General features: G+C 70.3%; 53 protein-coding genes (2 of these 53 running past the window's edge). 9 read left to right on the top strand and 44 right to left on the bottom strand.

The annotated features are described in order from the left end of the window. On the bottom strand, positions 1-80 hold the 5' end (the start) of the coding sequence (locus ACFYWY_RS20715) for a nitrate- and nitrite sensing domain-containing protein (protein ID WP_389188452.1). It extends 2,506 nt beyond the left edge of the window; 80 of the gene's 2,586 nt are visible here — the first part of the coding sequence; its start codon is at positions 78-80; its stop codon lies off the left edge, out of view. Between the two features lie 136 nt (positions 81-216). On the opposite strand from ACFYWY_RS20715, the gene ACFYWY_RS20710 reads away from it, so the two are divergent. Further along, positions 217-1,248, top strand: coding sequence for a GDSL-type esterase/lipase family protein (locus tag ACFYWY_RS20710; RefSeq protein WP_389188449.1), 1,032 nt, complete (start codon positions 217-219; stop codon positions 1,246-1,248). Positions 1,249-1,295: 47 nt separating this feature from the next. Next, complete coding sequence (locus ACFYWY_RS20705; RefSeq protein ID WP_389188446.1) at positions 1,296-1,694, top strand: ATP-binding protein; 399 nt, start codon at positions 1,296-1,298, stop codon at positions 1,692-1,694. Between the two features lie 168 nt (positions 1,695-1,862). Here ACFYWY_RS20705 and ACFYWY_RS20700 read toward each other — a convergent pair whose 3' ends face one another. Together ACFYWY_RS20700 and ACFYWY_RS20695 are read right to left on the bottom strand one after the other, a co-directional pair. Further along, on the bottom strand, positions 1,863-2,738 hold the full coding sequence (locus ACFYWY_RS20700; RefSeq protein WP_389188443.1) for an RNA polymerase sigma factor SigF: 876 nt from the start codon (positions 2,736-2,738) through the stop codon (positions 1,863-1,865). 138 nt (positions 2,739-2,876) lie between these two features. After that, positions 2,877-4,319, bottom strand: coding sequence for a GuaB1 family IMP dehydrogenase-related protein (locus ACFYWY_RS20695; RefSeq protein WP_389188440.1), 1,443 nt, complete (start codon positions 4,317-4,319; stop codon positions 2,877-2,879). A gap of 146 nt (positions 4,320-4,465) precedes the next feature. Here ACFYWY_RS20695 and ACFYWY_RS20690 point away from each other — a divergent pair, with 146 nt between their 5' ends. After that, the gene (locus ACFYWY_RS20690; protein WP_389188437.1) at positions 4,466-4,606 is read left to right on the top strand and encodes a hypothetical protein; all 141 of its coding nucleotides are present in this window, start codon (positions 4,466-4,468) and stop codon (positions 4,604-4,606) included. On the opposite strand, the gene ACFYWY_RS20685 is transcribed toward ACFYWY_RS20690, so the two are convergent. Together ACFYWY_RS20685 and rpe are read right to left on the bottom strand one after the other, a co-directional pair. Then, positions 4,603-5,637, bottom strand: coding sequence for a sugar-binding transcriptional regulator (locus tag ACFYWY_RS20685; protein WP_389188434.1), 1,035 nt, complete (start codon positions 5,635-5,637; stop codon positions 4,603-4,605). The two genes, ACFYWY_RS20690 and ACFYWY_RS20685, sit on opposite strands and share 4 nt — an antisense overlap. Positions 5,638-5,712: 75 nt before the next feature. Next, positions 5,713-6,399, bottom strand: coding sequence for a ribulose-phosphate 3-epimerase (gene rpe, locus ACFYWY_RS20680; RefSeq protein ID WP_389188430.1), 687 nt, complete (start codon positions 6,397-6,399; stop codon positions 5,713-5,715). 519 nt (positions 6,400-6,918) lie between these two features. On the opposite strand from rpe, the gene ACFYWY_RS20675 reads away from it, so the two are divergent. Continuing rightward, positions 6,919-8,145 carry a branched-chain amino acid ABC transporter substrate-binding protein gene (locus tag ACFYWY_RS20675; RefSeq protein ID WP_389188427.1) on the top strand — a complete coding sequence of 409 codons (1,227 nt, stop codon included), beginning with the start codon at positions 6,919-6,921 and terminating at the stop codon, positions 8,143-8,145. A gap of 242 nt (positions 8,146-8,387) precedes the next feature. On the opposite strand, the gene ACFYWY_RS20670 is transcribed toward ACFYWY_RS20675, so the two are convergent. Further along, positions 8,388-9,821, bottom strand: a complete 1,434-nt coding sequence (locus tag ACFYWY_RS20670) for an RsmB/NOP family class I SAM-dependent RNA methyltransferase (RefSeq protein ID WP_389188424.1) — start codon at positions 9,819-9,821, stop codon at positions 8,388-8,390. 124 nt (positions 9,822-9,945) lie between these two features. Next, a complete protein-coding gene (gene fmt / locus ACFYWY_RS20665) occupies positions 9,946-10,890 on the bottom strand; it encodes a methionyl-tRNA formyltransferase (protein ID WP_389188421.1) in 945 nt (314 codons plus the stop codon). A 228-nt stretch (positions 10,891-11,118) separates the two neighbouring features. Here fmt and ACFYWY_RS20660 point away from each other — a divergent pair, with 228 nt between their 5' ends. Further along, positions 11,119-11,655 (top strand): hypothetical protein, encoded by a 537-nt coding sequence (locus ACFYWY_RS20660; protein WP_389188418.1) that lies wholly within the window; start codon positions 11,119-11,121, stop codon positions 11,653-11,655. Positions 11,656-11,793: 138 nt separating this feature from the next. On the opposite strand, the gene ACFYWY_RS20655 is transcribed toward ACFYWY_RS20660, so the two are convergent. From ACFYWY_RS20655 to pyrR, 14 genes are all read right to left on the bottom strand, one after another. Then, positions 11,794-13,938 carry a primosomal protein N' gene (locus ACFYWY_RS20655; protein ID WP_389188415.1) on the bottom strand — a complete coding sequence of 715 codons (2,145 nt, stop codon included), beginning with the start codon at positions 13,936-13,938 and terminating at the stop codon, positions 11,794-11,796. A gap of 87 nt (positions 13,939-14,025) precedes the next feature. Continuing rightward, on the bottom strand, positions 14,026-15,234 hold the full coding sequence (gene metK, locus ACFYWY_RS20650) for a methionine adenosyltransferase (protein ID WP_389188412.1): 1,209 nt from the start codon (positions 15,232-15,234) through the stop codon (positions 14,026-14,028). 243 nt (positions 15,235-15,477) lie between these two features. Further along, entirely contained in the window at positions 15,478-16,680 is a 1,203-nt protein-coding gene (gene coaBC / locus ACFYWY_RS20645) for a bifunctional phosphopantothenoylcysteine decarboxylase/phosphopantothenate--cysteine ligase CoaBC (protein ID WP_389188409.1), read from the bottom strand. A 109-nt stretch (positions 16,681-16,789) separates the two neighbouring features. Further along, entirely contained in the window at positions 16,790-17,062 is a 273-nt protein-coding gene (gene rpoZ / locus ACFYWY_RS20640; protein ID WP_005319902.1) for a DNA-directed RNA polymerase subunit omega, read from the bottom strand. Positions 17,063-17,105: 43 nt separating this feature from the next. Further along, positions 17,106-17,669 carry a guanylate kinase gene (gmk, locus tag ACFYWY_RS20635; protein ID WP_389188405.1) on the bottom strand — a complete coding sequence of 188 codons (564 nt, stop codon included), beginning with the start codon at positions 17,667-17,669 and terminating at the stop codon, positions 17,106-17,108. Positions 17,670-17,707: 38 nt separating this feature from the next. Next, positions 17,708-18,031 carry an integration host factor gene (locus ACFYWY_RS20630; RefSeq protein WP_005319887.1) on the bottom strand — a complete coding sequence of 108 codons (324 nt, stop codon included), beginning with the start codon at positions 18,029-18,031 and terminating at the stop codon, positions 17,708-17,710. 266 nt (positions 18,032-18,297) lie between these two features. Next, positions 18,298-19,149, bottom strand: coding sequence for an orotidine-5'-phosphate decarboxylase (pyrF, locus tag ACFYWY_RS20625; protein WP_389188400.1), 852 nt, complete (start codon positions 19,147-19,149; stop codon positions 18,298-18,300). Then, the gene (locus tag ACFYWY_RS20620) at positions 19,146-20,255 is read right to left on the bottom strand and encodes a quinone-dependent dihydroorotate dehydrogenase (protein WP_389188397.1); all 1,110 of its coding nucleotides are present in this window, start codon (positions 20,253-20,255) and stop codon (positions 19,146-19,148) included. Before ACFYWY_RS20620 ends, pyrF begins: the two co-directional genes overlap by 4 nt. Before the next feature lie 55 nt (positions 20,256-20,310). After that, the gene (carB, locus tag ACFYWY_RS20615; protein ID WP_389188393.1) at positions 20,311-23,619 is read right to left on the bottom strand and encodes a carbamoyl-phosphate synthase large subunit; all 3,309 of its coding nucleotides are present in this window, start codon (positions 23,617-23,619) and stop codon (positions 20,311-20,313) included. Beyond that, positions 23,612-24,763, bottom strand: coding sequence for a glutamine-hydrolyzing carbamoyl-phosphate synthase small subunit (carA, locus tag ACFYWY_RS20610; RefSeq protein ID WP_389188390.1), 1,152 nt, complete (start codon positions 24,761-24,763; stop codon positions 23,612-23,614). The genes carB and carA overlap by 8 nt, the downstream gene beginning before the upstream one ends. Next, positions 24,760-25,332 (bottom strand): hypothetical protein, encoded by a 573-nt coding sequence (locus ACFYWY_RS20605; RefSeq protein WP_389188387.1) that lies wholly within the window; start codon positions 25,330-25,332, stop codon positions 24,760-24,762. The genes carA and ACFYWY_RS20605 overlap by 4 nt, the downstream gene beginning before the upstream one ends. Continuing rightward, complete coding sequence (locus ACFYWY_RS20600) at positions 25,329-26,615, bottom strand: dihydroorotase (protein WP_389188385.1); 1,287 nt, start codon at positions 26,613-26,615, stop codon at positions 25,329-25,331. The genes ACFYWY_RS20605 and ACFYWY_RS20600 overlap by 4 nt, the downstream gene beginning before the upstream one ends. 2 nt (positions 26,616-26,617) lie before the next feature. Continuing rightward, positions 26,618-27,598: an aspartate carbamoyltransferase catalytic subunit gene (locus ACFYWY_RS20595; protein ID WP_389188382.1), complete on the bottom strand. Its 981-nt coding sequence runs from the start codon at positions 27,596-27,598 to the stop codon at positions 26,618-26,620. 116 nt (positions 27,599-27,714) lie between these two features. Next, complete coding sequence (pyrR, locus tag ACFYWY_RS20590; RefSeq protein ID WP_389188379.1) at positions 27,715-28,293, bottom strand: bifunctional pyr operon transcriptional regulator/uracil phosphoribosyltransferase PyrR; 579 nt, start codon at positions 28,291-28,293, stop codon at positions 27,715-27,717. Positions 28,294-28,527: 234 nt separating this feature from the next. Between pyrR and bldD the strand changes: the two genes are divergently transcribed. Beyond that, a complete protein-coding gene (gene bldD, locus ACFYWY_RS20585; RefSeq protein WP_326648581.1) occupies positions 28,528-29,028 on the top strand; it encodes a transcriptional regulator BldD in 501 nt (166 codons plus the stop codon). Between the two features lie 344 nt (positions 29,029-29,372). Here the strand turns inward: bldD and nusB are convergent, their stop codons facing one another. From nusB to rpsD, 15 genes are all read right to left on the bottom strand, one after another. After that, the gene (nusB, locus tag ACFYWY_RS20580) at positions 29,373-29,801 is read right to left on the bottom strand and encodes a transcription antitermination factor NusB (protein ID WP_389188376.1); all 429 of its coding nucleotides are present in this window, start codon (positions 29,799-29,801) and stop codon (positions 29,373-29,375) included. Between the two features lie 2 nt (positions 29,802-29,803). Next, positions 29,804-30,370: an elongation factor P gene (gene efp, locus ACFYWY_RS20575; RefSeq protein WP_215092623.1), complete on the bottom strand. Its 567-nt coding sequence runs from the start codon at positions 30,368-30,370 to the stop codon at positions 29,804-29,806. Positions 30,371-30,429: 59 nt separating this feature from the next. Beyond that, positions 30,430-31,536, bottom strand: coding sequence for an aminopeptidase P family protein (locus tag ACFYWY_RS20570; RefSeq protein ID WP_389188372.1), 1,107 nt, complete (start codon positions 31,534-31,536; stop codon positions 30,430-30,432). 110 nt (positions 31,537-31,646) lie between these two features. Next, positions 31,647-32,615: an AAA family ATPase gene (locus ACFYWY_RS20565; RefSeq protein ID WP_389188490.1), complete on the bottom strand. Its 969-nt coding sequence runs from the start codon at positions 32,613-32,615 to the stop codon at positions 31,647-31,649. 491 nt (positions 32,616-33,106) lie between these two features. Beyond that, entirely contained in the window at positions 33,107-33,547 is a 441-nt protein-coding gene (gene aroQ / locus ACFYWY_RS20560) for a type II 3-dehydroquinate dehydratase (RefSeq protein ID WP_389188369.1), read from the bottom strand. Beyond that, positions 33,544-34,635 (bottom strand): 3-dehydroquinate synthase, encoded by a 1,092-nt coding sequence (aroB, locus tag ACFYWY_RS20555; protein WP_389188366.1) that lies wholly within the window; start codon positions 34,633-34,635, stop codon positions 33,544-33,546. Before aroB ends, aroQ begins: the two co-directional genes overlap by 4 nt. Next, on the bottom strand, positions 34,632-35,117 hold the full coding sequence (locus ACFYWY_RS20550; protein WP_389188487.1) for a shikimate kinase: 486 nt from the start codon (positions 35,115-35,117) through the stop codon (positions 34,632-34,634). The genes aroB and ACFYWY_RS20550 overlap by 4 nt, the downstream gene beginning before the upstream one ends. Before the next feature lie 38 nt (positions 35,118-35,155). Beyond that, positions 35,156-36,340: a chorismate synthase gene (gene aroC, locus ACFYWY_RS20545; protein WP_389188363.1), complete on the bottom strand. Its 1,185-nt coding sequence runs from the start codon at positions 36,338-36,340 to the stop codon at positions 35,156-35,158. A 132-nt stretch (positions 36,341-36,472) separates the two neighbouring features. Continuing rightward, a complete protein-coding gene (locus ACFYWY_RS20540) occupies positions 36,473-37,315 on the bottom strand; it encodes a shikimate dehydrogenase (protein WP_389188360.1) in 843 nt (280 codons plus the stop codon). Further along, entirely contained in the window at positions 37,312-39,009 is a 1,698-nt protein-coding gene (mltG, locus tag ACFYWY_RS20535) for an endolytic transglycosylase MltG (RefSeq protein ID WP_389188357.1), read from the bottom strand. Before mltG ends, ACFYWY_RS20540 begins: the two co-directional genes overlap by 4 nt. A gap of 105 nt (positions 39,010-39,114) precedes the next feature. Continuing rightward, positions 39,115-39,579, bottom strand: a complete 465-nt coding sequence (gene ruvX / locus ACFYWY_RS20530) for a Holliday junction resolvase RuvX (RefSeq protein ID WP_389188355.1) — start codon at positions 39,577-39,579, stop codon at positions 39,115-39,117. 4 nt (positions 39,580-39,583) lie between these two features. Continuing rightward, positions 39,584-42,253, bottom strand: coding sequence for an alanine--tRNA ligase (gene alaS, locus ACFYWY_RS20525; protein ID WP_389188352.1), 2,670 nt, complete (start codon positions 42,251-42,253; stop codon positions 39,584-39,586). Further along, positions 42,253-42,618: a DUF6167 family protein gene (locus ACFYWY_RS20520; protein ID WP_389188349.1), complete on the bottom strand. Its 366-nt coding sequence runs from the start codon at positions 42,616-42,618 to the stop codon at positions 42,253-42,255. Before ACFYWY_RS20520 ends, alaS begins: the two co-directional genes overlap by 1 nt. 6 nt (positions 42,619-42,624) lie before the next feature. Beyond that, positions 42,625-43,053 (bottom strand): DUF948 domain-containing protein, encoded by a 429-nt coding sequence (locus ACFYWY_RS20515; protein WP_389188346.1) that lies wholly within the window; start codon positions 43,051-43,053, stop codon positions 42,625-42,627. A gap of 332 nt (positions 43,054-43,385) precedes the next feature. Further along, entirely contained in the window at positions 43,386-44,000 is a 615-nt protein-coding gene (rpsD, locus tag ACFYWY_RS20510; RefSeq protein WP_389188343.1) for a 30S ribosomal protein S4, read from the bottom strand. Between the two features lie 188 nt (positions 44,001-44,188). Between rpsD and ACFYWY_RS20505 the strand changes: the two genes are divergently transcribed. Further along, the gene (locus ACFYWY_RS20505; RefSeq protein ID WP_389188485.1) at positions 44,189-44,902 is read left to right on the top strand and encodes a DUF2470 domain-containing protein; all 714 of its coding nucleotides are present in this window, start codon (positions 44,189-44,191) and stop codon (positions 44,900-44,902) included. A gap of 85 nt (positions 44,903-44,987) precedes the next feature. Here ACFYWY_RS20505 and ACFYWY_RS20500 read toward each other — a convergent pair whose 3' ends face one another. The 4 genes from ACFYWY_RS20500 to ACFYWY_RS20485 all read right to left on the bottom strand — a co-directional run bounded on the left by ACFYWY_RS20500 (position 44,988) and on the right by ACFYWY_RS20485 (position 49,555). Then, entirely contained in the window at positions 44,988-46,337 is a 1,350-nt protein-coding gene (locus ACFYWY_RS20500) for a replication-associated recombination protein A (protein ID WP_389188340.1), read from the bottom strand. Positions 46,338-46,382: 45 nt separating this feature from the next. Further along, positions 46,383-47,015 (bottom strand): vitamin K epoxide reductase family protein, encoded by a 633-nt coding sequence (locus ACFYWY_RS20495; protein WP_389188337.1) that lies wholly within the window; start codon positions 47,013-47,015, stop codon positions 46,383-46,385. A gap of 527 nt (positions 47,016-47,542) precedes the next feature. Further along, positions 47,543-48,805, bottom strand: coding sequence for a histidine--tRNA ligase (hisS, locus tag ACFYWY_RS20490; protein ID WP_389188334.1), 1,263 nt, complete (start codon positions 48,803-48,805; stop codon positions 47,543-47,545). A 12-nt stretch (positions 48,806-48,817) separates the two neighbouring features. Next, on the bottom strand, positions 48,818-49,555 hold the full coding sequence (locus ACFYWY_RS20485; protein WP_389188330.1) for an MBL fold metallo-hydrolase: 738 nt from the start codon (positions 49,553-49,555) through the stop codon (positions 48,818-48,820). Positions 49,556-49,729: 174 nt separating this feature from the next. Here ACFYWY_RS20485 and ACFYWY_RS20480 point away from each other — a divergent pair, with 174 nt between their 5' ends. Together ACFYWY_RS20480 and ACFYWY_RS20475 are read left to right on the top strand one after the other, a co-directional pair. Beyond that, positions 49,730-50,524, top strand: a complete 795-nt coding sequence (locus ACFYWY_RS20480) for a peptidylprolyl isomerase (RefSeq protein WP_389188327.1) — start codon at positions 49,730-49,732, stop codon at positions 50,522-50,524. A 175-nt stretch (positions 50,525-50,699) separates the two neighbouring features. After that, positions 50,700-51,929 carry a DUF349 domain-containing protein gene (locus ACFYWY_RS20475; protein ID WP_389188324.1) on the top strand — a complete coding sequence of 410 codons (1,230 nt, stop codon included), beginning with the start codon at positions 50,700-50,702 and terminating at the stop codon, positions 51,927-51,929. A gap of 141 nt (positions 51,930-52,070) precedes the next feature. Here the strand turns inward: ACFYWY_RS20475 and ACFYWY_RS20470 are convergent, their stop codons facing one another. The 4 genes from ACFYWY_RS20470 to secD all read right to left on the bottom strand — a co-directional run. Continuing rightward, the gene (locus tag ACFYWY_RS20470) at positions 52,071-54,635 is read right to left on the bottom strand and encodes a RelA/SpoT family protein (RefSeq protein WP_389188321.1); all 2,565 of its coding nucleotides are present in this window, start codon (positions 54,633-54,635) and stop codon (positions 52,071-52,073) included. Between the two features lie 296 nt (positions 54,636-54,931). Beyond that, the gene (locus tag ACFYWY_RS20465; protein WP_389188319.1) at positions 54,932-55,474 is read right to left on the bottom strand and encodes an adenine phosphoribosyltransferase; all 543 of its coding nucleotides are present in this window, start codon (positions 55,472-55,474) and stop codon (positions 54,932-54,934) included. After that, positions 55,471-56,568: a protein translocase subunit SecF gene (secF, locus tag ACFYWY_RS20460; protein WP_389188316.1), complete on the bottom strand. Its 1,098-nt coding sequence runs from the start codon at positions 56,566-56,568 to the stop codon at positions 55,471-55,473. The genes ACFYWY_RS20465 and secF overlap by 4 nt, the downstream gene beginning before the upstream one ends. A 1-nt stretch (position 56,569) precedes the next feature. Then, a protein-coding gene (gene secD / locus ACFYWY_RS20455; protein WP_389188314.1) for a protein translocase subunit SecD crosses the window boundary here: on the bottom strand, positions 56,570-57,070 show its end. The gene runs 1,257 nt beyond the window's last position; 501 of the gene's 1,758 nt are visible here — the last part of the coding sequence; its start codon lies beyond the right edge, outside the window; the stop codon is at positions 56,570-56,572.

Raw genomic sequence — 57,070 nt, 5'->3', positions numbered from 1 at the left:
ACCATCAGAGCGATGACGGGTATGACCGTCAGAGTCACGATCCGGCCACGGATCGTGGGGCGGCGCAGTCGCCGTCGCATGGTCTCCCCAGAGCAATAGGACAACTGATCAGCGGTGGTTACCCTCCGGTAGGGGCAGTCAAGCTACGCGAAGTGGCATGGACAACGCAACGTTCCTGCAGGTAACCGAACAGCACCCCGACCCATGGAGGTTCGCGTGACCTGGCTCGATCCCAGCCCCTTTCTGCGCGGCGTTGCCTGGCTGGAAAACGGGCGGGCGGTGCGCGCCGACCCGTCGGATCTGGCCAGGCTGCCGTGGGACACCGGGGAGCGCGCGGCGCTGCCCATCGGCGTACGGCTGGAGTTCACGGCCGAGGGCGCGGAGGCGGTGGAGATCCGCTACCGAGCCTCCGTGCCCGGGCCGACCGACGCGCTGCGGGAGATCGCCCACTGCTTCGCCCTGTGGCAGGGCGGCAGCTGTGTCTCCGAGACGATCGCGGAACCCGCAGAGGAGGCCGTGGTCACCCTCCACCTCCCGGCCGGCGCCGAGGGGCCCTTCACCATCCATCCGCCCGAAGCCCGGTCTCCCGTGATCCTGGGGCTGCGACCTGTCGGCGGGTCCGTCGCGCCCGCCCCGCGGCAACCGCGCTGGCTCGTCCACGGCGACTCCATCACCGAGGGCTGGTGGTCCACCCGACCGGCCCACTCCTGGCCCGCCGTCGCCGGGCGAATCCTCGGCCTGGACACGGTCAACCTCGGCTACGCCGGAGCCGGCCGCGGCGAACTGGCCACCGCGGAACAGCTCGCGGCGCTCCCGGGCGACGCGATCACGCTCGCCTTCGGCACCAACTGCTGGACCGGGAATCCCTGTTCGGCGCCGCTGCTGTACGAGACGACGCGCGCGTTCATCGCGCTCGTACGCCAGGGGCACCCGCACACCCCCTTGCTGGTGGTCTCGCCCCTGCTGCGCCCCGGAGCCGAGCAGACCCCGAACCGCCTCGGCGCCACGCTCGCCGAGCTGCGTACGGCGATGGAGGAGGCCGTCGGAGACCTGATGCGCGGCCGCTCAGACCCCGGCTCCGGCTCCGGCGACAAGCGGCTCGCGCTTCTGCCGGGACGCGATCTGATCGGACCCGGTCACCTGGCCGACGGCGTGCACCCCAACGACGAGGGCCATGCCGCACTGGCGGCCGCCGTCGCCGAGGCGCTGCGTACGACACTCTCGTCATCCCGGTCCGGAGACACATAATGTGCGCGGGCTGATAGAAGAGCGACAAGCGGGGTAGGCGAGCCCTGATGAACGCACAGCCGCACGTGGTGATAGACCAGTCGCCGCACAGAGACAGCGCGGGGGCCCGCCGGGCCGCCGCAGAATTCCTGTTGCAGCACTGCCCGTGGGCCGACCTCGACGCGGTGCTGCTGGTCGTCTCCGAGCTGGTCTCCAACGCGGCCCGGCACACCGCGGGCTGGTGGCAGCTGCATCTGACGGCAGGGCAGGACACCCTGGTGGTGGAGATGGACGACTCCAGCCCGCTGCCTCCCGTGCCGCGCGAGCCCGACTTCACCGGCGGCGGCGGATTCGGCTGGCACATGGTGCTGAAGCTCGCGGGACGGGTGGAGGTCTGCCCACTGCCGTACGGCAAGCGGGTCCAGGCGACCTGGATGCGGCCCGCGGCAGCGCCGTCCCCCTGCTGACTCCGGACACACCCCCGACAAGCCCTGCCGGCCCCGGACATACGCCCGGAGACACACGCAGACATACGCCCGGTGACATACGCCCGACAGACCCACAAGCGGCGTCCCGGCAGCCGACCGGGACGCCGCTTCTCCCGTGGGGGGTTCGGAGGGTACTGCGGCGTCAGTTCACTCCACGGCGAGCAGTCCGGCACGCAGCCGCGAAGTGATGCGCGTCAGCAGCCGGGACACATGCATCTGTGAGACGCCCAGCTCCGCGCCGATCTCCGACTGGGTCATCTCCTCGCCGAAGCGCATCTGCAGGATCTGCTTGTCCCGCTCGTCGAGCTCCTCGATGAGCGGCTTGAGCGCCTGGACGTTCTCCGCGGTCTCCAGATCGGCGTCGGGCGCGCCCAGCCGGTCGGACAGCGGCACCGCAACGTGGTCGGACGAGTCGTCCATCGGCATGTCGATCGACCCTGCCGTATAGCCGTTGCTGGCGACCACGCCCTCGATGATCTCGTCTTCTTCGAGCCCGAGGTACTCGGCGAGTTCGGCCGTGGTCGGCGCGCGGTCCAGTCGCTGGGAGAGCTCGTCGGTCGCCTTCGCCAGATCGATCCGCAGTTCCTGCAGCCTGCGCGGCACATGCACGGCCCAGCTGGTGTCGCGGAAGAACCGCTTGATCTCACCGATGATGTACGGCACTGCGAACGTCGCGAACTCCACCTCGCGGCTCAGCTCGAACCGGTCGATCGCCTTGATCAGGCCGATAGTGCCGACCTGGACGATGTCCTCCATCTGCTCGGCCCGGTTGCGGAACCGGCCCGCCGCGTACCTGACCAGCGCCAGGTTCAGTTCAATCAGCGTGTTGCGTACGTACTGGTGCTGATGCGTTCCCTCTTCCAGCGCAGCCAGCCGCACGAAGAAGACCTTGGAGATCTCTCGTGCATCGCTGGGCGCCACCTCCCCAGGATTGGGCACGTCCGGAAGATCCAGATCCGCCATCTTCGGCCGCCGTGTTCCAGGCTGTGTGAGTTCGGTCGTAACCGTGCTCGCCGTGGACACTTCGTCCTCCCCTGCTCGTGGACAATGCAGGGCGCGTATACCCCGGCTGACGCCACACATGCCTGTCGTGTTGGGGAGTTGACGGAAACACCACGTCCGGCCGCCGCGGGAGTGCGGGGCCGGCCGTGGTGGCTCGTACTAGTTCCAGCTGGCGTGCAGCGGCTTGCCCTCGGCGTAACCGGCGGCGCTCTGGATGCCGACGATCGCCTTCTCGGCGAACTCCTCGAGGGACCCCGCGCCCGCGTAGGTGCAGGAGGAGCGGACGCCCGCGATGATCGAGTCGATGAGGTCCTCGACGCCCGGGCGGCCCGGGTCGAGGAACATGCGCGAGGTGGAGATGCCCTCCTCGAACAGCGCCTTGCGGGCGCGGTCGTACGCCGACTCCTCGCTCGTACGGTTACGAACGGCGCGTGCGGACGCCATGCCGAAGGACTCCTTGTACAGGCGTCCGTCGGCGGCCTGCTGCAGGTCGCCCGGGGACTCGTAGGTCCCGGCGAACCAGGAGCCGATCATGACGTTGGAGGCGCCGGCGGCGAGCGCCATGGCGACGTCGCGCGGGTGGCGGATACCGCCGTCGGCCCAGACGTGCTTGCCGTACTTCTTCGCCTCGGCGGCGCACTCCAGCACGGCGGAGAACTGCGGCCGGCCCACGCCGGTCATCATGCGGGTGGTGCACATGGCGCCGGGGCCCACACCGACCTTGATGATGTCCGCGCCGGCCTCGACGAGATCGCGCACGCCCTCGGCGGCCACGATGTTGCCCGCGACGATCGGCACGTGCGGGTCGAGTCCGCGGACCGCCTTGATCGCGCTGATCATCGACTCCTGGTGACCGTGCGCGGTGTCGACTACGAGGGTGTCGACGCCCGCGTCGAGGAGCTGCTTGGCCTTGCCCGCCACCTTGCCGTTGATGCCGACGGCGGCGGCGATGCGCAGCCTGCCTTCGGAGTCGACGGCGGGGCTGTAGAGGGTCGCGCGCAGGGCGCCCTTGCGGGTGAGGATGCCGGCGAGCCTGCCGTCCTTGTCCACGGCAGGGGCGTACCGGCGGTTCGCGTGGTCGAGCTTGTTGAATGCGTCGCGCGGGTCGATGTCCGCGTCGAGCAGCAGCAGGTCCCTGGACATGACCTCGGACAGCTGGGTGAAGCGGTCGACCCCGGACAGGTCGGCGTCGGTGACGACACCGACGGGCCGGTGGTCCGCGTCGACGACGACACCGGCGTCGTGCGCCCGCTTGGGCAGCAGGGACAGCGCGTCGGCGACGGTCTGACCGGGGGCGAGCACGATCGGGGTGTCCAGGACGAGGTGGCGCGTCTTGACCCAGGAGATGACGTCGGTGACGACGTCGATCGGGATGTCCTGGGGGATGACGACGAGGCCACCGCGGCGGGCGAGCGTCTCGGCCATCCGGCGCCCAGCGATGGCGGTCATGTTCGCGACGACCAGCGGGATGGTGGTGCCGGAGCCGTCGGGCGCGGAGAGGTCCACGCCCTGACGGGAGCCGACGGCCGAGCGGCTCGGCACCATGAATACGTCGTCATACGTGAGGTCGTACGGCGGCTTCAGGTCATTGAGGAAACGCACGTGCTGAACATCCCAGTCGATCGGAGTTGGCCCCCGGTCATTGCAGCCGGGGAAATCGCACGTACTTCATTGTCCCATGGCGACAAGAATGTGATGCCCGGGAGAAAGCTCCAGCTCACAGGAGTGCCGTCGAGCAGATCCTCCAAATGATCCGCCCCTGGGCCCTCACCTACGACGTCTGCGCACTGGCGGGCCCGAGCGTGCTCGGCGCCCGCGACCGGCTCGGTCGTCCGGGGCTGTCTGGCCGTCCGGGGCTGGTCGTCCGGGACTGTCCGGTCCGGGTCTAGTCGTCCGGGTCTGCCCGGTCCAGCGCCGGTCGTGGTCCCGGCTGGGCCATCAGCAGCTGGTCCGCCGCCGCCGTGTCCGTCACCAGGCTGGTCACAAGCCCGGAGCGCAGTACGGCCCCGATAGCCTCCGCCTTGCGCAGGCCGCCCGCGATCGCCACCACCTCAGGGATACGGCGCAGCCGGTCCGCCTCGACCGTGATGCACCGCTCGCCCAGGTCGCGGCCGACCCGCCGGCCCTCGGCGTCGAAGAGGTGCGCGGACATCTCGGCGGCGACGCCGAGCGAGGCGTAGTGCCCGCGCTCCTCGTCGGTGAGCATGTCGTGCACGGTCGAGATGCCCGGCTCCCAGGAGCCGATGGAGACGGCCGCGACGGTGACCTTGTCGAAGTACTCGAAGGCGCGGGCGATGCCGGTCTGGCTGCGCAGCGCCGCGGCGGTGGCCGGGTCGGGCAGCAGCATCGGAGCGTAGATGGGATGCGCCTCGCCGCCGGAGACCTGTGCGGCGCGCCGCACCGCCTCGACCGAGCCGCGCTCGGCGGTCCCCGCGTCGTACACGCCGGTGAGCTGCACGACCGTGCACGGGGGCAGCCGGTCGAGCGCGGCGGCCATGTGGATGGTGGACCGGCCCCAGGCCAGGCCCAGCACATCGCCCTCGTTCACAAGCTCGCCGAGCAGATCGGCGGCCACTTCGCCGAGGTTCTCCGGGTCGGGCGACTCCTCGGCGCCCTCCGCGGGGGATTCGACGACGACCGCGTGCCGCAGTCCGTAGCGTGCGCGGAGCGCGTCGGAGCGCTCGGCGTCCAGTTCCGCGGGCACGCGGATCTCGATCCGTACGAGATCGCGCTCGAGCGCCGTCTCCAGGACCCGCGCGACCTTGAAGCGGCTGACGCCGAACTCCTCCGCGATCTGGATCTTGGATTTGCCCTCGAGGTAGAAGCGGCGGGCCATGGCCGCCGCCTGCACCAGCTCCGCGGGTCCCATCCGCATGGCTGACCGGCCCGTCGACACCGCGATCTCCTCACTGCTGTACACACTCCGGATCCGTCATCCTGTCAGATCCGACGGTTGTTGATCAGCCCTGATGGGCTGAGTTCACTTGCTTGTGGCTCAGTGGTCGCACGCCCAGGCCGCCGAGGCCAGGGTCTGCTGGGCCTTCGTACGCAGCGCACGCACCGCCTGTGCCGGGTCCTGGGCGCCGTAGACCGCCGAACCGGCGACGAACACATCCGCGCCGGCCTCGGCGCACCGCTCGATCGTCGAGTCCGAAACGCCGCCGTCGACCTGCAGCCACAGCTCGAGGCCGTGCTTGGCGATGAGCTCCCGGGTACGGCGGATCTTCGGCAGCATGATGTCGAGGAAGGCCTGGCCGCCGAAGCCCGGCTCCACGGTCATGATCAGCAGCATGTCGAGCTCGGGGAGCAGGTCCTCGTACGGCTCGATCGGGGTGGCGGGCTTGAGCGCCATCGAGGCACGGGCGCCCTTGGACCGGATCTCGCGCGCCAGCCGTACGGGCGCGGCCGCGGCCTCGACATGGAAGGTGACGGATCCGGCCCCCGCTTCGACGTACTGCGGGGCCCAGCGATCGGGGTCGTTGATCATCAAATGGCAGTCCAGCGGGATGTCCGTCGCGCGGCTGAGGGATTCCACCACCGGCACGCCCAGGGTGAGGTTGGGCACGAAGTGGTTGTCCATCACGTCGACATGGAGCCAGTCGGCACCCTCGACCGCCCTGGCCTCCTCCCCCAGGCGGGAGAAGTCGGCGGAGAGGATGCTTGGATTGATCTGAACGGCCATGGGCCAAGCCTGCCACGTTCCGGGGCTCTTCCCCTCCCCGGTATGTCTCTCGGTACGGACCAAAGGCTCCCGGGATCTGTACAGTCCGCGCAATCCTGGCGATTCTCCCCGTGGCGAGGGGCTGTTGGGGGCGTCATCCCGACAGGCCTGCCCGCGAGGACGGTCCGCTGCTGCGGGGCGAGCGGACGGAGCGGGCGCCTGCGGCGGGCGGCACGGTGGGCGTCCCCCGGCCGACGGCTGAGCTGCCGCGCTTCTGCTGAAGCCCCGCCCCGGCAGCCCGCCGCTCTGCCCGGCGTCCACTGACACGTGACACGCTCCACCGCCGCACGGTGACCGCTGAACCGGCCTCACGAAAGGAAGTCCTCCGCCTGAGCAGCGGCATAACAAGAGAATCACATCGGTTCGTCCCCTCTGCTCGTTTCGGCAGACGCCATCTAGAGTCACGCCAGCCGCCGCGACAGAGACCGATCTTCGATCCTGACCACGCTGGTCGGCGCCTCGTAAGGGAAAGGACCGATCGTGCGCAATCGTTCTCTCATAGCTGTCACCGCCGCGCTCGCCGCCGGAGCGCTCTCGCTCACGGCGTGCGGCTCGCGTGACACAGGCAAGGCCAACGACGCCTCCGGCGACGGCTCCACCGTCGTCACCATCGGTTTCGACGCGCCGTTGACCGGGGAGCTCTCCGCACTCGGCCTCGGTATGAAGAACTCGGTCGACCTCGCCGTCAAGCAGGCCAACAAGAACAAGGAGGTGCCGGGCGTCACCTTCAAGATCGAGGCTCTCGACGACCAGGCACAGCCTTCCTCCGGCCAGCAGAACGCCACCAAGCTCGTCGCCGACAAGAGCGTCCTCGGAGTCGTCGGCCCGCTGAACTCCTCCGTGGCCCAGTCCATGCAGAAGGTCTTCGACGCCGCCCAGGTCGCCGAGGTCTCGGTCAACACCAACCCCGCCCTCACCCAAGGCGACAAGTGGGACACCGGCGAGAAGGCCCGGCCGTTCAAGACGTACTTCCGGACCGCGACCACGGACGCCATCCAGGGCCCGTTCGCCGCCGAGTACCTGTACAACACGGCCAAGAAGAAGAAGGTCTTCGTCGTCGACGACAAGAAGACCTACGGCGCAGGACTGGCCGCGACCTTCTCCGCCCACTTCAAGAAGCTCGGCGGCGCGGTCGTCGGCACCGATCACGTCAACCCGGAGGCCAAGGACTTCGGCTCCGTGGCCACCAAGATCAAGAGCTCGGGGGCGGACGTCGTCTACTACGGCGGTGAGTACCCGGTAGCCGGCCCGCTCAGCGCACAGGTCAAGAAGTCGGGCGCCGCGATCCCGCTCATCGGCGGCGACGCGATCTACAGCGACGAGTACCTCAAGCTCACCGGCGCCCGCGGCGACGGCGACATGGCCACGTCCGTCGGCGCGCCCGTCGAGGACCTGCCCTCCGCCAAGACGTTCATCGAGGACTACAAGGCGGCCGGGTACAAGGAGGCGTACGGAGCCTACGGCGGCTTCTCCTACGACTCTGCCTGGGCGATCATCCAGGCGGTGAAGGCCGTGGCCAAGGACGGCAAGCTGCCCTCCGACGCCCGCGCCAAGGTCACCGAAGCCCTGCAGACGGTCTCCTTCGACGGAGTCATGGGCAAGGTCTCCTTCGACGAATACGGCGATGCCACCAACAAGCAGCTCACCGTCTACAAGGTCACGGGCGGTGCCTGGAAGGCGGAGACCACCGGCACGTTCGGAGGCTGACCGAGCGCGCGGTCGCAATCATCCCGGCGCTGTCCGGCTGCGACGCGCCCGTTCCGGACTGCGCCGGCCATTGACCATCCACGGCAGCGGCGGTACGAGGCCGGGCTGCTCCCTTCTGTCTCTACGGAGGGAGCAGCCCGGCCTCACCGCTGCTCCGCCGTTCCCGGCGCCTCCCCACGCCCGAAACCGGTAGGTCGCCCGACGTACAGCGTCTTGTCGGTGCCGCCGCGGGGGCCGCCGCCTCAGGCCGTACGGCGCAGCAGCGCCAGATACATCGCGTCCGTGCCGTGCAGATGCGGCCACAGCTGCACATCGGGACCGTCGCCCAGCGCGGGCACGCCCGGCATCAGAGGCCTCGCGTCCACCCACTCGGCCTCGGCGGCCGGGCCGCCACGCCCCTTCAGCACGTCCTCGACGACCACCCGGGTCTCGGCGAGATGCGGCGAGCAGGTCGCGTAACCGACCACTCCCCCGATCCGGACGGCCGTCAACGCCTCGCGCAGCAAGCCGCGTTGGAGCGGCGCGAAGCCTTCCAGGTCCTCGGGACGCCGCCGCCAGCGGGCCTCCGGACGCCGCCGCAGCGCTCCGAGGCCCGAGCACGGGACATCGACGAGCACACGGTCGAAGGAACCGGGCCGCCACGGCGGACGCGTGCCGTCCGCGGCGATGACCTGATACGGACCGGGGTTGCCCGCAAGCGCCCGCTCGACCAGCCGGGCACGGTGCGGCTGCTTCTCGGAGGCCAGCAGCGACGCGCCCCGGCCCGCGGCCATCGCGGCCAGCAGCGCTGCCTTGCCGCCGGGGCCTGCGCAGCCGTCGAGCCACCGCTCGTCGGGGCCGTCCAGCGGCGCGCCCGCCAGCGCGATCGCGACGAGCTGGCTGCCCTCGTCCTGGACCCCGGCCCGCCCTTCCCGTACGGCTTCGATGGCGCCGGGCTCGCCGCCCTCGGCCAGCCGCACGGCATACGGCGACCAGCGCCCGGGCAGCCCGGAGTCCTCGCCCACCGCTTCGAGGAGTTCAGCGGCCGTGGAGCGGCCAGGCCGGGCGACGAGCGTCACCTCGGGCCGCTCGTTGTCGGCCTCCAGCAGGTCCTCGATCCCGGCGCGCCCGCCGCCCAGCGAGTCCCACAGCGCGGAGACGACCCACCGCGGGTGCGAGTGCACGACGGCCAGATGGTCCTCGGCGTCCTCGTCGTAGGGCGGAGCGACCCGCTCCAGCCAGGCGTCCAGGTCGTCCTGCGCGATCTTGCGCAGGACGGCGTTGACGAACTTCGCCCGCCCGTCGCCGAGCACCACCCGCGCCAGCTCCACGCTCGCCGACACGGCCGCGTGCGTCGGGATCCGCGTCCCGAGCAGCTGGTGCGCGCCGAGCGCCAGCACATCGAGCACCGGCGGGTCGACCTCGCGCAGCGGCCGGTCGATGCACGTCGCGATGATCGCGTCGTACGTGCCCTGGCGGCGCAGCGTCCCGTACACGAGCTCGGTGGCGAGCGCCGCGTCGCGGGCGTCGAAGTCGTCCTTCTCGCGGGCCTTCTTCAGCAGGGGCGGAAGTACGAGGTTGGCGTAGGCGTCCCTCTCGTCGACCGCCCGCAGCGCCTCGAAGGCCAGGATCCGCACGGGATCCTTCTTGGGGCGGCGGTACGGCTTGGGGGGACGGCGACGTGCCTGCTCGTTCAAAGGTGCTCCGCTGTTGCTGTGTCTAGCCGGGGGGACACCCCCGGCCCCCCGGCCGGAGGGCAGGCCCACTGGGCCGGCCGGCCCGGCATCGCGAGGTGAACCTCAGTGAAAGGGTCGAACCCTCTCAGCCTACGTCCGTGCCGCCCACCCTCTCGCCCGGGGCGATGCGCACCCCGCGCGCCCAGTCGGCGGCGCGCATCGGCTTCTTGCCCTGCGGCTGGACCCAGAGCAGCTCGACGGCGTGCGATCCGGTGCCGACGTGCACGTTGTTCTTGCCGGCGGAGAGTTCGCCGGGCGCGAGGTCCGTACGGTCGGGCAGCAGCGCCGCCTGGATCAGCTTGAGCCGTTCCCTGCGGAAGACCGTCCACGCGCCAGGCGCGGGGGTGCAGCCGCGGACCACGCGGTCGACACGGAGTGCCGGAGCGTTCCAGTCCACATGCGCGTCCTCGACGGTGATCTTCGGCGCGAGCGAGACGCCCTCGGCCGGCTGCGGCACGGCCTTCAGGGTGCCGTCCTCGATACCGTCCATGGTCGCGGCGAGCAGTCCGGAGCCGGCGAAGGCGAGCCGGGTGAGCAGGTCACCACTGGTGTCGGTGGGCCGTACATGCTCGGTGATCACGCCGTACACCGGACCCGTGTCGAGGCCTTCCTCGATCTGGAAGGTCGCGGCGCCCGTCATCTCGTCCCCGGCGAGGATGGCGTGCTGGACCGGTGCGGCGCCGCGCCAGGCGGGCAGCAGCGAGAAGTGCAGATTGACCCAGCCGTGGCGGGGCATGTCCAGGGCCACCTTGGGGAGCAGCGCGCCGTAGGCGACGACCGCGCAGCAGTCGGGCGCGATTTCGCGCAGCCGCGCCAGGAAGTCCTCGTCCCGCGGCTTGGCCGGCTTGAGCACCTCGATCCCGGCTTCCTCGGCGCGCTGGGCGACCGGGCTGGCCACCAGATGGCGGCCCCGTCCGGCGGGTGCGTCGGGCCGGGTGACGACGGCGGCGACTTCATGCCGGCCGGAGGCGATCAGGGCGTCCAGGGAGGGTACGGCGACCTCGGGGGTGCCTGCGAAGACGAGCTTCATCGGTGGCTGACTGCCTCTCAGGCTGCGTGCGGTGACGAGCAGCGCACCAGTCTATGGGCCGGGGAAACAGGGGGCGTACGGAGGACCGTGCGCCCCGCGCATATGTGCATACGCCCCCGAAGCGTGACCACATCGCCAGGTAGAGCGTTGGTCAAGAGAGATTGACCGAAACGGGCCGCCCCGGTTGCGGCCCGACCCTTTTTCAACGCCGGTTCGAGAGGCTTGTCAATGGCCGACCACGCAACCCACGACGCCCAAGCCCGAGCAAGCCTGCACCTGTTGGTGCGGGACATCGAGCGGGTCCGCCGGCAGGTGGACGCATTGCGCACGCTCACCGCCCAGCTGGGAAATGTCTACCGCCCGCGCCGATCCGGCCCGTCCACGGGCTTCGTCGTCTACGGCAGGGCCCCGGCCCCGACCGTCCGTCTTGCGCAGGAGCTGAGGGACAGCGTCGAGACGCTGGTGACCGCGGCGGTGGACTTCGACCGTTCGCTGGGCTTTTCGTGGGACGCGGTGGGCTCGGCGCTCGGGGTGACCAAGCAGGCGGTCCACCGCCGTTACGGCGCGCGACGGGCCGCGCAGCAGGCGGGCCCGTCGGACATGGACCATGGCGCGGACCCGGTGCCGACCCGCACGCTGCCGGTGGGCACGGGCCTGCCGGCCGTCCCCGCCGCCCGCGCGATGCCGCCGCAGCCGGTGGTCACCGGCCAATCCCTCCGCGAGGAGGCCCGCCCGAGCGCCTTCCCCGGCCCGCGCAACGGCTGACCTTCCCGCGGCTGCCCCTGCCCTTGACGGGTGGGGGCAGCCCTTTGCTGTGCGTGGGGGCGGCGACGACAGCGCAACGCGTGGCCCACGGCCCCCCATCCCCGCCCATCAGCATCCCGTCAGCGGACGTCCGGCGGGTCAGCCGATGTCCGGCGGGTCGATCCTGATCCGTACCGGCTCCGTGCCACCGCGGGCCAGCCGGGCCGCCTGTGCCGACTTCAGCGCGGCCGCCAGCGCCGCCCCGCTGCCCGGCGGCACCCTCAGCAGCGCCCGCTCCCACACCTCGCCCACCGGCGGGTCACCCGGCCGCCGTGGTCTGCCCGGATCGGTGACCGGCAGCGGCACCGGGCCCAACAGCTCCGCGTCGCCGGGCAGTTCGGCCGACGCCACAAACGCGGCTATCGCCTCCGCCCGGCCCGTCACCGACGCCATCCGGGAGACCGGCGGGAACCCCAGCTGCGCCCGCTCGCCCAGCTCACGCTGCGCGTGCCCGACCGGGTCCCAGCGCACCAGCGCCTGGACCGGTCGCAGTGTCGGCTCGGCGACGATCACCACCGTGCCGCCCTCGCTCTGCCCGCGCACCAGCGATGCCGCGTCCATCCAGCGCCGCAGCGCATCCTCGCCCGCCCGCAGGTCGGGCCGCCCCAGCATCGCCCAGCCGTCGAGCAGCAGCGCCGCCGCGTATCCACCTTCGGCGACGGGCTCCGCGCCCGGCGTGCTCACTACCAGCGCGGGCCGCCCGGGCACGGTGTCCAGCACATGGTCGCGGCCCGATGTGCGCACCTGGACCGCGGGGAAGGCCCGCCCGAGCTCCTCCGCCGTACGCCGCGCACCCACGATCTGGGCGCGCAGTCTCGTACTCCCGCACGCGGCGCAGTGCCAGTCCACCGCACCGCGCCCGCACCACCCACAGGTCAGATCCCGTTCGTCGGGCGCCTCCAGCGGCCCGGAACAGTGCCGGCACCGCGCGGGCGTGCGGCACCGCTCGCACGCGAGCCTGGGCACATAGCCCCGCCTGGGCACCTGGACCAGCACCGGCCCGCTCTTCAGCCCGTCGCGGACGGTCTGCCAGGCCAGACTCGGCAGCCGCGCCGCCCGAGCCGCCTCGTCCCGCGCCAGCTCCCCGTCCCCGACCGTACGCACCAGGGGCGCGGCGCTGCGTACCTGCTCACGGTCGGCGATCAGCGGCAGGGCCCAGCCGCTCTCCACCAGCTGGGCCGCCTCCACCGTGCAGCTCGTACTCCCCAGCAGGAAGCCGCACCTGTCGTGCGTGGCCCGCAGCTCGAGGACCTCGCGCACATGCGGGAATGGTGCGTTCTCATCGCTGTGGCTGGAGTCGCCGTCGTCCCAGACGGCGACTAGCCCGAGATCCTGTACGGGAGCGAACATAGCGGCCCTGGTCCCGACGACGGCCCGCACCGACCCGCGCCGCACGGCGAGCCACTGCCGGTACCGCTTCTCGGGCCCGGACTCGGCGGTCAGCACCGCGTGCCGGCCCTCCCCCAGCAGCGCGGTGAGTGCGGCATCGACCCGCGCCGCACGCCGCCCGTCGGGCACGACGACCAGCGCCCCACGCCCGGAGGCGAGCGTCGCCGCGACGGCCCGCGCCAGCTCGTCCGGCCACTGCGGTCCGGGCAGCGCGGTCCACACGGCCCGCGGCGCACCCCCGCCCGCGAGCGCCTCCACAAACGCCGCCCCGCGGCCGTACCGCTCCCAGCTTCCCGGGTCAGGCGCGTCGGGCGGCGGCAGCGGCTTCGGCGAAGGCTTCGACTCGGCCCGTCCGTTCCTGGGCGGGATGGCGAGCTGCAGCACGTCCGCCAGGCTGCCCGCGTACCGATCGGCGACCGCGCGCGCGAGGCCCAGCATCTCGGGGCTGAGCACCGGCTCGGGCGACACGACATAGGCGAGCGCGGCGAGCGCTCCCCCGTAGTCCGTCTCGGCACGCCGCTCGATGAGAAACCCGTCGATCAGCCCGCCCCCTTCCCGCCGCCCTTCCCGCACCCGGTGCCCCCCGGCCCCGAACCGCACGCGCACCCGCACTCCGGGCTGCGCGTCCGCGTCCAGCTCCTCGGGCACGGCGTAGTCGAAGTACTGGTCGAGATGGAGCACGCCCTTGTTGACCATCACCCGCGCGACGGGCAGCTCCTTGGCCAGCGCGGCCCCTCGCCAGGTCCGCGGCTTGGCTTTGGGGACCTTGGCCTTGCGCACGGTCTCGCGGATGAGAGCAAGCTGCTCCGGCCCACCGGCGGCGGGCTCCTCGGGCTGCTTGTCGTCGCTGCTCACAGCCAAATTCCTACCAGACGCCACTGACACCACGGCGGCCCCGGACCTTGTCGGTCCGGGGCCGCCGTGTTCGTGCGCGTGCTGTGCTTACAGACCCGCAGCCGAGCGCAGCGCGTCCACGCGGTCCGTGCGCTCCCATGTGAAGTCCGGCAGCTCGCGGCCGAAGTGGCCGTACGCCGCCGTCTGGGCATAGATCGGGCGCAGCAGGTCCAGGTCGCGGATGATCGCGGCCGGGCGCAGGTCGAAGACCTCTCCGATGGCCTGCTCGATCTTGTCCACGTCGATCGTGGCGGTGCCGAAGGTCTCCACGAAGAGGCCTACCGGCTCGGCCTTGCCGATCGCGTAGGCGACCTGGACCTCACAGCGCGCTGCGAGGCCGGCGGCCACGACGTTCTTCGCGACCCAGCGCATCGCGTACGCCGCGGAGCGGTCCACCTTGGACGGGTCCTTGCCGGAGAACGCTCCGCCGCCGTGGCGGGCCATGCCGCCGTACGTGTCGATGATGATCTTGCGGCCGGTGAGGCCGGCGTCGCCCATCGGGCCGCCGATCTCGAACCGCCCGGTCGGGTTGACCAGCAGTCGGTAGCCGTCGGTGTCCAGCTTGATGCCGTCGTCCACCAGCTGCTTCAGCACGTGCTCGACGACGAACTCGCGGATGTCGGGAGCGAGCAGCGAGTCCAGGTCGATGTCCGAGGCGTGCTGCGAGGAGACCACGACGGTGTCGAGGCGGACGGCCTTGTCGCCGTCGTACTCGATGGTGACCTGAGTCTTGCCGTCGGGGCGCAGGTACGGGATGGTCCCGTTCTTGCGGACCTCCGAGAGGCGGCGGGAGAGCCGGTGCGCCAGGTGGATCGGCAGCGGCATCAGCTCGGGCGTCTCGTCGGTGGCGTAGCCGAACATCAGGCCCTGGTCGCCGGCGCCCTGCTTGTCGAGCTCGTCCTCGTCGCCCTCGACACGCGTCTCGTACGCGGTGTCGACACCCTGCGCGATGTCCGGCGACTGCGCGCCGATGGAGACCGAGACGCCGCAGGAAGCGCCGTCGAAGCCCTTCTTCGAGGAGTCGTAGCCGATCTCGAGGACCTTGTTGCGCACGAGCGTGGGGATGTCCGCGTACGCCTTGGTGGTCACCTCGCCGGCGACGTGCACAAGACCGGTGGTGATCAAGGTCTCCACGGCGACCCGGGAGGTCGGGTCCTCCCGCAGAAGGGCGTCGAGGATCGTGTCGCTGATCTGGTCAGCGATCTTGTCGGGGTGACCCTCGGTCACAGACTCCGAGGTGAACAGACGACGGGACACAATGCTCCCTGGGGTTGCAGCGGCTGCTGGCTGATCATTGGCGGACCGGCCGGAGGGCTGCGCCTCGCGACGGTCCATGTGCAGTTTATCCGTCACCCTCCGCCGCCGGTCCACCCGTCTCGCTCCGTGGGAGCGAGACGAACAGGACTCCGGTCCGGTACGGCAGGGCGATAGACCCCGATCCTAGGGTGATACGTCGGATTTCACGTGATTTCGACCACTCGTCGCGGCGAAACCAAGAATTCACCCAAGCCGCGGGACGACCAGGTCCCACACAGTGTCGGCGAGGGACTCCTTGGGCCCGTACGGCACCGGCGTCTCGCCGCCGTCCGCGGCGAGCACCACCGCTTCGTTCGTCTCGGAGCCGAACGTCTTGCGCTCCCCCACCTCATTGACGACGAGAAGGTCACAGCCCTTGCGGCGCAGCTTCTCGCGGCCGTTGGCGAGTACGTCGTCCGTCTCTGCGGCGAAACCGACGATCACCTGGGCGGGGCGGGCCCGCTCGGTGGAGATCTCGTGGAGGATGTCGGGATTGCGGACCAGCGCGATGGGCGCGGGCTCCTGACCGTCCCTTTTCTTGATCTTTCCCGCGGCGTACGCGGCGGGGCGGAAGTCCGCGACGGCCGCGGCCATCACCACCGCGTCCGCGTCCGGCGCGGCCTTCAGCACGGCCTCGCGCAGCTGGACCGCCGTGCCGACGTGGACGACGTCGACCCCCGCCGGGTCCGGCAGCCCGGTGTTGGCCTCGATGAGCGTGACGCGGGCGCCGCGGGCCGCGGCGGTGCGGGCCAGGGCGTACCCCTGCTTGCCCGAGGAGCGGTTCCCCAGGTAGCGCACCGGGTCCAGCGGCTCGCGCGTGCCGCCCGCGCTGACGACCACATGACGGCCCGCGAGGTCCGGGGCGGCCACGCCGCGGGCGAGTACCCGGCGGCAGACCTCGAAGATCTCGTCCGGCTCGGGCAGCCGCCCCTTGCCGGTGTCGACGCCGGTGAGCCGGCCCACGGCGGGCTCGATGACGACGGCCCCGCGGCGGCGCAAGATCGCGACGTTCTCCTGGGTGGCGGGGTGCTCCCACATCTCGGTGTGCATCGCGGGCGCGAAGACCACCGGACAGCGGGCGGTGAGGAGTGTGTTGGTCAGCAGGTCGTCGGCGAGGCCGTGGGCCGCCTTGGCGAGCAGGTCGGCGGTGGCCGGCGCGACGACGACGAGATCGGCGCCCTGCCCGATCCGTACGTGCGGAACCTCATGGACGTCGGACCAGACCTCGGTCGAGACTTCATGTCCGGAGAGCGCCGACCAGGTCGCGGCGCCGACGAAGTGCAGCGCGGACTCGGTGGGGACGACACGTACGTCATGGCCCGATTCCGTCAGCCTCCGTAGCAGCTCGCACGCCTTGTACGCGGCGATGCCTCCGCTGACGCCCAGAACGACCTTCGGCTTGTCCACTACTGCGTCTCCCCGCACTCGGATGCGTACTCCCCCATGACACACCACAGGCCCGGCAGTCGCGCCGCCGGGCCTGTCGTGAAGAACGTAAGACGCTGAACGTAAATCGCTACTGAGCCGGGCCCTCAATGGCCTCCGAGGTCAGCAGACCCGCGTTGATCTCCCGCAGGGCGATCGAGAGCGGCTTCTCGTGGACGTGGGTGTCCACAAGCGGGCCGACGTACTCGAGCAGACCCTCACCGAGCTGCGAGTAGTACGCGTTGATCTGACGCGCGCGCTTGGCCGCGTAGATCACGAGGCTGTACTTCGAGTCAGTCGCCTCGAGCAGCTCGTCGATCGGCGGGTTGATGATGCCCTCGGGCGCAGTGATGGAAGAGGACACGCTCTAGCCTTCCGAAGAAACTTCAGGGAAAAACAGAAAAAGATCAAACAACTTGCATCAAGGCTAGCAGCTCACGTGCTACATCCTCGACGGAGGTGTTGACCAGGGTCGTATCGAACTCCGACTCGGCCGCCAGCTCCACCTTGGCAACCTCCAGCCGGCGCTCGATGACCTCGGGCGGCTCGGTGCCCCGTCCGGTGAGCCGGCGCACCAGCTCCTCCCAGCTCGGCGGGGCCAGGAAGACCAGCAGCGCCTGCTGCATGGACTCCTTGACCTGCCGGGCGCCCTGGAGGTCGATCTCCAGGAGTACGGGCTCGCCCGCCTCCAGGTGATCGAGGACCGCGCGGCGGGGCGTGCCGTAGCGGTGGCCCGCGAACTCGGCCCATTCCAGCAGCTCGCCGTTGGCGATCAGCTTGTCGAATTCCTCGTCGGTGACGAAGAAATACTGAACGCCGTGGCGCTCGCCGGGGCGCGGCTTCCTTGTTGTGGCCGACACCGAGAGCCATACCTCGGGGTGGACCTTGCGCATATGGGCGACGACCGTGCTCTTGCCGACCCCGGAGGGGCCGGAGAGCACGGTCAGCCGCGGACGTACCTCTGCTGCCATGCAGCGATTATCCAGGTTCTCGGGAGTGCCCGAGAACGTCAGGCGGCACCGCCGCCGAACTCGCGTTCAAGAGAGGCGATCTGGTTGGAGCCGAGACCGCGCACGCGACGGCTCTCGGAAATGCCGAGCCGCTCCATGATCTGCTTGGCGCGGACCTTGCCCACGCCCGGCAGGGACTCAAGGAGAGCGGAGACCTTCATCTTGCCGATGACGTCGTTCTCCTGGCCCTGCTTGATGACCTCGTGGAGCGAGGCGCCGGAGTGCTTGAGTCGATTTTTGACCTCGGCCCGCTCCCGGCGAGCCGCGGCGGCCTTTTCGAGCGCGGCTGCGCGCTGTTCAGGGGTAAGGGGCGGAAGAGCCACGCCTACGTCACCTCGGATGTCGAACTGTCGGATACGGACCGGTGAGGAACCTATCGCCCCACACCAGGCGAGCAACGAGCAACGCCGTGCACGTTCGCTCTTCGACGGAGACTAGCGGCCATGGCCGCTCCAGTCAGCGAGAACAGACGAAAAGTCCTGGTCAGCATCGACCGACCAGGACATTTCTGACATATAGACACGCTTTTTTGGCCAAGTTTCTGCCAATGCGGCCGACGCGGAGGTTTTCGAGGCCCGCGGCCGAGGCGCTAACCCCCCGAAACGGCCGAAGAAACGGCCGACCGCACCTCGTCCGCGAAACGCGCCGCCGACTCCCGCAGCGCCGCCACGTCCGGACCGTTCCGCAGCACCCCGCGGCTCACGCTCGGCACGACATTGCCGATCGCCGGGCCGAAGACTCCGGGAAGGTCCGCCGGGGTCGCGCCCTGCGCGCCGATGCCCGGGGCCAGCAGCGGCCCGTTGATGCCGAGGTTCACACCCGCGTCGCCCAGCGTCGCGCCGACCACCGCGCCGACCGAGCCCAGCGGCTGCGCACCGGCGTTCTCCGCGGTCATGTGGTCCAGCATCACCTGTGCCAGGGACCGGCCGTCCGCGGCCGTAGAGCGCTGTACCTCCGCGCCCTCCGGGTTCGAGGTGAGGGCGAGTACGAACACGCCCGCGCCGGAGAGCGCGGCCGCGTCCAGCGCCGGACGCAGCGAGCCGAAGCCCAGGTACGGCGAGAGGGTCACCGCGTCCGAGAAGAGCGGCGAGTCCTTGTCGAGGTAGGTCGCGGCGTACGCGGCCATCGTGGAGCCGATGTCGCCCCGCTTGGCGTCCATCAGCACCAGCGCGCCCGCCGCCCGCGCCTCGTCGACCGCCTTCTCCAGGACGGCGATGCCGCGCGAGCCGAAGCGCTCGAAGAACGCCGACTGGGGCTTCAGGACGGCGACCCGGTCGGCCAGCGCCTCCACGGTCGTACGCGTGAAGCGCTCCAGGCCGGCGATGTCGTCGTTCAGGCCCCAGGCGGTCAGCAGCGACGCGTGCGGGTCGATGCCGACGCAGAGCGGGCCGCGGGTGTCCATGGCGTGGCGCAGGCGTGCGCCGAACGGTTCGAGGGTCACTTGGCTGCCTTCCGGGTCTCGGCGCCGACGGCATCGGCGAGGGTGGCGTACGGGGATGCCTTGAGGCGGGCGGCCAGGCCCTTGTGGATGGCGCGGGCGTAGAGGGGGCCCTCGTAGATGAAGGCGCTGTAGCCCTGCACGAGCGTGGCGCCCGCGAGGATGCGCTGCCAGGCGTCCTCTGCGTTCTCGATGCCCCCGACGCCGATCAGCGTGATCCGGTCGCCCACGCGCGCGTACAGGCGGCTCAGCACCCCCAGGGAGCGGGCCTTGACCGGCGCTCCGGACAGTCCGCCGGTCTCCTTGATCAGCGCCGGGTCGGATTTCAGGCCCAGGCCTTCGCGCGCGATGGTCGTGTTCGTGGCGATGATGCCGTCCAGGCCGAGCTCGAGGGCCAGGTCCGCGACCGCGTCCACGTCTTCGTCCGCGAGGTCCGGCGCGATCTTGACCAGGAGGGGGACCCGGCGGTCCTCGACACTGCGGTCCGCCGCCTCGCGTACGGCCGCAAGCAGCGGGCGCAGCGATTCGGTCGCCTGGAGGTTGCGCAGGCCGGGCGTGTTCGGTGACGAGACGTTGACGACCAGGTAGTCGGCGTGGCGCGCCAGGCGCTCGGTCGACTTCACATAGTCGGCCACCGCCTCCGCCTCGGGCACGACCTTCGTCTTGCCGATGTTGACGCCCACGACGGTCCCGAAGACCGCCTTCCGGGCGGCCAGCCGCTCGGCGACGGCCGCCGAGCCCTCGTTGTTGAAGCCCATGCGGTTGATCAGCGCACGGTCCGGCACGAGCCGGAACAGCCGCTTCTTGGGGTTGCCCGGCTGCGGCTGCGCCGTGACCGTGCCGATTTCGATGTGGTCGAAGCCGAGCATCGACATGCCGTCGATGGCGACGGCGTTCTTGTCGAAGCCTGCGGCGAGGCCGAACGGGCCGTGCATGCGCAGACCGAACGCCTCTGTGCGCAGCGATTCGTACCTGGGCGCGAGAACCGCCGCGACGAACGTACGCAGGACGGGGATGCGGACCGCGAGCCGGATCCAGCGGAAGGCCAGGTAGTGGGCCTGCTCCGGGTCCATCCGCTTGAAGACGAGATTGAAGATGAACTTGTACATGGTGGTGTCCTCGCAAAGAGGGGGACACCGTTTCCGGTGTCCCCCTCCCCGATTGCTAGTCGCGGGCCGCGGTCAGGTGTTCCGCGTGTTCCTGAAGTGAACGCACACCCACATCCCCGCGGTTGAGCGCGTCGATGCCCTGGACAGCGGCGGCGAGCGCCTGGACCGTCGTCAGGCACGGCACGGAGCGCGCCACCGCCGCTGTACGGATGTCGTAGCCGTCGAGACGGCCGCCGGTGCCGTACGGCGTGTTGACGATGAGGTCGACATCGCCGTCGTGGATGAGCTGGACGATGGTCCGCTCGCCGTGCGGGCCCGGGCCCTCGCTGTGCTTGCGCACGATGGTGGCGTTGATGCCGTTGCGCTTGAGCACCTCGGCCGTGCCGGACGTGGCGAGCAGCTCGAAGCCGTGCGCGACCAGCTCTCGGGCCGGGAAGATCATCGAGCGCTTGTCGCGGTTGGCGACGGAGATGAACGCGCGGCCCTTGGTGGGCAGCGGACCGTACGCGCCCGCCTGGGACTTGGCGTACGCGGTGCCGAACACCGAGTCGATGCCCATGACTTCACCGGTGGAGCGCATCTCCGGGCCGAGTACGGTGTCGACGCCGCGGCCGTGGATGTCGCGGAAGCGCGACCACGGCATCACGGCCTCCTTGACGGAGATCGGAGCGTCCATCGGAAGCGTCCCGCCGTCACCCTTCTTCGGCAGCAGGCCTTCGGTGCGCAGCTCGACGATGGTCGCGCCGAGCGAGATGCGGGCGGCGGCCTTCGCCAGCGGCACGGCGGTCGCCTTCGAGGTGAAGGGGACGGTGCGCGAGGCACGCGGGTTGGCCTCGAGGACGTACAGGATGTCCCCGGCCAGCGCGAACTGGATGTTGATCAGTCCGCGCACTCCGACGCCCCGCGCGATGGCCTCGGTCGAAGCCCGCAGCCGCTTGATGTCGAAGCCGCCGAGCGTGATCGGGGGCAGCGCGCAGGCCGAGTCGCCGGAGTGGATGCCGGCCTCCTCGATGTGCTCCATCACGCCGCCGAGGTAGAGCTCGGTGCCGTCGTAGAGCGCGTCGACGTCGATCTCGATCGCGTCGTCGAGGAAGCGGTCGACCAGCACCGGGCGGGTGGGGCTGATCTCGGTGGACTCGGCGATGTACGACTCGAGGCGGGCCTCGTCGTACACGATCTCCATGCCGCGCCCGCCGAGCACGTACGACGGGCGTACGAGGACGGGGTAGCCGATCTCGTCGGCGATGGCCTTGGCCCCGGCGAAGGTGGTCGCGGTGCCGTGCTTGGGGGCGGGGAGCCCGGCCTCGGCGAGGACGCGGCCGAAGGCGCCGCGGTCCTCTGCGGAGTGGATGGCCTCGGGCGAGGTGCCGACGATCGGCACACCGTTGTCCTTGAGCGCCTGGGCCAGGCCCAGCGGAGTCTGGCCGCCCAGCTGGACGATCACACCTGCGATCGGGCCGGCCTGCGACTCGGCGTGGACGATCTCCAGGACGTCCTCCAGGGTGAGCGGCTCGAAGTAGAGCCGGTCGGAGGTGTCGTAGTCGGTGGAGACGGTCTCGGGGTTGCAGTTGACCATCACGGTCTCGTAGCCCGCGTCGCTGAGCGCGAAGGAGGCGTGGACGCAGGAGTAGTCGAACTCGATGCCCTGGCCGATGCGGTTGGGCCCCGAGCCGAGGATGATCACGGCGGGCTTGTCGCGCGGCGCGACTTCGTTCTCCTCGTCGTAGGAGGAGTAGAAGTACGGGGTCTTCGCGGCGAATTCGGCGGCGCAGGTGTCGACCGTCTTGTAGACCGGGCGAATGCCCAGCGCGTGCCGGACCTCGCGTACGACGTCCTCGCGCAGCCCGCGGATCTCGGCGATCTGGACGTCGGAGAAGCCGTGGCGCTTCGCGTCCGCGAGCAGCTCGGGGTCGAGCTTCTCGGCGGCGGCGAGCTCGTCGGCGTACTCCTTGATCAGAAAGAGCTGGTCGACGAACCAGGGGTCGATCTTCGTCGCTTCGAAGACCTCTTCGGGAGTGGCGCCCGCGCGGATGGCCTGCATGACGGTGTTGATCCGGCCGTCGGTGGGGACCTCGGCGGCGAGCAGCAGCCCGCCCTTGTCGCCGGGATCGCCGGTGAAGGAGAACTGCGAGCCCTTCTTCTCCAGCGAGCGCAGGGCCTTGTTCAGCGCTTCGGTGAAGTTCCGGCCGATCGCCATGGCCTCGCCCACCGACTTCATGGTGGTGGTGAGGGTGGCGTCGGCGGAGGGGAACTTCTCGAAGGCGAAGCGCGGCACCTTGACGACGACGTAGTCGAGCGTGGGCTCGAAGGACGCCGGGGTCTTCTCGGTGATGTCGTTGGGAATCTCGTCGAGGGTGTATCCGACGGCGAGACGGGCGGCGATCTTGGCGATCGGGAAGCCGGTGGCCTTCGACGCCAGCGCCGAGGAGCGCGACACCCGCGGGTTCATCTCGATGACGATGATCCGGCCGTCCTCGGGGTTGACGGCGAACTGGATGTTGCAGCCGCCGGTGTCCACGCCGACCTCGCGGATGATCGCGATACCGACGTCGCGCAGCCGCTGGTACTCACGGTCCGTCAGCGTCATCGCGGGCGCGACGGTGATCGAGTCGCCGGTGTGCACGCCCATGGGGTCGAAGTTCTCGATGGAGCAGACGACCACGACGTTGTCGTGCTTGTCGCGCATCAGCTCCAGTTCGTACTCCTTCCAGCCAAGGATGGACTCCTCCAGGAGCACCTCGGTGGTCGGCGAGAGGGTGAGGCCCTGTCCCGCGATCCGGCGCAGCTCTTCCTCGTCGTGGGCGAAGCCGGAGCCGGCGCCGCCCATCGTGAAGGAGGGGCGGACGACGACCGGGTAGCCGCCCAGTTCGTCGACGCCGCCCAGGACGTCTTCCATGGAGTGGCAGATGACCGAGCGGGCCGACTCGCCGTGGCCGATCTTGCCGCGGACGGCCTCGACCACGCCCTTGAACAGGTCGCGGTCCTCGCCCTTGTTGATCGCCTCGACATTGGCGCCGATGAGCTCGACGCCGTACTTCTCGAGCACGCCCTGCTCGTGCATGGAGATCGCGGTGTTGAGCGCGGTCTGGCCGCCGAGGGTGGGCAGCAGCGCGTCGGGGCGCTCCTTGGCGATGATCTTCTCGACGAACTCCGGGGTGATCGGCTCGACGTAGGTGGCGTCGGCGATCTCCGGGTCGGTCATGATCGTCGCCGGGTTGGAGTTCACCAGGATGACGCGCAGGCCCTCGGACTTGAGGACGCGGCAGGCCTGGGTGCCGGAGTAGTCGAACTCGGCGGCCTGGCCGATGACGATCGGGCCGGAGCCGATGACCAGGACGGACTGGATATCGGAGCGCTTAGGCACGCTGGCCCTCCATCAGGGATACGAAGCGGTCGAAGAGGTACGCGGCGTCGTGCGGGCCCGCGGCCGCCTCGGGGTGGTACTGCACGCTGAAGGCCGGCTGGTCGAGCAGGTTCAGGCCCTCCACCACGTTGTCGTTGAGGCAGACGTGGGAGACCTCGGCGCGGCCGTAGGGGGTGTCGGAGACCTTGTCGAGCGGCGCGTCGACGGCGAACCCGTGGTTGTGGGCGGTGACCTCGACCTTGCCGGTGGAGCGGTCCTGCACGGGCTGGTTGATGCCGCGGTGGCCGTACTTCAGCTTGTACGTGCCGAAGCCGAGCGAGCGGCCGAGCAGCTGGTTGCCGAAGCAGATGCCGAAGAGCGGGGTCTTGCGCTCCAGTACGCCCTTGACCACGGTCAGGTCGGCGGTCGCCGGGTCGCCGGGACCGTTGGAGAGGAACACTCCGTCGGGGTTGACGGCGTACACGTCCTCGACCGTGGCGGTGGCGGGCAGGACGTGCACCTCGATGCCGCGCTCGGCCATCCGGTGCGGGGTCATGCCCTTGATGCCGAGGTCTATGGCGGCGACGGTGAAGCGCTTGGCGCCGATCGCCGGGACGACGTACGCCTCGGCGGTGGCCACCTGGGCGGAGAGGTTCGCGCCCTTCATCTGGGGCGCTTCCTGCACCCTCGCGAGCAGCGTGGCCTCGTCGGCGAGCGCCTCGCCGGAGAAGATGCCGACGCGCATCGCGCCGCGCTCACGCAGATGGCGGGTGAGCGCGCGGGTGTCGATGCGGCTGATGCCCACCACACCCTGGGCGACGAGCTCGTCGTCCAGGGAGCGCCGGGAGCGCCAGTTGGAGGGCACCCGCGCGGGGTCGCGGACGACATAGCCGGCGACCCAGATCCGCTTGGACTCGTCGTCCTCGTCGTTGACGCCGGTGTTGCCGACGTGCGGGGCGGTCATCACGACGACCTGGCGGTGGTACGAGGGGTCGGTGAGCGTCTCCTGGTAGCCGGTCATGCCGGTGTTGAACACCGCCTCGCCGAAGGTCTCCCCCACGGCCCCGTAGGCGCGGCCGCGGAAGGTGCGGCCGTCCTCCAGGACGAGTACGGCGGGAGACACGCCTTGCCTCTTCGAGGCGTGCCCCGGAATGGAGGTCGTCATCGTGCGGTGCCTTCCGTCGTGCTGTTCGGGGTGCTCATGGTGTTGATCGCCTCGACCCAGGCGGCCTGCTCGGCCGCGTGGTCGGAGCGGAAGCCGGAGTCGATCAGCTTGTCGCCGTGCGTCCAGGTGACGATCAGCAGTCCGCCCTCGGCAAGGACCTTGCCCGCGATGCCCTTGTCCAGCCTGGCCTCGCGCAGGGCCGCCTTCGGTACGAAGAAGTCCCGCGCCCCGGGGCGTACGACCTCGAGGCCCGCGTCCGTGAGCGTAAGCTCGACCCGGCTGCGCACGCCCAGGCCGTGGGCCACGATCCGGTCCAGCCACTGCCCTGCGGTCGTGGAGCCGTGGTAGCGGCCGGTCAGCTCAAGTCTCGCCTCGCCCGGCGCCTCGGGCACGGCGGGCAGCTCCGGCAGGTCGGACTGGAGGCTGCCTCGCCACTTCCATCCCTGGCGCATCAGCCAGTAGACGAACGCGATGAAGAGCAGCAGTCCGACGACCCAGCCGATGCGGGCGGCCCAGTCGGTCACTTCCGCCGACTTCTGCTCGGCGGCGATTTGGATGAGAGATGTCACGCGAGCTTCCCGTCTACGACCGTGGCCCGGCCCCGCAGGAAGGTGTGGGTCACGCGTCCCGGCAGCTCACGGCCCTGGTAGGGGGTGTTGCGGCTGCGGGAGGCGAAGCCCGCGGGGTCCACGAGTCCACGGTATGCCGGATCGACGAGCGTGAGGTTCGCGGGCTCACCTGCCGAGACAGGGCGGCCGTGGCCGTCCAGGCGGCCGATCTGCGCCGGGCGGAAGGACATCCGGTCGGCGACTGCGGCCCAGTCGAGCAGCCCGGTCTCGACCATCGTCTGCTGGACGACGGAGAGCGCCGTCTCCAGGCCCACCATGCCCATGGCGGCCGCGGCCCACTCGCAGTCCTTGTCCTCGTGCGGGTGCGGGGCGTGGTCGGTGGCGACGCAGTCGATGGTGCCGTCGGCGAGGGCCTCGCGCAGGGCCAGGACGTCGGCCTCGGTGCGCAGCGGCGGGTTCACCTTGTAGACGGGGTTGTACGTGCGGACCAGCTCGTCGGTGAGCAGCAGGTGGTGCGGGGTGACCTCGGCGGTGACGTTCCAGCCCTTGGACTTGGCCCAGCGGACGATCTCGACGGAGCCGGCGGTGGAGAGGTGGCAGATGTGGACACGGGAGCCGACGTGGGCGGCGAGGAGAACGTCGCGGGCGATGATCGACTCCTCGGCGACGGCCGGCCAGCCGCCGAGACCGAGCTCGGCGGAGACGATGCCCTCGTTCATCTGGGCGCCCTCGGTGAGCCGGGGCTCCTGGGCGTGCTGGGCGACGACGCCGTCGAAGGCCTTCACGTACTCCAGCGCGCGGCGCATGATCACGGCGTCGTCGACGCACTTGCCGTCGTCGGAGAAGACCTTCACACCGGCGGCGGAGTCGTTCATCGCGCCGAGCTCGGCGAGCTTCTTGCCCTCAAGGCCGACGGTGACGGCGCCGATGGGCTGCACGTCGCAGTAGCCGGACTCCTTGCCGAGGCGGTAGACCTGCTCGACGACGCCCGCGGTGTCGGCGACGGGGAAGGTGTTCGCCATGGCGTGTACGGCGGTGAAACCGCCGACAGCGGCCGCCTTGGTGCCGGTGAGGACGGTCTCTGAGTCCTCACGGCCGGGCTCGCGCAGGTGGGTGTGCAGATCGACGAGACCGGGCAGCAGGATCTGTCCCCCGGCCTCGACGACGGTCGCGTCGCCCGCCTCGATTCCCGGACCGACCTCGGCGATGGTCTCGCCGTCGATCAGGACGTCCTGCGCCTCGCCGCCCAGCACCTTCGCGCCACGAATAAGGATCTTGCTCATGGTTACTTGCTCTCCTCGGTGCGGGTGGGGCTGATGGCGGACTCGTTGCCGCCCAGAAGCAGATACAGGACGGCCATACGGGTCGAGACGCCGTTGGCGACCTGCTCGACGGCCGTGCAGCGGTCGGAGTCGGCGACCTCGGCGGTGATCTCCATGCCGCGGTTCATCGGGCCGGGGTGCATCACGATGGCGTGCTCCGGCATCCGGGCCATGCGGTCGCCGTCCAGGCCGTAGCGCCGCGAGTACTCACGTTCGGTCGGGAAGAAGGCGGCGTTCATCCGCTCGCGCTGCACGCGCAGCATCATCACCGCGTCGGACTTCGGCAGCACCTCGTCGAGTGCGTACGACACCTCGCACGGCCAGTTCTCGACGCCGATCGGCACCAGGGTGGGCGGAGCGACCAGCGTGACCTGGGCGCCGAGGGTGTTCAGCAGCAGGACGTTGGAGCGGGCCACTCTGCTGTGCAGCACATCGCCGACGATCGTGATCCGCCGCCCGTCCAGGCCACGCCCTGTTCCGGCGTCCGCGCCGACCAGCCGGCGGCGCATGGTGAAGGCGTCGAGCAGCGCCTGCGTGGGGTGCTCGTGGGTGCCGTCTCCGGCGTTGACGACCGCGCCGTCGATCCAGCCGGAGGTGGCGAGCCGGTACGGGGCTCCGGACGAGCCGTGCCGGATGACGACGGCGTCCGCGCCCATCGCCTCCAGGGTCAGCGCGGTGTCCTTGAGGGACTCGCCCTTGGAGACCGAGGACCCCTTGGCGGAGAAGTTGATGACGTCGGCGGAGAGCCGCTTGGCGGCGGCCTCGAAGGAGATCCGGGTCCGTGTCGAGTCCTCGAAGAAGAGGTTGACCACGGTGCGGCCGCGCAGGGTCGGCAGTTTCTTGATCGGCCGGTCGGCGACCCGGGCCATCTCCTCGGCGGTGTCGAGGATCAGCACGGCGTCGTCGCGGGTGAGGTCGGCGGCCGAGATGAGGTGGCGCTTCATCTGGGTGTGCTCCGTTGTCTGGAGGTCGGGCGTCCGGGGTTGTCGCCCGGACACCGCAGCGGCATGCGGGCGCGCGGGTGGCACGTCCGTACGGGATCAGGAGGCGTACGGAGGTGCTACTGCTCGCCGGCCGGGGCGGGCTCGCGGACACCGAGCAGCACGGTGTCGCGACCGTCCTCCTCGGCGAGCTGGACCTTGACCGTCTCCCGCAGCGACGTGGGGAGGTTCTTGCCGACGTAGTCGGCGCGGATCGGGAGTTCGCGGTGGCCGCGGTCGACCAGGACGGCGAGCTGCACGGCGCGCGGCCTGCCGATGTCGCCGAGGGCGTCGAGCGCGGCGCGGATGGTGCGGCCGGAGAAGAGCACGTCGTCGACGAGGACGACCAGCCGGCCGTCGACACCGTCACCGGGAATCTCGGTGCGGGCCAGCGTGCGGGCGGGCCGCAGCCGCAGGTCGTCGCGGTACATGGTGATGTCGAGCGAGCCGACGGGGATCTTGCGGCCGGTGATCTCTTCGAGCTTGTCGGCCAGCCGACGGGCGAGGAAGACACCGCGGGTCGGAATGCCGAGAAGCACCACGTCGTCGGCGCCCTTGGCGCGTTCGACGATCTCGTGGGCGATGCGGGTCAGTACCCGCGCGATGTCGGGGGCCTCGAGAACGGGGCGTGCCGCATCTGAGCTGTTCTGCGTGTCCATATGAAAACGGACCTCCTTCTCCGCCTCACGGGACGGATCTTAAAGGACGTCGAAATTACGCCACCCACGCTACCAGTGCCTTGCCGGGCCCCGGTCGCGGCCCCCGCTCCCGCCGCAGGCGGAGACCGGACGGACCTTTTCGGCTTGACGCACCCAAGTAACGCTGCGTAACCTCACAGTGAGTGACCAGCCGCGCGGCGGAGCCGCACGTCGACACAGTGTCCGGGGAGCTATATGTCCAGCGAATACGCAAAACAGCTCGGGGCCAAGCTCCGCGCCATCCGCACCCAGCAGGGGCTTTCCCTCCATGGCGTGGAGGAGAAGTCCCAGGGCCGCTGGAAGGCCGTTGTAGTCGGTTCGTACGAGCGCGGCGACCGCGCGGTGACCGTGCAGCGCCTCGCCGAGCTGGCGGACTTCTACGGCGTCCCGGTGCAGGAACTGCTTCCTGGCACCACGCCGGGCGGGGCCGCCGAGCCGCCGCCGAAGCTCGTCCTGGATCTGGAGCGGCTGGCTCATGTGCCGCAGGAGAAGGCGGGCCCGCTGCAACGCTACGCCGCCACGATCCAGTCCCAGCGCGGCGACTACAACGGCAAGGTGCTCTCGATCCGTCAGGACGACCTGCGCACCCTGGCCGTCATCTATGACCAGTCGCCGTCGGTCCTTACCGAGCAGCTCATCAGCTGGGGCGTGCTGGACGCGGACGCGAGGCGCGCGGTCGGCCACGAAGAGGGCTGACGCCACTTCAGGAGAAACGTCACGTCGGAGGGCGAACCCGTCATGTGCGGGTTCGCCCTCCCTTGCGTTGGGACCACGCGGCGGAGCTCGGGACGCGCCTCGCGGCGGACCGCGCTGCGGGCCTCGGGGCGGCTCCGGTCGCCGCGGCCTCGGGACGGCTCCCGTCGCTGCGGGCCTCGGGGCGGCTCCCGTCGCTGCGGGCCTCGGGGCGGCTCCCGTCGCTGCGGGCCTCGGGGCGGCTCCGGTGGAGCCGGCCGACGGGCTCAGGCCGCCCGGGCATGCACCAGGCCCGAAGCGGAAGATTGTTCGTCTTCCGCTTCGGGCCTGGTGGAGCCGGGTGCGCGCTAGTCGCGGCGCAGGCTCGGCTTGAGGTCCTTGAAGCGGCCGAGCAGGCCGTTCACGAACGACGGGGACTCGTCGGTGGAGAACTCCTTGGCGAGCTGCACCGCCTCGTCGATCACCACCGCGTCCGGGGTCTCGTCCACCCACACCAGCTCGTACGCGCCGAGCCGGATGATGTTGCGGTCGACGACCGGCATCCGGTCGAGAGTCCAGCCGACGGAGTAGGTGGCGATGAGGTCGTCGATCCGGTCCGCGTACTGCGCGTACCCCTCGACGAGCTCCATCGTGTACTCGCCGACCGGCGGCTGCCGGTCGTCGGTCCGCGCGTGCCGCACCCAGTCCGCGAGGACCGTCTGCACGGGCGTCCCGCGCTGGTCGGCCTCGAAGAGGATCTGAAAGGCGCGCTTACGGGCCTTGTTCCGGGCAGCCACGGTTAGCTGTTCACCCGGCCGAGGTACTCACCGGAGCGGGTGTCGACCTTGATCTTCTCACCGGTGGTGATAAAGAGCGGGACACCGATCTCGAAGCCGGTCTCCAGCGTGGCGGGCTTGGTGCCACCGGTGGAGCGATCGCCCTGGACACCGGGGTCGGTGTGCTGGATGGTCAGCTCGACGGCGGCGGGCAGCTCGACGTAGAGCACCGCGCCCTCGTGCTGGGCGACGCTGGCGGTGAAGCCCTCGATCAGGAAGTTGGCGGCGTCACCGACGGCCTTGCGCTCGATGTGCAGCTGGTCGTACGTCTGCATGTCCATGAAGACGAAGTAGTCGCCATCCATGTACGAGAACTGCATGTCGCGGCGGTCGACGGTGGCCGTCTCGACCTTCACACCGGCGTTGAAGGTCTTGTCGACGACCTTGCCGGAGAGCACGTTCTTGAGCTTGGTGCGCACAAAGGCAGGGCCCTTGCCGGGCTTGACGTGCTGGAACTCGACGACGGACCAGAGCTGGCCTCCGTCGAGCTTGAGCACCATGCCGTTCTTGAGGTCGTTCGTGGAAGCCACGGTTGCGGAATCTCCTGGACTGACGCTGGTGGACGACCGAGGACGCGCGCTCAGCTGAGCTAGAGCGCGAGCAGCTCCTTGGTCGTGATGGTGAGTAGCTCGGGTCCGCCGTCCGCCTCCTGGCGCACGACGAGCGTGTCATCGATCCGGACACCGCCCCGGCCCGGGAGGTGGACCCCCGGTTCGACGGTGACCGGCACACAAGCGTCCAGTTTACCCATGGCCGCAGGGGCCAGCTGCGGGTCCTCGTCGATTTCGAGCCCCACACCGTGCCCGGTGAGCGGCGGGAGGCCTTCGCCATGGCCCGCGGAGTCCAGGATCTGGCGGGCCGCGTGGTCCACATCGCGATACGCGGCGCCCGGTGAGAGAGACTCCCGGGCGGCCCGCTGAGCGGTGAAGACAATGTCGTACAGCTCGATCTGCCAGTCCGCCGGGGTCGTCCCGATCACAAACGTACGGCCGATCTCGCAGCGGTAGCCGCGGTAGTTGGCGCCCACGCAGACGGCGAGGAAGTCGCCCTCCTCGACCCTGCGGTCGGTGGGACGGTGGCCGCCGCGGCCCGAGTTGGGTCCGGTGGCGACCGAGGTGGGGAAGGCGGGGCCGTCGGCGCCGTGGTCGACGAGCCGGCGCTCCAGCTCCAGAGCGAGATGCCGTTCGGTGCGGCCCACCAGGATCGACTCCAGCAGTTCGCCGAGGGCCTGGTCGGTGATCTCGGCCGCGATCCGCAGGCAGGCGATCTCCTCCTCGTCCTTGACGAGCCGCTGCTGCTCGACGGCGAGGCCGAGGTCGGCGAGACGCAGCCGGGGCGCGACCGAGCCGATCGCCCGGTGCCTCGCGACGGTCAGATGGTGCTCCTCGACGGCGAGGCACTCCACGCCGACGGTCCGCGCGAGCTCGGCGGCCGCGACCGCCGGATCGCCGGCCGATGTCGGCAGGACGGTCAGCCCCAGCTGCTCGTCGGGACGGCCGTCGGCGGGGTCGTCGGCGGGTGTACGGGGGCAGAGCAGGTTGTCTTCGCCGGGGCCGAGCAGCAACACGGCGCCGGGGGGTGCGCCGCCCGCGAGATAGCGGACGTTGGCGGGGCGGGAGACCAGGACCCCGGCGCTGCCGGTGGCCGCGCACCGGTCGCGCAGCCGGTCGCGGCGGATCCCAAACACCTCTGACATGTCACGAGCCTACGAGCGTGGGCGCGGCTCGGCCTGGTCAGCGCGTCCGACCGGGGGTGCGCGAGGGGGCTGGGCGGGGGGCGTGGCACCCGTGTGCCCGGACTACCGGACTACCAGTTCGGCGGGCTGGCGATGGACCGGGCCAGGACGTCGTCGAGCACCCGGGCCGTGGTCTCCACGTCGAACTGGGAGTTGTCGATTATCGGCAGCCCGGATCCGTACCAGCCGGCCATCCGGCCGTGGATGCTGGCGACTTCCTCGTCCGACAGGCGGCGGTTGCCGCTGCGCTCGGCGTTGCGCTCCAGCACGATCTCCAGGCCGGGGAGCAGGACGACGGGCAGCAGGCCCGGGCCGACATGGCGCTTCCAGCCGCCGAGGCCGACGACCGGCCGGTCCGGGAAGACCGCGTCGTCGAGGATGCAGGAAATGCCGTTCGCCAGGAAGTTGCGGGCGGCGAAGCCGCAGGTGCGGCGGGCCAGGCGGTACTGGGCCTCGGAGTGGTCGTTCCAGCCGGACTGGGGGTCGGCGAAGCCGGAACAGACCCATTCGCGTACGTCGTCGAGGCTGATGTGCGCGGTGGGGACGCGGCGGCTGGTGGCCCAGTGCCGGGCCACGGTCGTCTTGCCCGCGCCGGCCGGGCCGATGAGCAGGACGGCGAGGGTGGCCACGCCGGTGCCGCTGTCGGCGGGCGGCGGGGCGGGTATGGGAACCGGGCCGCCGGGCGGCAGCTGGATGTGCCCGGTCGTGTCGGGGAGCGGCGCGGTCGAGGCGCGCTGGGGGGCGGTCCCTGACCAGCCGGGGGCGGGATGCCCGCCGTTCTGATGACGCTGCGGATGCGGAGCGCCCGCGGGAGCCGCGTGCGGCCGGCCCTGGGGCGGACGCCCGGGAGGCGGCCCGGCGGGCGGCTGCCCCTGCGGGTGCGAAGGCCCGGCGGGAGCCGCGGCAGGCGGCTGGCCCTGGGCGTGCGGCGGCCCAGCGGGACCCACGGGCGGAGGCCCGGCGGTCGGCTGGCCCTGCGGGTGACCCTGCGGTGACGGGAGCCCGGCGGGACCCACGGGCGGCTGGCCCTGGGCGTGCAGCGGTCCGGCGGGAGCCGCGGCAGGCGGCTGGCCCTGGGCGTGCGGCGGCCCGACAGGAGCCACGGGCGGAGGCCCGGCGGTCGGCTGGCCCTGCGCGTGACCCTGCGGTGACGGGGACCCAGCGGGACCCACGGGCGGCTGCTGGTGCGAAGGCCCGGCGGGAGCCGCATGCGGCTGGCCCTGCGGTGACAGGTGCTCGGCGGGAGCCGCGGCAGGCGGCTGGCTCTGCGGTGACGGAGGAGCCTCGGGAGGCGGTCCGGCGGGAGAACCCGGCGGCGGTCCCGGGTGCTGGGCGCTGTGTGTCCATCCGGCCGGTCCGTGCCCCGGCCCGTGGGGCGGCGGCAGCGGAGCCCCCACTGCGTGCTGCATCCGGTGCCACTCCGTCTCGTGCGACTGACGCTGGTCAGGCGGCACTCGGCCGCCCTGCTACCGAACGGTACCTTCCCGTCCGCCCCCTGTGGGAACGGCCGGGGAAGGTCCGAAGTGCCCTGTCAGCCAGTCAATTCCTCGGCCAGGGCGCGCAGAGCGAGGCGGTACGAGCCGATGCCGAAGCCCGCGACCGTGCCGCTGGCGACAGCCGCGACCACCGACGTGTGCCGGAATGTCTCACGCGTGTACGGATTCGAGATGTGCACCTCGATCAGCGGGGCGGTCCGCTGGGCGGCCGCGTCGCGCATCCCGTACGAGTAGTGCGTGAAGGCACCGGGGTTGAGAACGACCGGAATTGAGCCGTCTGCGGCCTCGTGCAGCCAGCGGATCATCTCGCCCTCGTCGTTCGTCTCGCGAACGTCGACGTCGAAACCGAGCTCCTTGCCGAGCTGTTGGCAGGTCTCCACAAGGCCCGCGTAGGAGGTCGCGCCGTAGACGTCGGGCTCGCGGGAGCCGAGCCGCCCGAGGTTGGGGCCGTTGAGGACGAGCACCCGACGGGTCATGCGGACACCTCTCCATACGCGGCGAGCAGCACCGCCGGGTCGGGACCCTCCAGCACGGTCGGCTTGGCGAGGCCGTCGAGAACGATGAAGCGCAGCAGATTGCCGCGGGACTTCTTGTCGACCTTCATGGTCTCAAGGAGCTTCGGCCACTGGTCGCCACGGTAGGTGAGCGGCAGTCCCACGGACTCCAGGACGGAGCGGTGCCGGTCCGCGGTAGCGTCGTCCAACCGGCCTGCCAGACGGCCCAGTTCGGCGGCGAAGACCATGCCGACCGAGACGGCCGCGCCGTGCCGCCACTTGTAGCGCTCGTTCTTCTCGATGGCATGGGCGAGCGTGTGCCCGTAGTTGAGGATCTCGCGCAGCCCGGACTCCTTGAGGTCGTTGGAGACGACCTCCGCCTTCACCCGGATCGAGCGCTCGATCAGCTCGGCGGTGTGCGGGCCGGCCGGAGTGCGCGCGCCCTGCGGGTCGGCCTCGACCAGGTCGAGGATGGCCGGGTCGGCGATGAAGCCCGCCTTGATGATCTCGGCCATGCCGCTGACGTAGTCGTTGACGGGCAGCGAGTCCAGCGCGGCGAGATCGCACAGCACCCCGGCGGGCGGGTGGAAGGCGCCCACCAGGTTCTTGCCCTCGGCGGTGTTGATGCCGGTCTTGCCGCCGACGGCCGCGTCGACCATGCCGAGCACGGTCGTCGGCAGGGCGATCCAGCGCACGCCCCGCAGCCAGGTCGCCGCCACGAAGCCCGCGACGTCGGTGGTGGCGCCACCGCCGACGCCGACGATGACGTCGCTGCGGGTGAAGCCGGTCTGGCCGAGTGCCTTCCAGCAGTACGCGGCGACCTCGACGGTCTTGGCCTCCTCGGCGTTCGGCAGCTGGATCGCGATCGCCTCGTACCCCTGGGAAGCAAGGTCCTCGCGGATGGCGTCACCGGTGCCGGCCAGCGCCTCGGGGTGCAGCACGGCCACCCTCTGGGCGCGGCCGATCAGCCCGGGGAGCTCGCCGAGCAGCTGCCGACCGACCAGCACCTCGTACGGATCGGAGCCTTCCGTACCGCCGACCTGGATACGGTTCACAGCCTGGTCCGTCATGCCTGCTTCTCCAGCTTCAGGGCGTCGAGGATCGCCTGGGCGACCTCTTCGGGGGTGCGCTCGTCCGTGGCGACGACAACGCGGGCGACTTCGGTGTACAGGTGGCGGCGTGCGTCCATCAGCTCCCGCCACTGGCGGCGCGGATTGACGGCGAGCAGCGGACGCGCCTGGTTGAGGCCGACCCTCCTGACCGCCTCCTCCACGTCCAGCGAGAGATACACGACGGGCAGCCCGGTCAGCAGCTCGCGGGTCGAGTCGTCGAGGATCGCGCCGCCGCCGAGGGCGAGCACGCCCGGGTGCTCTGCGACCGCGGCTCGTACGGCCTGCCGTTCGAGCTCACGGAAGTACAGTTCGCCCTCGTCGACGAAGATGTCCGCGATCTCCCGGCCCTGGGCCGCGACGATGTCGGCGTCGGTGTCCCGGTAGGGCACGCCGAGCCGCTCGGCGAGCAGCTCGCCGACGGTGGACTTGCCCGAGCCCATGGGCCCGACCAGGACGATCAGCGGTGTCGGCGGCGCGTTCACCGGATGCGCAGGCTGTCGAGGTAGGACCGCACATTGCGGCTGGTCTCGCTCACGCTGTCGCCGCCGAACTTCTCGGCGACCGCGTCCGCGAGCACCAGCGCGACCATCGCCTCGGCGACGATCCCCGCCGCCGGGACGGCACACACGTCGGAACGCTGGTGGTGGGCGGCCGCGACCTCGCCGGTGGCGACGTCGACGGTGGCCAGCGCGCGCGGCACGGTCGCGATCGGCTTCATCGCGGCCCGTACACGCAGCAGCTCACCCGTCGACATGCCGCCCTCCGTGCCGCCGGAGTGTCCTGAGGTGCGGCGGATCCCGTCCGCGGTCGGCACGATCTCGTCGTGCGCCTTCGATCCGGGAACCCGCGCGAGCTCGAAGCCGTCGCCGACCTCGACGCCCTTGATCGCCTGGATGCCCATGAGGGCGGCGGCGAGGCGGGCGTCCAGCCTGCGGTCCCAGTGCACGTGCGAGCCGAGGCCGACCGGCACGCCGTACGCCAGCACCTCGACCACACCACCAAGGGTGTCGCCGTCGTTGTGGGCCTGGTCGATCTCCGCGACCATCGCCTTCGACGCGTCCGCGTCCAGGCAGCGCACCGGGTCCGCGTCGAGCTTCGCCTCGTCGGAGGGCTTGGGGTAGACGCCGTACGGAGCCTTCGCCGCGGCCAGCTCGACGACATGGGAGACGATCTCGATGCCCGTCGTCTCCTTGAGGTACGAGCGGGCGACCGCTCCCAGTGCGACGCGCGCGGCGGTCTCGCGGGCGCTGGCCCGCTCCAGGATCGGCCGGGCCTCGTCGAGTGCGTACTTCTGCATGCCCGCGAGATCGGCGTGGCCGGGCCGCGGGCGGGTCAGCGGGGCGTTGCGGGCCAGCTGCGCGAGCTCGTCGGGGTCGACCGGGTCGGCCGCCATGACCTTCTCCCACTTCGGCCACTCGGTGTTGCCCACCATCACCGCGACCGGCGACCCCATGGTCAGCCCGTGCCGTACGCCGCCGAGGAAGGTCACCTCGTCACGCTCGAACTTCATCCGTGCACCGCGCCCATAGCCGAGGCGCCGCCGGGCAAGGTGATCCGCCACCATCTCCGTGGTGATCGGCACACCGGCGGGAAGACCCTCCAGCGTCGCCACCAGTGCGGGTCCGTGCGACTCCCCCGCCGTCAGCCAACGCAACCTGCTCAACGGTAATCCTCCTGCTCGCGCCTGGAACTGCCATGGCGCGACCGGGTGCGCGGCCCTGGCACGCCTGACTCGATCCTCCCACGTCCGGGGCCATGTCCCGCCCTCCGGTCCAGCAACCGGACGACCGCGCGGTCAGCCCTGCTCGCCGCGGCCGGCGAGCGCCTGCTCTCCGGCCGCCCTCATGGCCGCCAGCGGGGCGGGTGCCCGGCCCGTCATCTGCTCGACCTGAAGAACTGCCTGGTGGACCAGTAGGTCGAGGCCGCCGACGACGGCTCCGCCCCGCGCGGTCCAGCCGGCGGCCAGGGCGGTCGGCCACGGCTCGTACAGGACGTCGAACAGCGTGCCGGGCCGCTCGGGCACCTCGGCCGCGAGGGCGTCGGTTGCACCCGCCGGAGTGGTGGCGATGACCAGCGGCGCCCGCAGCGCCACGTCGGCCTCCGCCCAGTCGGCGATGTGGATGTCGACGCCGAGCCGCTCGCCCCAGCCCCGCATCTCCTCGGCCCGGGCGGCACTGCGTACATAGGCGGTGACAGGCCCCGTACAGATCCGCGAGAGCGCGGCGAGAGCGGACGAAGCTGTCGCGCCCGCGCCCAGCACGGCGGCCGATTCGACCTTGGCGACGCCCCGCTCGCGCAGTGCGGCGATCATGCCGGGGATGTCTGTGTTGTCGCCGACGCGGCGGCCGTCCTCGGTGAAGACGACGGTGTTGACGGCTTCGACCGAGGCCGCCGTGTCGCTGATGGTGTCGAGCAGCGGAAGGATCGCGCGCTTGAGCGGCATCGTCAGCGACAGTCCGGCCCAGGAGCTGTCGAGCCCCGCCACGAATCCCGCAAGTCCAGCCTCGTCCACCTCGAAGCGGTCGTACGACCAGTGCGCGAGGCCGAGTTCCGCATAGGCCGCGCGGTGCAGCACCGGAGAGAGCGAGTGTGCGATCGGCGATCCGAGGACCGCCGCCCGGCGCTTCGGAGTGCTCACTGGCCGTTCTTCTCCTGCTGTTCTTCGTACTTCTTGCGGTTGCGCTCGTGCTCCTCGTTGGTGATCGCGAAGAGCGTCTCGTCCTCGGTGATCGACACGAAGTAGTACCAGGGGCCGGGGGCCGGCTTGAGAGCCGAGCTGAAGGCGGACTGCCCCGGATTGCCGATCGGACCCGGCGGCAGACCCTTTATGTCGTACGTGTTGTACGGGTCCTTGATCTTCCGCAGATCGTCCACCGCGCCGAGGTCGAGTCTGCTGTCGCTCTTGATGTAGTTGATCGTGGAGTCGAATTCGAGCCGGCCGACCGTTTCTGCGTTGTTCGGCTTGAGGCGGTTGTAGACGACCCGCGAGACCTTGTCGAAGTCGTGCTTGTACTTGCCTTCGGCCTGCACGAGGCTCGCGACGGTGAGCACCTGGAGCGGCGACTCGAGGCCCAGCCTCTCTGCCTCGCCCTTGAGGTCCTTCTTGCTGAACTCCTCGTTGGCCCGGGCCACCATCCTCTGCAGGACGGCTTCCGGTTTCATGCCCTTGACGACGGGATAGCTCGCGGGGAAGAGGAAGCCTTCGAGCGGATCCTTGATCTTCGAGTTGTCGTTTGCCCAGGCCGGCAGGCCGAGCCGCTTGGCATTCGCCTTGGCGGCGGCCTTGGTGGTGCCGGCCTTGACCTCCAGGCGCTTGTCGATCTGCTCGTAGACCCAGATGTTCCGCTTGCCCTCGGGGATGATCAAGTTGTTGCGGCTGGCCGGATTGAGCATCAGCTCGACGGCGCTCGCTCCCGACATCCCCTTCTTGAGGATGTAGACGCCGGCCTGGATCGACTTGCCCTTGGGGTCCTCGTTGGCCGCCGAGACGAAGGCGCCCGAACTCTTGACGACACCGGCCTCCTTGAGTATGGCGCCGATCTCTCCGAGGCCCGCGCCCTTGGGGATCTCGACCTGGGCCGAGCCGCTTCCGGCGCCCGAGAAGTCCTCGGGCGCGCCGAACTGGCCCTGCCAGAACTGGTAGCCGAAATAGCCGACGCCGCCGAGGCCGCCGGCGAGCACCAGTGCGACGACCAGGCACGCGCAGCCGTTCTTGCTCTTCTTCTTGGTCTTGCCGCGGCGCTCACGGCCGCCGCCCCGGCGCGTCTCGCGCGGGTCGTCGTCGTACTCGCCGTCGTCGTCCCGGCCGTCGTCGCCGGTGAAGAAGGGGTGGGTCTCCTCCTGGGGCGCCTCGGCATCCCAGTCGGTCGTGGGCTCGGGCTCCGGCCGACGGCGGCCGGGGGGCTGCGGCGGCGGGTATGCCTCGGGGGTGGCGTAGTAGTCGCCGTTCTGGCCGCCGTAGCCGGGCTGCTGCCCGCCGTAGGCGTCGGCCGGATTGGCTGCGTACGGCATGGCCGCATGCTGGCCGGTGTCCCAGCCGCCGTTGTACTGCTGCTGGCTGTACTGCTGTTGTTGCTGGTTGTACTGCTGCTGCTGCTGCTGCTGTTGCTGCTGTTGCTGGTTGTACTGACGCTGTTGCTCGTTGTACTGCTGCTGGTACGGATCGGGCTGGGTGCCGTACTGCTGCGGCTGCTGCGGGTACTGCTGCTGTGGCTGGCCGCCGTACGGAGTGTCGCCGGCTGCGGCCTGCTGTCCTCCCCATCCCTGGTCCCCGTACAAGGGGTCCTCGGGATGCCACGGTTCGGAGCCGGGGCCCCGGCCATACTCAGTCATCGATCCCCTAGGGCCGCGAGGCAGACGCTGAACGGTGCCGGCCTCTTTGCTGTGCGGCAGCTGTTCGAACACCGCCGCATCGCGCGGAACGTTACCGTATCGCGATCAGACAACCACTTCGACGCCCTCGCCCGGCGCAACACCTGACGCCCGTTCGGACTCCAGAGCGTTCTGAAGGATCACCACAGCGGCAGCCTGGTCGATGACAGATCGGCCCTTTTTAGACTTTACGCCCGAAGCGCGCAGCCCCTGACTGGCCGTCACTGTGGTCATCCTCTCGTCAACCAATCGGACCGGAATGGGGGCGATGCCGCGCGCGAACTCCTGGGCGAAGCCGCGGATCTTGACCGCGGCCGGGCCTTCCCCGCCGCTGAGCGAGCGGGGCAGGCCGACGATGACTTCGATCGGTTCGTACTCTTCCACGAGCTGCTTCAGCCGACGGTGGGCGGCCGGGACGTCGCGACCCGGCACGGTCTCGACCGGAGTGGCGAGGACCCCGTCGGGGTCGCACGATGCGACCCCGATCCGGGCGTCCCCGACATCGAGCGCGAGGCGGCGTCCACGGCGCACAGCGTCAGGCCGTCTCGGCGACAAGACGCTCGACGGCGGCGACAGCGTCGCCGATGGCGTCCGGGTTCTGGCCGCCGCCCTGGGCGACGTCCGGCTTGCCGCCACCCCCGCCACCGAGGGTCTTGGCGGCGGCCCGGACCAGGTCACCGGCCTTCAGACCGCGCTCACGGGCGGCCTCGTTGGTGGCGATGACGGTCAGCGGGCGGCCACCCGCCACGGCGAACAGGGCCACGACCACCGGACGGTCGCCAGGGATGCGGCCGCGAACGTCGAGGACCAGCTTGCGCAGGTCGTCGGCGGAGGTGCCGTCCGGCACCTGGCCGGTGACCAGGGCCACGCCCCGCACGTCCTTGGCGCCCGAGGCGAGACCGGCGGCGGCGGCGAGCACCTTCTCCGCGCGGAACTTCTCGATCTCCTTCTCGGCGTCCTTCAGCTTGGCGAGCATGCCCGAGATCTTCTCGGGGAGCTCCTCGGGACGGCCCTTGACCAGCTCCTGGAGCTGGGCGACGACCGTGTGCTCCCTGGCGAGGAAGTTGTAGGCGTCGACGCCGACGAGAGCCTCGATACGGCGCACACCGGAGCCGATCGAGGACTCGCCGAGCAGCTTCACCAGGCCCAGTTGGGCGGTGTTGTGCACGTGCGTGCCGCCGCACAGCTCCTTGGAGAAGTCGCCGATGGTGACGACTCGCACCCGCTCGCCGTACTTCTCGCCGAACTCGGCGATGGCGCCCTGCTTCTTGGCCTCGTCGATGCTCATGATCTCGGCCTGGACGTCGAGTTCCCGGGCGAGGACTTCGTTGATCTTCTGCTCGACGTCGGTGAGGACCGTGCCGGGTACGGCGGCGGGCGAGCCGAAGTCGAAGCGGAAGCGGCCGGGAGAGTTCTCCGAGCCGGCCTGGGCGGCCGTCGGGCCGAGAGCGTCGCGCAGCGCCTGGTGGGTGAGGTGCGTGGCGCTGTGGGCGCGGGCGATGGCGCGGCGGCGCCTGATGTCGATGGCCGCGTAGGCGGAAGCGCCGACGGTCACCTCGCCGACCTGTACCGAGCCCTTGTGGACGGAGACGCCCGGGACCGGCTGCTGCACATCGCGGATCTGGATGACGGCGCCCGTGTCGAGCTTGATGCGGCCCTGGTCGGCGAGCTGACCGCCGCCCTCGGCGTAGAAGGGAGTGCGGTCGAGGACGACCTCGACCTCGTCGCCCTCGGAGGCGGCCGGCGACGGCATGCCGTCGACCAGCAGGCCGACGATGGTCGACTCGCCCTCGGTGTGGGTGTAGCCGGTGAACTCCGTGGTGCCGGACTGGTCGGCGACGAGCCGGTAGGCGGACACGTCGGCGTGGCCGGTCTTCTTGGCCCTGGCGTCGGCCTTGGCCTGCTCCCGCTGCTGCTTCATCAGGCGGCGGAAGCCGTCCTCATCCACCGAGAGGCCCTGTTCGGCGGCCATCTCCAGGGTGAGGTCGATCGGGAAGCCCCATGTGTCGTGGAGCAGGAAGGCCTTGTCGCCGGCGAGTACCTTGCCGCCGCCGGACTTGGTGTCGGTGATGGCGGTGTCGAGGATGTTGGTGCCGGCCTTCAGCGTCTTGAGGAACGCGGCCTCCTCGGCGAGGGCCACGGTCTCGATCCGCTTGCGGTCGGTGATCAGCTCCGGATACTGCTCGCCCATGGTCTTGATGACCACGTCGGCCAGCTCGGCGACGACGGGCTCGGTGGCACCCAGGAGGCGCATATTGCGGATGGCGCGGCGCATGATGCGGCGCAGCACATAGCCACGGCCCTCGTTGCCGGGGGTGACACCGTCGCCGATGAGCATCACGGACGTACGGATGTGGTCGGCGACCACGCGCATCGAGACGTCCGAGCCGTGCTCGGCGCCGTAGCGAACGCCGGTCAGCTCGGTGGCCTTGTCCATGACGACGCGCAGGGTGTCGGTCTCGTACATGTTCTGTACGCCCTGCAGGATCATCGCGAGGCGCTCGAGGCCGAGGCCGGTGTCGATGTTCTTGGACGGCAGCTCGCCGAGGATCGGGAAGTCCTCCTTGCCCTCGCCGGCGCCGCGCTCGTACTGCATGAAGACCAGGTTCCAGATCTCCACGTAGCGCTCGTCGTTGACGGCCGGGCCGCCTTCTTCGCCGAACTCCGGGCCACGGTCGTAGTTGATCTCGGAGCAGGGTCCGCAGGGGCCGGGGACGCCCATCGACCAGAAGTTGGGGCCCATGCCCAGACGCTGGATGCGCTCGGCGGGCACGCCGATCACGTCGCGCCAGATCTGCTCGGCCTCGTCGTCCTCCTTGTAGACCGTGATCCACAGGCGCTCGGGGTCGAGGCCGTAGCCACCGTCCGCGACGGAGCTGGTCAGCAGCTCCCAGGCGAACTTGATGGCGCCTTCCTTGAAGTAGTCCCCGAAGGAGAAGTTGCCGCACATCTGGAAGAACGTGCCGTGCCGGGTGGTCTTGCCGACCTCTTCGATGTCCGGCGTACGCACGCACTTCTGCACGCTGGTGGCGCGCGGGGCCGGCGGCTTGGCCTCGCCGAGGAAGTACGGCTTGAACGGCACCATGCCCGCGTTGACCAGCAGCAGAGTCGGGTCGTCCGCGATGAGCGACGCCGAAGGCACGACGGTGTGCCCGCGCTCCTCGAAGAAGCTCAGCCAGCGGCGGCGGATTTCAGCCGACTCCATCAGTGGTCCTCATTCCGGTTGTACGAGTTGTAGGAGTGCTTGTTGTCGGGGCGCGCACTGTCGGGGCGCGTGCTGTCGGGGTGCTTGGAGTAATCGATCGCGGCGGGGCGTCGCTGCGCGGGCAGTTCGGGGTCGGCGGATGCCTGCAGGCCGAGCGCTTCACCCAGTTCGGCCTCGCGCCGGTCCATGCCGGACCTGACGTCGAGTGCGAAGTCCTTCAGCCTGTGACCCGCGTCGATCGCCTTGTTCGCGGCCTGCGCGGCGAGGCTCTCGGGGGTCAGCTGCTTCAGCTTGCGGTTGACCTTGGTGGTGGCCCAGACACCGGCTGCGGCACCCGCGGTGAACCAGAACGTGCGGCGGAACATCGTGCCTCAGCCTTTCCGCTTCTTGCCTCGGGGAGCCGGCACGGTGCGGCCGACGACCACCGTGCGACGGGACGGCGCGGGTGCGTCTTCGTGCTTACGGCTCATGGCCCTGCGTACGCCGTAGCCGAAGGCGGCGACCTTGACCAGTGGGCCGCCGAAGGTCGAGGCGACCGTCGTGGAGAGCGCGGAGGCGTTGGAGGTGACCTCCTGGACGTCCGTCGCGATGGCGTCGACCCGGTCGAGCTGAGTCTGTGCGGAGCGCACCGTCGCGGAGGCGTCGGCAAGCAGGGGCACCGCCTGCTCGGTCACGTCCGCCACGAGTTTGGTGGTCGCTCTGAGCGTCTGCGCCAGCCTCACCAGCACCACGGCGAGGAAGGAGACCAAGATCGCCCAGAACACGGCCACCAGGATCCCGGCAACCTCTCCACCGGTCACTCTGCACCGCTCTCTGCTCGTCGATGGATTACTCGAAAATCGTCCTCCGACCCTATCGCGCCCAGGGTCGCCCCCCATACCGCATTACGTCCGGGGGTGAGGGGAGTTACCCAGGGCGATTGTACGGAGCGCTTCTGTTCCGGCTCCTTCAGCGCCCGCGCGCCCTGTGCGAGCAGCGGCGGCGGCGTCCGCAGCCGGGACAGCGGCGCTCGGTTCGTCCCGCGGCCCTGGAAACGCGAGAGCCCGCCGGCCCCCACCGGTAAGGGCGGGGAAACGGCGGGCTGAAGCTGTGTGAGCTACTCCCCCAGCTACCGCTGGGAGGGGCCCCCAAATCAGCGGGCGTAGTACTCGACGACCAGCTGCTCGTCGCAGATGACCGGAACTTCCTTGCGGTTCGGGTCACGGTCCAGGCGGAACGCCAGGGCCTTCAGGTTGACCTGCAGGTAGCGCGGGGTCTCGCCGTCGGGGGCGAAGCCACCCTCACGCGCGACCTGGAAGAGGCTCTTCTCGCGGGAGCGCTCGCGGACCATCACGACGTCGTCGGGACGGACGCGGAAGGACGGCTTGTCGACCTTGCCGCCGTTGACCTCGATGTGGCCGTGGACGACCATCTGGCGGGCCTGGTAGATGGTGCGGGCGATGCCCGAACGCAGGACCAGGGCGTCGAGACGGCGCTCGAGCTCGACGACCAGCGCCTCACCCGTCTTGCCCTCGGCCTTCTTGGCGCGGTCGTAGGCGCGCGCCATCTGGCGCTCGCTGATGTCGTACTGCGCGCGCAGGCGCTGCTTCTCGAGCAGACGGACCTTGTAGTCCGAGTTCTGCTTGCGGCCACGGCCGTGCTCGCCCGGCGGGTAGGGGCGGGCTTCGAAGTACTTGACGGCCTTCGGCGTCAGTGCGATACCGAGCGCACGAGACTTCTTGACCTTGGGACGCGACTGGTTAGGCACGTTCTCCAGACCTCCGTTGTAGGTTAGGTTAGGCTCACCTTACTCAAGGAGATCGCATGTCTCGCCCTGGGAACACCAAGCGCATCACGGACAGCACAGAGAACGTCGACGCTGCACAGAGCATCGAGGCGACGGAGGTCCGATCAGCTCATGGTCAGCCGCGTCCCAGCGGGCTTGAAATCACTCGGATGCCGTCAGCAGCCGAGCGCACACGAACTCTCGTACAGAGTACATCCTCCGCGGTACTGCTCATCCCGGGTGTGGAGGCGGTACGTCCCGAGCAGCTGGCACCGCAGGCCCGGGCCGTGGGTCCGGACGGCGATGTGTTCCTGCTCTTCCCCGCGGACTCACCGGCCGTACGCGCCGCCACGCACGCGCAGGACGACGAGCTGTCCGCTGTGCTGGAGATCACCGATGTCGCGCCCGTCTCCGTGCCCAATCGTATCCGCGGCCGCGCCTGGGTCTCCGGCTGGCTGACCTGCGTGCCCGGCCTGGCCGAGCCCGGCCGGATGATGGTGCGCCTCGAGGTCGGCGAGGCGTGCGTTGACGATCTGTGGGGCGCCGACAGCGTCGAGCCGGAGGAGTTCGCGCGGGCGTCCGTCGATCCGATCGTCGCGCACGAGACGGAGCTGCTGCAGCATCTGCACTCTGCGCACAGCGAGCAGGTGCAGGGGCTGTGCGGGCTGCTCGGCGAGCGAAGCGAGACGGGCTGGAGGATGCCGGAGGGGGCGTGCGCGAACGGGCAGCGGGCGGTGCCGCTGGCGCTGGACCGGTTCGGGCTTCGGGTGCGGTTCGTCGGCGAGCGGTGCTTCGACGCGCGCTTCGACTTCCCCGCACCGGTGCGCGACGTCACCGAGCTGCGCCGGGCCATGCACACGCTGTTCGAGGCCGCGTCCCACTGATACCGGGTCCCACCGGGACCGCGTCCCCCTGAGGCCGTATCGCACTGAGGGCGCGCGGGTGCGCGCTCCGGCGGGCCGGCGCGGATCAGTCCCCGCGCAGCCGCTCACGCACCTTCTCGACCACATCGGCGTACCGCGCCTCGGCGCCATACCGCGTGGGCTCGTAGTACCGCTTGCCGTGCACCGCGTCCGGGGCGTACTGCTGGGCGGCGATCGCACCGGGCACGTCGTGCGGATAGACGTACCCCTGGGCGTGGCCGAGCTTGGCCGCGCCCTTGTAGTGGCCGTCGCGAAGATGCGGCGGGACGGCGCCCGCCAGCCCGGCCCGCACATCGGCGAGCGCCGCGCCTATCGCTGTGGTCGCGGCGTTCGACTTGGGGGCGAGCGCGAGCGCGATGGTGGCATGGCTGAGGGTGAGCGCGGCCTCGGGGAAGCCGATCATGGCCACGGCCTGGGCGGCCGCGACCGCGGTGGGCAGGGCCGTCGGGTCGGCGAGGCCGATGTCCTCGCTCGCCGAGATCATCAGCCGGCGTGCGATGAACCGCGGGTCCTCCCCCGCCTCGATCATGCGGGCCAGATAGTGCAGCGCGGCGTCCACGTCGGAGCCGCGGATGGACTTGATCAGGGCGCTCGCCACGTCGTAGTGCTGATCGCCGTCGCGGTCGTACTTCACCGCCGCGCGGTCGACGGTCTCCTCCAGGGTCTGGAGGCTGATCTCCTTCTCGCTCTTGTCCATCGCGGCTCCCGCGGCCGCCTCCAGGGCGGTCAGAGCCCGACGGGCGTCGCCGCCCGCGATCCGCAGCAGATGCGCCTCGGAGTCCTCGGGGAGGGTGACGGCGCCGCCCAGGCCCCGCTCCTCGGTGAGCGCCCGGCGCAGCAGTCCGCTCAAGGCCTCGTCGGTCAGCGACTCAAGCGTGAGCAGCAGTGAGCGGGAGAGCAGCGGGGAGATGATCGAGAAGTACGGATTCTCGGTGGTGGCGGCGATCAGCGTCACCCAGCGGTTCTCCACAGCGGGCAGCAGTGAGTCCTGCTGGGCCTTGGAGAAGCGGTGGATCTCGTCGAGGAAGAGGACGGTCTCCTTGCCGAAGCCGCCCGCGGCCCGGCGTGCGCCGTCGATGACCGCCCGGACCTCCTTGACGCCCGCGGTGATCGCGGAGAGCTCCACGAACCGTTTGTTGGTCGCCTTGGAGACGACGTACGCGAGAGTCGTCTTGCCGATGCCGGGCGGGCCCCAGAGGATCACCGAGGAGGGTCCGGCGGGGCCGCCGCCGCCTTCGCCGACGAGCCGTCGAAGCGGCGATCCGGGCTTCAGCAGATGCTGCTGGCCGACGACCTCATCGAGGGTACGCGGGCGCATCCGTACGGCCAGGGGGCTGGCGGACGGGTCCTTCTCCTGGCGTTCTTCCGCGGCTGCGGTAAAGAGGTCGGGCTCCACGTCATGAAGCCTAAGTCAGAGCACTGACAGCGCCCTCGGGGCCCGTCAGCCGATCCAGAAGTCCCACCAGCGGGTCAGGATGAGCATCCCGATGATGCCGGTCCACAGGACCGGCGGCATCCAGTGGAACTCCAGCAGCCCCTTGCGCAGGCCTTCGGGCACCTTGATGATCCGGTGCTCGATGTTGTGCAGCGTGACGTAGCAGAACATCACGATGGTGGCGACCCAGGCCAGCGAGCACCACAGACACAGCGCGTTGATGTTGTACAGCGACTGGTACTGCAGCCAGGTGCAGAAACCCACGCCGAACAGGGTGCCGGCGTTGAGCCCGAGCCAGTACCAGCGCCGGTAACGCGCACCCGCGAGAAGCGCCACACCGATGGCGATCACCATCGCGTACGTCACCAGCCCCAGCATCGGATTCGGGAACCCGAACGCCGACGCCTGCTCGCTCTTCATGATGTTCCCGCAGGAGACCACCGGATTCAGACTGCACCCCGGCGTGAAGGACGGGTCCTCCAGCAGCTTGAACTTGTCGATCGTGATGACCCACGAAGCCAGCAGCCCGGCCGCACCCGTGATCACCAGAAGCCACGCGAACCCACGACTGCCGCCGATCGCGCCCTTGGAGCCGTTGTCACGCTCGGAGGACACGTCGTCCACTGCTGCAGTCGTCATATCGCCGTTCCATCGCTCAGTAGCCTGCTGTGGCACGGTCATTCTGCCGCACTGGCGCCCGTGTCCACCGTTCGATGGACATAAGGATGTACGGACGGTCGTCCCGCGGGACGACCGGCGAGCAGGCTCGTTACCGCTCCCGGGAGCGGATCCCGCGTCCGGAAACCGCCTCTGGCGGGCCCGGATCGGCATCGTCTGGCAGGGCGAATCCGCGCCCGCGGAGTTGACGGTGCGGGCGGCGGTGTCCCGTTTAGCCCGCTACGACCCGAAACCGCGCGCGATGCGGGAGGGGTTGCACCTTGACCCGAACCGGGGGGGGGGGGGGGGGGGGGGGGCCGGGCGCGGGCCCGCCGGGGGGGGGGGGGGCCCCGCCGCGCCCGCCGGCCGGCGGGGCGGGCCGGGCCGCGCCCCCCCCCGCGCCCGGGGGCGGGCGGGGGGGGGGGGGGGGCGCCCCGCGCCCGCCGGGGCGGGGGCGCGCCCCCCCCGCGGGCCCGCCCCCCCCCCCCCCCCCCCCCGGTGCAGGGACGTCAGGCCAGGCGTTCGCGGATCGCGGGCACCGCGTCCGCCAGCGCCACCGGCGACTGCTCGCCCGACTCCATGTCCTTCAGCTGGACCACACCCTCCGCCAGGTCGCGCTCGCCCGCGACCAACGCGTATCGCGCCCCCGAACGGTTCGCGCTCTTCATCGCGCCCTTGAGGCCCTTCCCGCCGTAGCTGAAGTCCGCGGCGACCCCCGCCCGGCGCAGCTCGGTGACCACGCCGAACAGCACACGCCTCGCCTCCTCGCCCAGCGGCACCGCGAACACGCTTGTCGTGGCGGGGAGTTCGAGCTCGATGCCCTCCGCCTCCAGGGCCAGGACAGTCCGGTCCACGCCGAGCGCCCAGCCGACCGACGGCAGCGCCGGGCCGCCGATCATCTCGGAGAGGCCGTCGTAGCGGCCGCCGCCGCCCACCGCGGACTGCGAGCCGAGACCGTCGTGGATGAACTCGAAGGTGGTACGGGTGTAGTAGTCGAGGCCGCGCACCAGCTTCTCGTCGTCCTCGTACGCGACGCCCGCCGCGGTCAGCAGCTCACGCACCTCCTCGTGGTACGCCTTGCACGCGTCGCACAGGTAGTCGCGCAGCATCGGCGCGCCCGCCAGCTGCTTCTGGACCTCCGGGCGCTTGTCGTCGAGGACCCGCAGCGGGTTGATGTCGATCCGGCGCCGGGTGTCCTCGTCCAGGTCGAGCCCGCGCAGAAAGCCCTGCAGCGCGTCCCGGTAGACAGGGCGGCACTCCTTGTCGCCCAGGGAGTTCAGCAGGATGCGGAACTGGCGCAGCCCGAGCGAGCGGTACGCCTGGTCTGCCAGGATGATCAACTCGGCATCCAGCGCCGGGTCCTCCGCGCCGATCGCCTCGGCGCCGACCTGCGAGAAGTGCCTGTAGCGGCCCTTCTGCGGACGCTCGTAGCGGTAGTACGAGCCCGAGTACCAGAGCTTGACCGGCAGGTTGCCGAGCTTGTGGAGGTTGGCCTCCAGCGCCGCGCGGAGCACGGACGCGGTGCCTTCGGGGCGCAGCGCGAGCTTGTCGCCGCCCTTGGTCTCAAAGGCGTACATCTCCTTGGAGACGATGTCGGTGGACTCTCCGACGCCGCGCGAGAACAGCTCGACGTTCTCGAAGCCGGGTGTCTCGATGTAGCCGTAGCCGGAGTTCTTCAGGGGCGCGGAGATCGCGTCGCGCACCGCCAGATACTTCGCGGACGTCGGCGGGATCAGGTCGTACGTGCCCTTGGGGGCCTGAAAAGTGCTCACGGGAAACTCTCGTCACATTCCTCGTCGGGGAGCTTCGGCGCTCCCGAGGCCGGCGGGCCGGGGGGTCTGGGGGTCTCCCCCGGAAGACACCTCCCGTAGATAGGGATTGCCGGCGCGCTCGCGGCCGATGGTCGTCTGGGGGCCGTGGCCGGACAGCACCACGGTCGAGTCGTCGAGTGGGAGGCACACACGCGCCAGCGACTCGAGCATCTCGGCCATGTCGCCGCCGGGCAGGTCCGTGCGTCCGATGGAGCCGGCGAACAGCAGGTCACCCGAGAAGAACACGGACGGCACGTCCGCGGACTCGGGCATCCGGAAGGTCACCGACCCCTTCGTATGGCCGGGCGCATGCGCGACCGAGAAGTCGAGACCGGCCAGGCGCAGCTCGGCGCCGTCGGCCAGTTCCTTGACGTCGTCCGGCTCCCCCACGGTCAGCTCGCCCATCAGCGGCATCCCGATCGACAGGCCCAGCGCCTTCTCCGGGTCGCTCATCATGTACCGGTCGGCGGGGTGGATCCACGCCGGTACGTCGTGCGCGCCGCACACCGGGACGACGGATGCGACGTGGTCGATGTGGCCATGGGTGAGGACGACGGCGACGGGCTTGAGCCGATGCTTCTTGAGCGCTTCCTCGACGCCTTCGGTGGCCTGGTGGCCCGGGTCGATGATCACGCACTCCTCGCCTGCGGCGGGGGCGACCAGGTAACAGTTGGTCCCCCAGGCCCCGGCGGGGAACCCGGCAATAAGCACGATCGTCCTCTGTGTGGTCGTCGAGAGGGAATTGCTGCGTCGAATTGCAGCAGATCAGAGCCTACCGGCGCTGCTCGTCCCACAGCCAACCCGTATACGGTACGGGGCACACGCGGCCGGTCGGCATCATGCGACGCCGGCGTACAGGACTCGGACGTACAAGGAGAAGACCCGGTGGTCACCAGCGATCAGCGGCGGCGGCAGCTCGCCAGGGAGAAGTTCGAGCGCCAGCAGCAGCGTCGGCAGCAGTCACGTAAGAGGAAGCAGCGGAACACGATCATCGCGGCCGCGCTCGCCGTGGTGCTCGCCGCGGGCGCCGCGGCCTATGCCTCCGTCGGGCTGTCCGACGGGGATGCCAAGGCCGACGGCTCGGCGGCGGACGACAGGCAGTCCCCCAGCGCTTCGCCGTCCCAGAGTGAGAGCACCGCGCCCGAGCCCGCCTTGTCGATCGACAAGAAGGCGAAGTACTCGATGGCGCTCACGACGAACCACGGCGCAATCAAGATCGCGATGGACGCGGCGAAGACCCCGCGCACCGTGAACTCCTTCAAGTCCCTGGCGGACAAGGGCTTCTTCAACGGCACTAAGTGCCACCGGCTGACCACGCAGGGCATTTTCGTGCTGCAGTGCGGCGACCCGAAGGGCGACGGCACCGGCGGGCCCGGCTACACGATCCCCGACGAGAATCTGACCTCGCTGGGCAAGGCGGGCACCGACGGCACCGTGACGTATCCGGCCGGGACCGTGGCGATGGCCAACACCGGTCAGCCGAACTCCGGTGGCAGCCAGTTCTTCCTCGTCTACAAGGACACCAAGCTGCCGCCCGGCTACACACCGTTCGGAACCATGGACGCGGCGGGCCTGAAGGTCGTCGAGGCAGTGGCGAAGGGAGGCGTCTCTGGCGGGGCGCAGGACGGGGCTCCGAAGAAGGCCGTCACCATTGAGAAGGCGGCCGTACCGAAGGTGTGACCGGGGGAATTCGGACGTGCTGAGTGCGGACAGCCGGGCGGCCGGTCGCCTAGATTGGCGTTGTGCAGCGCGGGCCTCGATTCGCGCTGTGGAAGACGGGCGAGGCCCGTCCAGGAAACTGTGGACGATGCCCGGGGGGCGAACCCCCTCGCAGGCATCAGGTGGAGGAGGCGCTGTGAGCAGCGACCCGTGGGGCCGTGTCGATGAGACGGGCACCGTGTACGTGCGTACTGCCGATGGCGAGAAGGTCGTCGGATCGTGGCAGGCCGGTTCTCCCGAGGAGGCTCTGGCCTATTTCGAGCGCAAGTACGAGGGCTTGGTGGTCGAGATCGGCCTCCTCGAGCGGCGGGTGAAGACCACCGATCTCTCGGCCAAGGACGCGCAGACCGCCATCGACCATCTGCGCCAGCAGGTGGACGAGCATCACGCCGTGGGTGACCTCGACGCGCTGGGCAAGCGCCTCGACGCGCTCGTCGCGACGGTCGAGAAGCGCCGCGAGGAGCGCAAGGTCCAGAAGGCGAAGCAGAACGACGAGGCGCGGCACGCCAAGCAGGCCCTGGTCACCGAGGCCGAGGAGCTGGCGCAGAGCGAGCAGTGGCGTGCGGCCGGTGAGCGGCTGCGAGCGCTGGTGGACACCTGGAAGGGCCTTCCCCGGCTCGACCGGAAGTCCGACGACGAGCTGTGGCACCGCTTCTCGCACGCCCGCTCTGCGTTCTCCAAGCGCCGCAAGGCGCACTTCGCCTCGCTGGACGCGCAGCGCGAGGAGGCCCGTAAGGCCAAGGAGAAGCTGGTTGCCGAGGCCGAGTCGCTCGCCGGCTCCACCGACTGGGGCACGACGGCCGCCCGCTACCGCGAGCTGATGGCGGAGTGGAAGGCCGCGGGCCGGGCCCAGCGCGAGGCCGAGGACGATCTGTGGAACCGTTTCCGCGGTGCGCAGGACGTCTTCTTCGCCGCGCGCAGCGGCGTCTTCGCGGAGCGCGACGCCGAGCAGGGCGAGAACCTCAAGCTCAAGGAGGAACTCGCCGCCGAGGCCGAGAAGCTGGTGCCGGTGACGGATCTGAAGGCGGCGCGTGCCGCCTTCCGTTCGATCAACGAGCGCTGGGAGGCCATCGGCCATGTGCCGCGGGACGCCCGTCCCAAGGTCGAGGGCCGGATGCACGCGGTGGAGCGGGCGCTGCAGGAGTCCGAGGAGAACGAGTGGCGCCGGACGAACCCGGAGGCGCGTGCGCGTGCCGAGGGTCTGACGGGCCAGCTGCAGGCGGCCGTGGACAAGCTGCGCGGGCAGATCGACGCGGCGCGCACGGCGGGCAACAACGCCAAGGCGGACAAGCTCGCCAAGGAGCTCGAGGGCCGGCAGGCGCTGCTCGACCAGGCGCTGAAGGGCCTTGAGGAGTTCGGCGGCTGACGCTGCCTGTGCGCCTGAACCGGCGCCGCGCTCGCGGAGGGGGTTGCTCTCCGTACGGGTTGCTCAATTGACGGCTGATGCAGCCGTTGCGAAAAGGCGGCCCAGGTACGTGAGTACCTGGGCCGCCTCTCGTATGCGCGGCTACGGGCGGCGCGCCGAGGTCACCCGGTACACGTCGTAGACGCCCTCCACGCCCCGTACCGCCTTCAGTACGTGCCCGAGGTGCTTCGGGTCGCCCATCTCGAAGGTGAAGCGCGAGGTGGCCACCCGGTCGCGGGAGGTCTGGACGGCCGCCGAGAGGATGTTGACGTGCTGGTCGGACAGCACGCGCGTGACGTCCGAGAGGAGCCTGGACCGGTCGAGCGCCTCGACCTGGATGGCGACCAGGAAGACCGAGGACTGGGTCGGAGCCCACTCGACGTCGAGGATGCGCTCCGGCTGCTGCGAGAGCGAGTCGACGTTCACACAGTCCGCGCGGTGAACCGATACGCCACTGCCGCGCGTGACAAAGCCGATGATGGGGTCGCCGGGGACGGGCGTACAACAGCGGGCGAGTTTGACCCAGACGTCCTCGACGCCCTTGACGACAACACCGGGGTCGGCGTTGGCACGCCGCTTGCGGCCGCGCGCGGGCGGTGCGCTCTCGGCGATGTCCTCATTGGCCGCCTCCTCGCCGCCGAGGGCCTGCACCAGCTTCTGGACGACGCCCTGCGCGGCCACATGGCCCTCGCCGATCGCCGCGTACAGGGACGAGATGTCGGGGTAGCGCATCTCGTGCGCGAGCGTGACCAGCGAATCGCCGGTGAGGATGCGCTGGATCGGCAGGTTCTGTTTGCGCATCGCCCGTGCGATGGCGTCCTTGCCGTGCTCGATCGCCTCGTCGCGGCGCTCCTTGGAGAACCAGGCGCGGATCTTGTTGCGTGCCCGGGGCGACTTGACGAAGCCCAGCCAGTCGCGGGAGGGGCCCGCGCCCTCCGCCTTGGAGGTGAAGACCTCCACCAGGTCGCCGTTGTCGAGGGTCGATTCGAGCGGTACGAGCCGCCCGTTGACCCGCGCCCCTATGGTCCGGTGGCCGACTTCCGTATGGACGGCGTACGCGAAGTCGACCGGCGTCGCGCCTGCCGGAAGCGCTATGACGTCGCCCTTCGGCGTGAAGACGAAGACTTCGTTGCGGGAGAGGTCGAAGCGCAGGGACTCCAGGAACTCGCTGGGGTCCTCGGTCTCCTTCTGCCAGTCCAGCAACTGGCGCAGCCACGCCATGTCATTGACGGCATCGTCCTTGCCGGCCCGCTTCGGCACGTCCGTACGCACCTTGGAGGCGCCGGCGGAGGGCTCCTGCTTGTACTTCCAGTGCGCGGCGATGCCGTACTCGGCGCGTCGGTGCATGTCGAAGGTGCGGATCTGCAGCTCGACGGGCTTGCCGTTGGGACCGATCACCGTGGTGTGCAGCGACTGGTACATGTTGAACTTGGGCATCGCGATGTAATCCTTGAACCGGCCCGGGACCGGGTTCCATCGCGCATGGACGGTGCCGAGCGCCGCGTAGCAGTCGCGGACGGTGTCGACGAGGACGCGGATACCCACCAGGTCGTAGATCTCCGCGAAGTCACGGCCGCGGACGATCATCTTCTGGTAGACGCTGTAGTAGTGCTTGGGCCGTCCGGTGACGGTGGCCTTGATACGGGCGGCGCGCAGATCGGACTGGACCTCGTCGGTCACTATGGCCAGATACTCGTCGCGCTTGGGCGCGCGCTCGGCGACGAGCCGCACGATCTCGTCGTACATCTTGGGGTAGAGGATCGCGAAGGCGAGGTCCTCCAGCTCCCACTTGATGGTGTTCATGCCCAGCCGGTGGGCCAGCGGCGCGTAGATCTCGAGGGTCTCGCGGGCCTTCTTCTCCTGCTTCTCCCGCTTGAGATAGCGCATGGTGCGCATGTTGTGCAGCCGGTCGGCGAGCTTGATGACCAGGACGCGCGGGTCCTTGGCCATGGCGACGACCATCTTGCGTACGGTCTCGGCCTGCGCGGCCTCGCCGAACTTGACCTTGTCCAGCTTGGTGACGCCGTCGACGAGGAGGGCGACCTGGTCGCCGAAATCGCGGCGCAGGGTGTCCAGGCCGTACTCGGTGTCCTCGACGGTGTCGTGCAGCAGCCCGGCCATCAGGGTCGCCGGGTCCATGCCGAGCTCGGCGAGGATGGTGGTGACGGCGAGCGGGTGCGTGATGTACGGGTCGCCGCTCTTGCGCTTCTGGCCGCGGTGCCAGCGCTCGGCCACCTGGTAGGCGCGCTCGATCTGGCGGAGCGTGGAGGTCTCGATCTTGGGGTCGTTGCTGCGCACTATCCGCAGCAGAGGCTCCAGGACGGGGTTGTACGGCGACGAGCGCTGGACGCCGAGGCGGGCGAGGCGGGCGCGCACACGGTTCGACGAGCCGCCGGTCCGGGGCACGACCGCGGGCGTGGGCCGGGGGGCGGGCGTCGGGGTGGGAGCGGGAGCAGAGGCGGGGGCCGCACCGTTCGCGCCTTCCCTGGAGGCACCTCCCAGCGGTAGCTGGGGGACTTCGGCAGGGGGGACGCCCGTCTCGCTCCGCTCGGGCGCTGCCGGCTTCGGGTTCCCGGCCGGCTTGCTCTCGGGCGTGACAGGGGCTGCCGCGGCCTTTTCGGCCTTCTGGTCGGGCTGCGCGGCGGCGGGGTGGGCCTTGTCTGGCAAGAGCACTCCTCGTGCGGTTCCGGGTCCCCGGTCAGGTCCGGAGAAGCCATGGTATCGACCTCGGCGTCCCGGTGCTCATGAGGCTGTGGCTCCGGACATGACAGATGGGACACACGAGCCTCTGCGAACGCCGTCCCCTCACTGCGCGCCGCCCTGTGATCGTGGCCGGGCCTTGCGCCGTGTGGTCGTGGAAGCCGTGTGGTCGTGGAAGGAGAGAACGAATGGGCGCCCCGGGAAGATTCCCGGGGCGCCCATCGGTACAACGACACGTGGCGTCCAAGCGGCGACGCGTGGCGTCAGAGCGTGATCAGAGCCTCCAGCGGGGCCCCGCGCAGCGCCGGCTCCAGACGCGCCCGGCCGCCGAGGAAGCCGAGCTCCATCAGGACCGATACGCCCGCGACATCGGCTCCGGCGCGCCGGATGAGATCCAGCGAAGCCTCGGCGGTGCCTCCCGTGGCAAGCACATCGTCGATGACCATGACGCGGTCGCCCGCCCGCAGGTCCTCGGCGTGCACCTCGATCTCGGCTCGGCCGTACTCCAGCTCGTACGCCTGCGAGAGCGTCGCTCCGGGGAGCTTGCCCGCCTTGCGTACGGGAATGAAGCCGAGCCCGGCGCGGACGGCGACCGGCGCGCCCAGGATGAAACCGCGCGCCTCCAGGCCGACGATCTTCGTGGCCTCGTGGCGCGCGCACAGCACGGCGAGCACGTCGGTGAGAGCCCCGAAGGCCTCCGGGTCCGCGAGCAGGGGCGTGATGTCCTTGAACATCACCCCCGGCTTCGGATAGTCCGCGACGTCCCGGATGCGGCTGAGCAGCAGCTCCTGTATGCCGACCGTCATCGGCGCCTGCCCGAGGGACGGCCGCGGCCGCGGCCGCGCGGGCCCACGACGGCGCCGGCCGTCGCGGCGTCGTCCGGCGCCGCGTCCTGCCGCTCATCGGAGTCGTCGGCCGACTCGCCCTTCGCGGCGGCCGCCGCGCGCTTGGCGAGCACCCGCTTCTTCAGGGCCTTCATCTGCGGCTCGCGTTCCTTGAGGTCGGCGACGAGCGGCGTGGCGATGAAGATCGAGGAGTACGCACCGGCCGCCAGGCCGACGAAGAGCGACAGCGAGATGTCGTTGAGCATGCCCGCGCCGAGCACACCGCCACCGATGAACAGCAGGCCCGCCACCGGCAGCAGCGCGACGACCGTGGTGTTGATGGAACGCACCAGGGTGCTGTTGATGCTGCGGTTGGCGACGTCGCTGTAGGTCCAGCGGGTCTGCTTGGTGATGTCCTTCGAGCCCTCCTTGAGGGAGTCGAAGACGACGACCGTGTCGTAGAGCGAGTAACCGAGGATTGTGAGCAGACCGATCACGGTGCCCGGCGTGACCTCGAAACCGACCAGCGCGTACACACCGACGGTGATCGTGATGTCGTGGATCAGGGCGATCAGGGCCGCGACCGCCATGCGCCACTCGAACGCGATCGCGAGATAGATCACGACGAGGATCATGAAGATCCCGAGGCCGGTCCATGCCTTGTTGGCGATCTGCTCGCCCCAGCTGGGTCCGACGAGCTCGGCGTTGATCTTCTCCGAGTCGACCTTGAGGCTCTCGGAGAGCTCGGTCTTGACCCTGTCGGCCTGCTGGGTGTCGAGCTCGCTGACCTGGATGCGCAGTCCGCCGTTGCCGAGCTTCTGGACGATCGCGGGGTGACCGGAGGCCTCCTCCGCGGCGTTCTGTGCCTGGGAGACCGAGGCGCTCGTCTTGGGGGTGTTGAAGACGGCGCCGCCCTTGAACTCGATGCCCATGTTCAGGCCTTGCACCGCCAGGCCGAGGATGGCGGTGATGGTGATCAGGATCGAGAGGCCGTACCAGATCTTCCGCTTGCCGATGAAGTCATAGCCGACCTCACCGCGGTAGAGCCGGGCGCCGAGATTGCCGAGTCGGGACATCTCACGCCTCCTTCGGGTCGGTGGGGGCGGAGGCGCGGCGGGAGCGGCGCAGCGGGGGCTTGGCGCCGAGCCGCTTCGGGTCCAGTCCGGACCACGGGTGGCCGTTCGCGAAGAACCTCTTGCGGGCGAGGAGCGTCATCACCGGCTTGGTGAAGAAGAACACCACGACGACGTCGAGCACGGTGGTCAGGCCCAGCGTGAACGCGAAGCCCTGGACCTTGCCGACGGTGACGACGAACAGCACCGCGGCGGCGAGGAACGACACGAAGTCGGAGACCAGGATGGTGCGCCGGGCGCGCGGCCAGGCACGCTCGACGGCGGGCCGCAGCGTACGGCCCTCGCGGATCTCGTCCCGGATGCGTTCGAAGTACACGATGAACGAGTCGGCTGTGATGCCGATCGCGACGATCGCTCCGCAGACCGCCGGCAGGTTCAGCGCGAAGCCGATGGCCGGGCCGAGCAGCGCCATGATCGTGTACGTCAGGATCGCGGAGACCATGAG

This window comes from Streptomyces sp. NPDC002870 (genome assembly GCF_042888505.1).
Taxonomy (GTDB): domain Bacteria; phylum Actinomycetota; class Actinomycetes; order Streptomycetales; family Streptomycetaceae; genus Streptomyces.
This window is presented reverse-complemented; position numbering and strand designations above follow the sequence as displayed.

Excerpts from the sequence above, each read along its gene's own strand:
- ACFYWY_RS20620 (WP_389188397.1), bottom strand. The coding sequence starts at position 20,255 with ATGTACAAGTTCATCTTCAATCTCGTCTTCAAGCGGATGGACCCGGAG.
- mltG (WP_389188357.1), bottom strand. The coding sequence starts at position 39,009 with ATGACTGAGTATGGCCGGGGCCCCGGCTCCGAACCGTGGCATCCCGAG.
- pyrR (WP_389188379.1), bottom strand. The coding sequence starts at position 28,293 with ATGGACACGCAGAACAGCTCAGATGCGGCACGCCCCGTTCTCGAGGCC.
- ACFYWY_RS20600 (WP_389188385.1), bottom strand. The coding sequence starts at position 26,615 with ATGAGCAAGATCCTTATTCGTGGCGCGAAGGTGCTGGGCGGCGAGGCG.
- ACFYWY_RS20690 (WP_389188437.1), top strand. The coding sequence starts at position 4,466 with ATGATCCGCCCCTGGGCCCTCACCTACGACGTCTGCGCACTGGCGGGC.
- alaS (WP_389188352.1), bottom strand. The coding sequence starts at position 42,253 with ATGGAGTCGGCTGAAATCCGCCGCCGCTGGCTGAGCTTCTTCGAGGAG.
- rpe (WP_389188430.1), bottom strand. The coding sequence starts at position 6,399 with ATGGCCGTTCAGATCAATCCAAGCATCCTCTCCGCCGACTTCTCCCGC.
- ACFYWY_RS20550 (WP_389188487.1), bottom strand. The coding sequence starts at position 35,117 with ATGGGCTCGGGCAAGTCCACCGTCGGCGAGCTGCTCGCCGAGCGGCTC.
- fmt (WP_389188421.1), bottom strand. The coding sequence starts at position 10,890 with ATGAAGCTCGTCTTCGCAGGCACCCCCGAGGTCGCCGTACCCTCCCTG.
- ACFYWY_RS20570 (WP_389188372.1), bottom strand. The coding sequence starts at position 31,536 with ATGTCAGAGGTGTTTGGGATCCGCCGCGACCGGCTGCGCGACCGGTGC.
- gmk (WP_389188405.1), bottom strand. The coding sequence starts at position 17,669 with ATGGCAGCAGAGGTACGTCCGCGGCTGACCGTGCTCTCCGGCCCCTCC.
- aroB (WP_389188366.1), bottom strand. The coding sequence starts at position 34,635 with ATGACGGACCAGGCTGTGAACCGTATCCAGGTCGGCGGTACGGAAGGC.
- carA (WP_389188390.1), bottom strand. The coding sequence starts at position 24,763 with ATGACGACCTCCATTCCGGGGCACGCCTCGAAGAGGCAAGGCGTGTCT.
- ACFYWY_RS20705 (WP_389188446.1), top strand. The coding sequence starts at position 1,296 with ATGAACGCACAGCCGCACGTGGTGATAGACCAGTCGCCGCACAGAGAC.
- ACFYWY_RS20505 (WP_389188485.1), top strand. The coding sequence starts at position 44,189 with ATGCCGTCAGCAGCCGAGCGCACACGAACTCTCGTACAGAGTACATCC.
- ACFYWY_RS20660 (WP_389188418.1), top strand. The coding sequence starts at position 11,119 with ATGGCCGACCACGCAACCCACGACGCCCAAGCCCGAGCAAGCCTGCAC.
- ACFYWY_RS20595 (WP_389188382.1), bottom strand. The coding sequence starts at position 27,598 with ATGAAGCGCCACCTCATCTCGGCCGCCGACCTCACCCGCGACGACGCC.
- bldD (WP_326648581.1), top strand. The coding sequence starts at position 28,528 with ATGTCCAGCGAATACGCAAAACAGCTCGGGGCCAAGCTCCGCGCCATC.
- secF (WP_389188316.1), bottom strand. The coding sequence starts at position 56,568 with ATGTCCCGACTCGGCAATCTCGGCGCCCGGCTCTACCGCGGTGAGGTC.
- ACFYWY_RS20465 (WP_389188319.1), bottom strand. The coding sequence starts at position 55,474 with ATGACGGTCGGCATACAGGAGCTGCTGCTCAGCCGCATCCGGGACGTC.
- ACFYWY_RS20520 (WP_389188349.1), bottom strand. The coding sequence starts at position 42,618 with ATGTTCCGCCGCACGTTCTGGTTCACCGCGGGTGCCGCAGCCGGTGTC.
- ACFYWY_RS20495 (WP_389188337.1), bottom strand. The coding sequence starts at position 47,015 with ATGACGACTGCAGCAGTGGACGACGTGTCCTCCGAGCGTGACAACGGC.
- aroQ (WP_389188369.1), bottom strand. The coding sequence starts at position 33,547 with ATGACCCGTCGGGTGCTCGTCCTCAACGGCCCCAACCTCGGGCGGCTC.